General features: G+C 23.7%; 43 protein-coding genes and 1 pseudogene. 4 read left to right on the forward strand and 40 right to left on the reverse strand.

Annotated elements, in window-relative coordinates; translation table 4 throughout:
• The coding region (locus AB668_RS04670; protein ID WP_152908073.1) for a transposase at positions 1-495 on the forward strand (495 nt) is incomplete at its 5' end.
• A gap of 788 nt (positions 496-1,283) precedes the next feature.
• On the opposite strand, the gene AB668_RS04675 is transcribed toward AB668_RS04670, so the two are convergent.
• The 12 genes from AB668_RS04675 to AB668_RS04730 form a co-directional block, all read right to left on the reverse strand.
• Entirely contained in the window at positions 1,284-1,505 is a 222-nt protein-coding gene (locus AB668_RS04675) for a hypothetical protein (protein ID WP_152908074.1), read from the reverse strand.
• A gap of 95 nt (positions 1,506-1,600) precedes the next feature.
• Positions 1,601-2,065 (reverse strand): hypothetical protein, encoded by a 465-nt coding sequence (locus AB668_RS04680; RefSeq protein ID WP_050517836.1) that lies wholly within the window; start codon positions 2,063-2,065, stop codon positions 1,601-1,603.
• Entirely contained in the window at positions 2,052-2,609 is a 558-nt protein-coding gene (locus AB668_RS04685) for a hypothetical protein (protein ID WP_050517837.1), read from the reverse strand. Before AB668_RS04685 ends, AB668_RS04680 begins: the two co-directional genes overlap by 14 nt.
• Positions 2,610-2,701: 92 nt before the next feature.
• Positions 2,702-3,007, reverse strand: a complete 306-nt coding sequence (locus tag AB668_RS04690) for a hypothetical protein (RefSeq protein WP_050517838.1) — start codon at positions 3,005-3,007, stop codon at positions 2,702-2,704.
• A gap of 730 nt (positions 3,008-3,737) precedes the next feature.
• Positions 3,738-4,061, reverse strand: coding sequence for a hypothetical protein (locus AB668_RS04695; RefSeq protein ID WP_050517839.1), 324 nt, complete (start codon positions 4,059-4,061; stop codon positions 3,738-3,740).
• A gap of 16 nt (positions 4,062-4,077) precedes the next feature.
• The gene (locus AB668_RS05985; protein ID WP_152908075.1) at positions 4,078-4,503 is read right to left on the reverse strand and encodes a hypothetical protein; all 426 of its coding nucleotides are present in this window, start codon (positions 4,501-4,503) and stop codon (positions 4,078-4,080) included.
• Positions 4,504-4,903: 400 nt separating this feature from the next.
• Positions 4,904-5,695, reverse strand: a complete 792-nt coding sequence (locus tag AB668_RS04705) for a hypothetical protein (RefSeq protein ID WP_050517841.1) — start codon at positions 5,693-5,695, stop codon at positions 4,904-4,906.
• A gap of 60 nt (positions 5,696-5,755) precedes the next feature.
• On the reverse strand, positions 5,756-6,970 hold the full coding sequence (locus AB668_RS04710) for a phosphoglycerate kinase (protein WP_050517842.1): 1,215 nt from the start codon (positions 6,968-6,970) through the stop codon (positions 5,756-5,758).
• 105 nt (positions 6,971-7,075) lie between these two features.
• On the reverse strand, positions 7,076-8,092 hold the full coding sequence (gene gap / locus AB668_RS04715) for a type I glyceraldehyde-3-phosphate dehydrogenase (RefSeq protein WP_050517843.1): 1,017 nt from the start codon (positions 8,090-8,092) through the stop codon (positions 7,076-7,078).
• Positions 8,093-8,291: 199 nt separating this feature from the next.
• Positions 8,292-9,005: a type II toxin-antitoxin system death-on-curing family toxin gene (locus AB668_RS04720; protein WP_327138686.1), complete on the reverse strand. Its 714-nt coding sequence runs from the start codon at positions 9,003-9,005 to the stop codon at positions 8,292-8,294.
• A gap of 302 nt (positions 9,006-9,307) precedes the next feature.
• A complete protein-coding gene (locus AB668_RS04725) occupies positions 9,308-9,487 on the reverse strand; it encodes a DUF3800 domain-containing protein (RefSeq protein ID WP_050517844.1) in 180 nt (59 codons plus the stop codon).
• Positions 9,488-9,518: 31 nt separating this feature from the next.
• Complete coding sequence (locus AB668_RS04730) at positions 9,519-10,928, reverse strand: hypothetical protein (protein WP_050517845.1); 1,410 nt, start codon at positions 10,926-10,928, stop codon at positions 9,519-9,521.
• A 342-nt stretch (positions 10,929-11,270) separates the two neighbouring features.
• Between AB668_RS04730 and AB668_RS05360 the strand changes: the two are divergent.
• Positions 11,271-11,450: pseudogene (locus AB668_RS05360) on the forward strand (IS1634 family transposase); the annotation flags it as partial.
• Here the strand turns inward: AB668_RS05360 and AB668_RS04735 are convergent.
• Together AB668_RS04735 and AB668_RS04740 are read right to left on the reverse strand one after the other, a co-directional pair.
• Positions 11,450-12,361, reverse strand: a complete 912-nt coding sequence (locus AB668_RS04735) for an SPFH domain-containing protein (protein ID WP_050517846.1) — start codon at positions 12,359-12,361, stop codon at positions 11,450-11,452. The pseudogene AB668_RS05360 and the gene AB668_RS04735 sit on opposite strands and share 1 nt — an antisense overlap.
• Positions 12,362-12,363: 2 nt before the next feature.
• A complete protein-coding gene (locus AB668_RS04740) occupies positions 12,364-12,777 on the reverse strand; it encodes an NfeD family protein (protein ID WP_050517847.1) in 414 nt (137 codons plus the stop codon).
• 298 nt (positions 12,778-13,075) lie between these two features.
• Between AB668_RS04740 and AB668_RS04745 the strand changes: the two genes are divergently transcribed.
• Positions 13,076-14,959, forward strand: a complete 1,884-nt coding sequence (locus AB668_RS04745) for an IS1634 family transposase (protein ID WP_050517848.1) — start codon at positions 13,076-13,078, stop codon at positions 14,957-14,959.
• A 133-nt stretch (positions 14,960-15,092) separates the two neighbouring features.
• Here the strand turns inward: AB668_RS04745 and AB668_RS04750 are convergent, their stop codons facing one another.
• From AB668_RS04750 to rsmD, 5 genes are all read right to left on the reverse strand, one after another.
• The gene (locus AB668_RS04750; RefSeq protein ID WP_050517849.1) at positions 15,093-17,657 is read right to left on the reverse strand and encodes a BspA family leucine-rich repeat surface protein; all 2,565 of its coding nucleotides are present in this window, start codon (positions 17,655-17,657) and stop codon (positions 15,093-15,095) included.
• Between the two features lie 963 nt (positions 17,658-18,620).
• On the reverse strand, positions 18,621-18,836 hold the full coding sequence (locus AB668_RS05365; RefSeq protein ID WP_082160336.1) for a DNA cytosine methyltransferase: 216 nt from the start codon (positions 18,834-18,836) through the stop codon (positions 18,621-18,623).
• A 17-nt stretch (positions 18,837-18,853) separates the two neighbouring features.
• Entirely contained in the window at positions 18,854-20,116 is a 1,263-nt protein-coding gene (gene rsmB, locus AB668_RS04755) for a 16S rRNA (cytosine(967)-C(5))-methyltransferase RsmB (RefSeq protein WP_050517850.1), read from the reverse strand.
• Entirely contained in the window at positions 20,106-21,002 is an 897-nt protein-coding gene (gmk, locus tag AB668_RS04760) for a guanylate kinase (RefSeq protein WP_050517851.1), read from the reverse strand. The genes rsmB and gmk overlap by 11 nt, the downstream gene beginning before the upstream one ends.
• A gap of 4 nt (positions 21,003-21,006) precedes the next feature.
• On the reverse strand, positions 21,007-21,576 hold the full coding sequence (gene rsmD / locus AB668_RS04765; protein ID WP_050517852.1) for a 16S rRNA (guanine(966)-N(2))-methyltransferase RsmD: 570 nt from the start codon (positions 21,574-21,576) through the stop codon (positions 21,007-21,009).
• Positions 21,577-21,678: 102 nt separating this feature from the next.
• On the opposite strand from rsmD, the gene def reads away from it, so the two are divergent.
• Positions 21,679-22,281, forward strand: coding sequence for a peptide deformylase (gene def / locus AB668_RS04770; RefSeq protein WP_050517853.1), 603 nt, complete (start codon positions 21,679-21,681; stop codon positions 22,279-22,281).
• 56 nt (positions 22,282-22,337) lie between these two features.
• On the opposite strand, the gene AB668_RS04775 is transcribed toward def, so the two are convergent.
• The 21 genes from AB668_RS04775 to AB668_RS04875 all read right to left on the reverse strand — a co-directional run bounded on the left by AB668_RS04775 (position 22,338) and on the right by AB668_RS04875 (position 57,072).
• Positions 22,338-23,273, reverse strand: a complete 936-nt coding sequence (locus tag AB668_RS04775) for an ATP-binding protein (protein ID WP_050517854.1) — start codon at positions 23,271-23,273, stop codon at positions 22,338-22,340.
• Positions 23,274-23,282: 9 nt separating this feature from the next.
• Complete coding sequence (locus AB668_RS04780; RefSeq protein WP_050517855.1) at positions 23,283-24,512, reverse strand: DnaD domain protein; 1,230 nt, start codon at positions 24,510-24,512, stop codon at positions 23,283-23,285.
• Positions 24,513-24,677: 165 nt separating this feature from the next.
• On the reverse strand, positions 24,678-25,505 hold the full coding sequence (mutM, locus tag AB668_RS04785) for a DNA-formamidopyrimidine glycosylase (protein WP_050517856.1): 828 nt from the start codon (positions 25,503-25,505) through the stop codon (positions 24,678-24,680).
• 10 nt (positions 25,506-25,515) lie between these two features.
• The gene (gene polA, locus AB668_RS04790; protein ID WP_050517857.1) at positions 25,516-28,245 is read right to left on the reverse strand and encodes a DNA polymerase I; all 2,730 of its coding nucleotides are present in this window, start codon (positions 28,243-28,245) and stop codon (positions 25,516-25,518) included.
• 10 nt (positions 28,246-28,255) lie between these two features.
• Positions 28,256-31,237: a DNA polymerase III subunit alpha gene (gene dnaE / locus AB668_RS04795; RefSeq protein ID WP_050517858.1), complete on the reverse strand. Its 2,982-nt coding sequence runs from the start codon at positions 31,235-31,237 to the stop codon at positions 28,256-28,258.
• A gap of 24 nt (positions 31,238-31,261) precedes the next feature.
• Entirely contained in the window at positions 31,262-32,455 is a 1,194-nt protein-coding gene (gene thiI, locus AB668_RS04800) for a tRNA uracil 4-sulfurtransferase ThiI (RefSeq protein ID WP_050517859.1), read from the reverse strand.
• A gap of 16 nt (positions 32,456-32,471) precedes the next feature.
• Positions 32,472-34,232, reverse strand: coding sequence for a hypothetical protein (locus AB668_RS04805; RefSeq protein WP_050517860.1), 1,761 nt, complete (start codon positions 34,230-34,232; stop codon positions 32,472-32,474).
• Between the two features lie 175 nt (positions 34,233-34,407).
• Complete coding sequence (locus AB668_RS04810; protein WP_050517861.1) at positions 34,408-35,787, reverse strand: MSC_0618 family F1-like ATPase beta subunit; 1,380 nt, start codon at positions 35,785-35,787, stop codon at positions 34,408-34,410.
• Complete coding sequence (locus AB668_RS04815; RefSeq protein ID WP_050517862.1) at positions 35,787-37,340, reverse strand: MSC_0619 family F1-like ATPase alpha subunit; 1,554 nt, start codon at positions 37,338-37,340, stop codon at positions 35,787-35,789. Before AB668_RS04815 ends, AB668_RS04810 begins: the two co-directional genes overlap by 1 nt.
• 4 nt (positions 37,341-37,344) lie before the next feature.
• On the reverse strand, positions 37,345-39,582 hold the full coding sequence (locus AB668_RS04820) for an MSC_0620 family F1-like ATPase-associated subunit (RefSeq protein ID WP_050517863.1): 2,238 nt from the start codon (positions 39,580-39,582) through the stop codon (positions 37,345-37,347).
• Positions 39,569-40,024: an MSC_0621 family F1-like ATPase epsilon subunit gene (locus tag AB668_RS04825; protein ID WP_050517864.1), complete on the reverse strand. Its 456-nt coding sequence runs from the start codon at positions 40,022-40,024 to the stop codon at positions 39,569-39,571. The genes AB668_RS04820 and AB668_RS04825 overlap by 14 nt, the downstream gene beginning before the upstream one ends.
• A gap of 1 nt (position 40,025) precedes the next feature.
• The gene (locus AB668_RS04830; protein WP_050517865.1) at positions 40,026-40,913 is read right to left on the reverse strand and encodes an MSC_0622 family F1-like ATPase gamma subunit; all 888 of its coding nucleotides are present in this window, start codon (positions 40,911-40,913) and stop codon (positions 40,026-40,028) included.
• A complete protein-coding gene (locus tag AB668_RS04835; protein WP_050517866.1) occupies positions 40,913-41,416 on the reverse strand; it encodes a DUF2714 domain-containing protein in 504 nt (167 codons plus the stop codon). Before AB668_RS04835 ends, AB668_RS04830 begins: the two co-directional genes overlap by 1 nt.
• 130 nt (positions 41,417-41,546) lie before the next feature.
• On the reverse strand, positions 41,547-43,244 hold the full coding sequence (locus AB668_RS04840) for a glycoside hydrolase family 13 protein (protein WP_050517867.1): 1,698 nt from the start codon (positions 43,242-43,244) through the stop codon (positions 41,547-41,549).
• Between the two features lie 48 nt (positions 43,245-43,292).
• Positions 43,293-45,674 (reverse strand): alpha-amylase family glycosyl hydrolase, encoded by a 2,382-nt coding sequence (locus AB668_RS04845; protein WP_050517868.1) that lies wholly within the window; start codon positions 45,672-45,674, stop codon positions 43,293-43,295.
• Positions 45,675-46,163: 489 nt separating this feature from the next.
• A complete protein-coding gene (locus tag AB668_RS04850) occupies positions 46,164-47,597 on the reverse strand; it encodes an MSC_0624 family F1-like ATPase-associated membrane protein (RefSeq protein WP_050517869.1) in 1,434 nt (477 codons plus the stop codon).
• A gap of 58 nt (positions 47,598-47,655) precedes the next feature.
• Entirely contained in the window at positions 47,656-50,217 is a 2,562-nt protein-coding gene (gene mip, locus AB668_RS04855; protein WP_050517870.1) for an Ig-specific serine endopeptidase MIP, read from the reverse strand.
• 30 nt (positions 50,218-50,247) lie between these two features.
• Entirely contained in the window at positions 50,248-52,437 is a 2,190-nt protein-coding gene (locus tag AB668_RS04860; RefSeq protein WP_050517874.1) for a putative immunoglobulin-blocking virulence protein, read from the reverse strand.
• 283 nt (positions 52,438-52,720) lie between these two features.
• A complete protein-coding gene (locus AB668_RS04865; protein WP_050517871.1) occupies positions 52,721-54,154 on the reverse strand; it encodes a transposase in 1,434 nt (477 codons plus the stop codon).
• Positions 54,155-54,490: 336 nt separating this feature from the next.
• The gene (locus AB668_RS04870; protein ID WP_050517872.1) at positions 54,491-55,822 is read right to left on the reverse strand and encodes a BspA family leucine-rich repeat surface protein; all 1,332 of its coding nucleotides are present in this window, start codon (positions 55,820-55,822) and stop codon (positions 54,491-54,493) included.
• Positions 55,823-55,848: 26 nt separating this feature from the next.
• A complete protein-coding gene (locus AB668_RS04875; protein ID WP_050517873.1) occupies positions 55,849-57,072 on the reverse strand; it encodes a BspA family leucine-rich repeat surface protein in 1,224 nt (407 codons plus the stop codon).
• Between the last annotated feature and the right edge of the window lie 599 nt (positions 57,073-57,671).

The following is a 57,671-nucleotide window of genomic DNA, read 5'->3' on the forward strand; positions in this document are numbered from 1 at the left end:
CAAACCGAATTTTTATATTCATTTAAAAGCACAAATGACTACAACCAAGAACGAAGAACTTATTTAGATAAAGTTAATCGAGAACAAAATTTTAATAACGAACTTTTACAAGAAAAAGAAAAACTTTTTGGAACAATTACTTTTATTTCCAACGAAGATTTATCTTTAAAACAAATATATGATCTTTACAAAACAAGATGAGAAATTGAAGAATTTTTCAACTTCTATAAAAACATTGCTGAATTGGATTTTGTAAGAGTACAACAAAACACAAGTGTAATTGCGACTGAATTTATAAACTTAATAAGTTCTATAATCACTTCAAGAATGAAAAAAGAATTTGAAGAAAAAGGATTAACAGAGAGATTTTCATTTAATCAAATAATGGAAAGATTAAGTTCAGCTAATAAGTATTTAGATGGTACAACTAAAAAATGACACTATACAAGTGAAAAGAAATATACCGACAATATTATTGATATTTTAAACCTATAGTGGCAAAAATGATAAATTTCTTATTTTATTCTTTCGACACTCTTTTTAATAAATTATAAGATTTTATTTTTGTTACAGCCTAAGTTATAAATAAAGTTAGAAACTGTGCTTTTTGATATTTTTATGTTTTGGTAGTCAATATATAAAAATTATTCTTCATAATACTTTTCTAGTGGTAAATCTGTAGACTCATTATTTAATGCTCTAATTGCAACAATAGTAAAAAAACTTAAATGATTCTTTATCATAAATAACAGTCAAGTCTTCTAATATATCTTTAGAAACTTTTTTAGTCAGCATATATTCACCATAATTTTTAGGTCTTATGTGTATTGATGATCTTTTCTTTTATAGAAATTTTCCATCAATTATACACCTAATAACAGGTCCATTTATTGGATAACTTTTTTCATTTCTATATTCACAACCATTTTTTCTATAATTGCTCATGATTTATCAGTAGATTTTACTATTGTATTTTTGGGTACAGAGACTTTTTTAATTCTCTAAGTGACGAGGATTTTATTGTCCTTTTCTATAGTATATTATATAGTATGTTATATCCAAATAACGTTCATTTTACTATTGCTTTTTAGTGACTAATTTTGTTTATTTTTGTGTGTTTTTATAACAAAAAAAATAGAGTTTTGAAACTCTATTCAAAAATCCTTTAGGTTTATATCATAAATAACTGAAAAATCTTTTTTGACCTTTTTAAACCATTTTATATAGTGTATTTTATGGAATTCTTTATTTAATTTCTAATATACAATATGGACATTAGTTATCTATAATGATTTTATTAATCTTTCATATATTCTTTGATCATTATAATTATTTAAACTAATTATTACATCTAAAATTTTACTAGCAATATCTAAAACAAATCCTATCATTGAAAGAATATTATTTGATCTATTTTCTAATTTATCAATATGATGATGAAATTTATTATTAACTTTTTTTAAAACATTAATTGATTTCGAAAAAATAATTTTAATTTTTTCCAATTTAAAGACTTTTCCAATACCATTAATTGTTTTAGAGAAAAAAGTTCTCAAAAATTTTATAATATCTTCTTTTACATTAATTATTTTTAATTTTTTTAAAATTCCATTTCTATTTTAAGCTTAATTTTAAAAATATCTAAATCTATCTCATCAAGTGTCTTATAATTATTATCTAACACATGACTTGTGATATTTATCAAAACATCCAACTCCTTTTGTGTTATATTTTCTTCTAATTTATCTCTTTCTTTTTTTAATGCACTTAAGTCAGAATTAAATTTAACAGAACTAGCTGTAAGAAAACCTGCATCAATTGCAGTCCTAGTAGCTGACACAAACATTCATTTAGAAATATATACTGCTACTAGCGCTCATGTTGCTGTAGCCAAACCTATTTTTGCATAAACAAAATGATTATTTCTTTTTATATATCTATTTAAAAATTTTTTAAAATTACTTAAATTTTGTAAAGTTTCTAAGTCTTCTTTACTAATTTTAACTTCTTCATCATCATTTGATAATGTGGATTTAATTTTATAAGTGTCACTATTTTTTTTCAAATTGTTCACTTAATGATAAAGTTTTATTCACATTATTATCATTTTCAAAATCTGTAAATTGATCTTTACCAAGTCATTCAATACCATATAAGGATTTTACTTTTATATATTCATCAGAGTTTTTAACAACCATTTTTTTATAATTGTCTAAAATGTCTGATACTAGTAATTCACCATTTACAATCTTGTTATAATTTTCTTTTATTACCTTTTTATTATTTTTTATAAATTCTGCACTATCATCTTTCAAATAAGTGTTGTTTTTTAAAAGATTTGTAGATTTAGTGCTATAACTTTTAATAAGATTATCAAATTCATAGTTTCTAGGAGAATGCCTAAATAACTCAACCTGTTTTTCTTTATAGAATTTCTTTTTATAAAAATTTGATTCTTCTTCAATTTTTTTAATATCTTTTTCAATTATTTGCTGATTTGATACCGCTTTATTTACCTGTTGCTTTGTCAATCCAGTAAAATTAATTAATGGACTAAGAATCAACAAACTTATTGTTGCAATTATTGAACCTTTAAATAATAATTTCATATCTATCACAACCTTTCTTATTAGTTATTTTATCAAATAAAAAGAGGGTGTTTTTATTAATTATCCAAGTAAAAAATCTGATTATAATAAATTTAAATATTGTCTGATTTTTTAAAATATAAATAAAAGAAATTACCTATTAACACATTTATTATCTTTTTAAGATCGACACACTCTTCCCCATCTATTAATATTTTATTATGATTATCTTTTTCATCAATAGCATGGCGCATATCAAAGCTAAATAAAAAGTCTCAATTTTTTTCTAAATAATCCAAAAAATATAAAGCACATTCAAGTTCACTTCTATTAATATAAAAGAAATCTTTAATATCTAATTGATTTTTGTATAAAAAATCTTTTTGATTTCCTTTAGTAACATCTATAAAAAATTTCATTTTTATCTCTTGATATGTACTATTAGAATACAAAATTTTCCATTCATCTCAATGTTCTAACAATATTTTCTTTTCAGATTTTGTAGGCATAAACATTACGATAGAAAATAAATTTAAACAGATACAGATAGAAATGAATGTAAATAACAATATAAAAAACGGGTTTTTAAAAGGTTTGTTAGCTAAAGAAACTTTAGAAAGGAAATGAAATATAAAATTAAAAATATGTTTTATACGTCACCCTATTCTGTGTCTAGGTAGATATTCAGAATCAAATATACCTGTTCCAAGAAATACATTTATAACCATAGCTAAAATAATAATTATAAGTGTATAAAGTATAACTATGACTATTGAAAATAAAAAAATTCTTCTTTTAACATTACTTAGATCTATATGTTCATGAAAAAAATCTATGCATGAAGGGTCAAGTTTTTTTATTAACACTTGATTTAATAATAATTCATAATATGAAAATTGTAATTAAATAAAATATAATTAAGATAAAATAACTTAAAATTTTAGCAAACAAAACAAAACCTACTTTCTAATATTCATTTATTGATTAAATAATTTTAAAACATTTCCTCTTCATTAAATTAGCAACTCTTATTGGGTTTATTTCATATCAATAATAAAAAGTTTAAAGCTCTTTTTTAAGCACTATACATTGATGGTGTATAATGATTTTTACAATGAAATCGCACAAAATTCTTTATCATCAAATCGGTTAATAAAAACGCTCTTTCTTCACTCTAGTTCAATGAGTTTCTGCTTCTATAAATAGTTTTGTATCAATTATAACTCTATTAAATAATAAACCAAATATATTTTCTATTAACACTTGTTTGAATTCATTAATTGTTATATTTTTTGCATTTGATTGATTAGTTATTTCTATTGTAAAATTCTCCTCTTTTTTATAAAATTTTCTACAATATTTGAAAAAGGAAGACCAATTATTTAAATATTCATGAATTACATTTAACAAAAATTCGTCAACATACTCTTGAGGGCACATCTCTTCAAATACAGTATCAAATTTTTTCAACATACTCGGAGCATCTTTTTTACGATTTTTTTCTAATATTCATTTTTTTTTGATCTAAAATAAATGATTCTTTATGCAATATTTTATATTCTAATATTCTAGATTTTTTTTGATATGAAACTATTTTAAATATATCTATTTTATTTTTATACTTAATTTTAAAAGACTTATAGACACTATCTTTATATAAAGATTTTAACCTATCTAATTCATCGTACTCTATTTTTTTAAAATCTTTAGGACGTGATCTATGGAGAAATTTAATCTGAATATAAGTATTTAGTATCGAAAGTATTATACAAATAATACTAGATATAAATATAAAAAATGCATATCCTTTTGTTTCAAAAATAAGTTGAGAAAAGTAATAAGGAATTTGAAATAACAAAATATAAAAAGTTGTACTAATCATATTCAATTTAGTTTGCTCAACATCAAAATTCATTTTTGTAAAATCAATATAATGTTCGAACTCCTTTTTAATTTTTTTGTTAGGAAAAATATTAAATAGTGCTATTAATATTATTAGAAGTATTAAAAAAGTTATTTGATATATGATTAAAGACAAAATAAAATTGTTAGCAACCCATGAATTATTGCTAGATAGAATTAAAAATAAATTGTTAACATTTAAAAAATTCATTAAATTTCTCCTATTGTATATCTATGTTTTGATTTTTACTGTTATTTATCATTTGTATTTTTCTCCTATTAAAATGCAATTAATGTTTTAAAAACATAATAACAACACTTAAACACGTTACATATAGTTGTCACATATTAAAAATATCATAATACTACTCTTTATAATTAGATTATAAAACAAAAGCATCGGACACATTTTTTTATATGTATATAAATTCTAAAGGTAAATAATAATTAACATGTTTATCATAATCATATAAAGATTTTCCAACAATGAATTTTTGATGATAACAATCCAATCTATAGTAGAATTTTTTAGAAATATCATTTACATTTTTATTCAACACAAAATTATAACAAAAAGTTTTATCTAAACTCATATCTGAAATAATAACTGAAGAATTATCAAATTTACAAGCTTGAATTCTTTTATCTGATGAATAAATTTTTTCTAGTTTCAAATCATTTATCATGTAAAGATCTTTATCTGAAACTATAAAAATTACATTGTTATTTACAAATATTTTTTTAATATCAAAATCAAGATTTAAGCTATTTTGTTGAGTTATTCAATCCTTGTAAATTAATTTGTTGTTATGATCTGCAAATATTAATTTATTATTAAACTCATCTAATAATTTAATTTCATTGTTTTTGATTTTATAATTAAATGTTTTGTTTTCAACTAAAGTTGTTATGTGTAATTGATTATTTATTAAACTTAAATTTATTATTTGTTGATTAAAGTTATTTAAAAAAATTAATTCGCTTTCTTTTCTGTCGATCACATTGCCTGATAAAGGGTTTATTAAAAATTTATTTGTATGAATATTTGTTTTTAAATTTTCTAATACTTGTTCATTTTTAATTGAAAACAAATTATTTTTTTCATCAATAACGTACATAAAATCATCTAATATGTAAAAATTAGTAACTCAATATGTGTCTAATAGATTCATTACTTTAGGTTTTATTTTCTTAATCTTATACATTTTTTACTTCCTTTTTAAAATATTATAAAGCAAAAGCACCATAAGGTGCTTTTAGTAAAATTATTTATCTTGGATTGAAGCGATTCCTGGTAATTCTTTACCTTCCATAAATCCTAATGATGCCCCTCCACCAGTAGATATTCAAGTAAAGTCTTCTTTAAATCCTAATTTAATAGCAGCAGCAGCACTATCTCCACCACCGATTAAAGTGAATGCTCCTTTTTTAGTTTGTTCAGCAACAGCTTCACAAATTGAGTTTGTTCCGTTTTCATAGTTTTTGAATTCGAAAACTCCAAGTGGACCATTTCAAATAATTGTTTTAGCTTCTGAAATTATTTTTTTGTAAGATTCAATTGTTTTAGGTCCTATATCCATTCCCGTTCAATCATCTGGAATATTATTTTCAAAGTAGCTTGGTGCAGTGTCAGCAAAATCAGTGTTACATGCTACATCAATTGGAAGAATGATTTTTCCATCAGCTTTTTCTAAGTATTGTTTAGCTAATTCAACTTTATCATCTTCAACTAATGAAGTTCCAATTGTTCTTCCTAAAGCTTTAAAGAATGTATAACTCATTCCACCACCAATTAATATTTTGTCAACTTTTGGTAATAAGTTTTCAATAACTCCAATTTTGTCTGAAACTTTAGCTCCACCTAAAATAGCTAAGAATGGTCTTTGAGGGTGTTCGATTCCCTCTGTTAACATTTCTAACTCTTTTTGAACTAAAAATCCAACAGCTGAAGTTTTAATGTTTGAAGAAATTCCAACGTTTGATGCATGTGCACGGTGTGCTGTACCGAATGCATCATTAACAAAAACTTCACCTAAACTAGCTCAGTATTTTCCTAATTCAACATTATTTTTTGATTCATTTTTAACAACTTCATTATTAACTACATCTTCAAAACGTGTGTTTTCAACTAAGATGATTTGTTTTGATTCTAATTTAGAAACTGCATCTTCTAATTCTTTTCCTCTTGTAACCGGAATAAAGATTACTTCTTGATTTAATAATTCTGATAGTTTTTCAGCAACTGGTCTTAGAGATTTTTTTTGTTTATCTTCTTCTGATTTAATTCTTGATAAATGTGAGAATAAAACGATTTTTGCATTTTGTTCAATTAAATGTTTAATTGTTGGTAATGCAGCTTGAATACGGTTATCATCAGTAATCACACCTTTTTCTAGTGGGACGTTGAAATCAACACGAACTAAAACTGTTTTATTATTAACATCAATATCATGTAATGTTTTTTTGTTGTTGTAATTCATTATTCTACTTTTCTCCTTTTTGAGTTTTTTAACCATTTGTAAAATTTAAATTAAAAGAAGAACTTACATGGTTTTTGAATGCAAGTTCTCCAATTTTGGTTTTTATTATAATTCCATGAAGTAAATTGTAGTTCTTACTAATTGTGAAACGTATGAACTTTCATTGTCGTATCATGAACAAACTTTAACCATTTGTCTTCCGTCAACTTCCATAATTTTTGTTAATGTTGCATCAAAAATTGAACCATAGTTTGAACCAATAGTATCTGATGAAACGATTGGTAAAGTTACATATTTCATTGCTTGAGCTAATTCAGCATTATTGTCTAATGCAGATTTAATTGCATCGTTAATTTGCTCAACTGTTAATCCTTGAGTTTTGAATTCAACAGTTAAATCAGTAATTGAACCTGTAATTGTAGGAACACGTAATGCATATCCGTCTAATTTACCTTTTAAGTGTGGTAATACTAAACTAACAGCTCTTGCAGCTCCAGTTGTTGATGGAATAATATTTCAAGAAGCAGCACGTCCTCTACGTAAATCTCTATGAGGCAAGTCTAATAATCTTTGATCGTTAGTTACAGCGTGAACTGTAGTCATGAATCCTTTTTCAATTGTAAATGCATCATCTAAAACTTTAGCCATTGGTGTTAAACAGTTTGTTGTACATGAAGCTCCAGAAATAATAATATCTTCTGAAGTTAAGTTTTTGTGGTTTACACCATAAACGATAGTTTTTAAATCACCTGTTGCTGGTGCTGAAATAACAACTTTTTTAGCTCCGGCTTTAATGTGTGCAGATGCTTTTTCTTTATCTGTGTAGAATCCAGTTGATTCAATAACTAAATCAATTCCTAGTTCACCTCAAGGAAGGTTAGCAGCATCTTTTTCAGCAAAGATTTTAACTTCTTTTCCTTTAATGATGATTGAATTATCAGTGTATGAAATTTCTCCTTCACAGAATAATCCATGAGCTGTATCAAATTCTAATAAATAAGCTAATGATTTTGTATCTGTCAAGTCATTAATAGCAACGATGTCAACACCTTTTTCAAATAATCTTCTAAATGTTAAACGTCCGATTCTCCCGAATCCGTTAATTGCGACTTTTTTTGACATATTTTTCTCTCCTATCAAGTATAACAAGTTAATTATATTATTTTTTTTACTCTTTTTAAAGTATTCCAACAACATATATTAGCAACAAAGATTGAGCTTTTTTTATATCTTAAATAAAACGTTTTAAATTATGATAAAAACAAAATAAAAAGACTCTCATAAGTCTTTGAATTTATTTTTTACATTTTTTCTAATCTTTTTAAAAGCATGATAAATTGCTTATTATTAGATAATTTTTTTGATACTTTTTAGTTTGTTGTAAAAGTTTTTCTTCTGATATTGAATCTCATAATATCAAAATTTTTTTACAATCTTTTTGGTTGTTGAATACGACCTGATCTTCTATATTAATAACACTTATTCTTGAATATATTCATTTTTTAATCTCTTTATGATTTGTTTTGTTTTCTTGAAGCAATTTAACAAAATGTGCTACTTGTTTATCTATAGTATCTTGATAAGTAGTGTCTAAATTTTTAAAGTCATCATAAAAATAAAAGTAATATCCAAAGTTGTTTAATAACTGAACTAATAACATAAATGACGTTCTTTTATTTCCGTCTATAAAGTAATGACCTGTTAAAGTTTTAATAAAAATCTCAGTTACAAAATCAAATATATCATATTGATCAGATTCATAACTATATTTAAAAATTGTCGAATTTATTCCACTTAATAAACTACCTTTTTGTTTTTCTTGAAAATAAAGGTTGTTAGTTGCTGAATAAAATATTTTATTAAGTTCTTCAATTGAAGTTTTATAAATATTATCAATAAAATTACAAAACTTACCATTAAATTCTATTGAAGAAATCTCAAAATTTAATTCACTTTTGTCATTGCTATTCTCGATATAAAACTTATCATTTGTATAAAAAATTTTTTTATTATTGGATATGATGAAATATTCTATATTTTTTTTGTTATTAAATCAAAATTAAAATTATAACCACTTAGTTCATTATATGTTTTGTCTGTTATATAAATTCTTAGATTGTCTTTCATTTTTACACCCCTATTTTGCTTAATTCTTAATTTCATCTTATCATATATAGAACTAGCTATTTTAACCTTAAAATATTGAACAAAAGTTGAAATGAAATACAAATATTTTCTTGTCCATAGTTGTTCAAATTATTGAAAAAATAAATCAAATTTTCATGATCTATTGTTCTAAATTTTAATTCTTTACTTTGACTATCATATCTTTCCATATTATTTAACTTTAGATATCGTTTTATTGATTTTTCTGTCAAGTAAATGTTTTTTTGAAAGTTTTCTTTCTATTTCTTCTATTTCTTCTAAACTAGATGAAAATAAATAAAATCCACCCACAACAAAATATCCTGTACTTCCGCTTTCATCAAAATAAAAGTTTATATAAATTTTATCCATCACAATTCACCATATATAATCTAAAAATTTTCTAATCTTTTATGATTTCTTTTTTATCTTTTAAAAAGTATAAACTACATAAAACAAGTACTAAAACTAAAGAAATTGTCATGTAAAGATAAGGGTTTGTTATTAAAACTTTATGTTGAGAATATAAATTTTTACTTCTTGGCTTTTTATAATTATTTATTTGTGGATTTTTTGTATTTTGATTTGAATAATTAATTGGTTTTGTTTCGTTTATATTAAGTTTAATTTTTTTCTCTCCATAAAATTTAGTTTTAAAATTATCTTTTACAGTAAGTATCAATTGATCTTTTTCAATTTTATAATCTAAAGCTGTGTTTAATCAAAATGATAAACCAGGTATAAAGTTCTTAATATTTTTAATGTCTTCTTTTTTAATATTTAACTCGTTAATTTCAATTAAACTATTTACATCAATTCTTTGAATAATTGGTAGTTTTAAATATAGACTTTTAATATCTTTTTCATATTTTTTACTAATAGGAATTTCTATAATAACTTCACTTTTATCATTTCACTTAAACTTACCAAATTCTCTTTTTGAAAAATTAGTTAATTTTCAACTACTAAAAATATTATTAATTTTATCTAGATAATTTTTATTTGCTTTTTGTAATTGTTTTTTGAACTCATTTTCAAGATCAACAACAGTATTTTCTAGTTGATCGATATTTTTGTAATCTTTTATTTGATAAGGTATTGTTTTAATTGAGTTTAATACAGTCTTAGGAATTAAAAATTCATATTTAACTTTTTTAACTGAATATTTTAATTGAGAAAATGGCGGAACTGGAAAATTACTATGATTTCACTCTCAATTTTTATAAACTTCAAAATCCATCGCTTCATAAATATTTAAAAGTTTAAGATTTTTATCATAACCACATTTTCATTGTGTATTAAAATCATAAAAAGCCGATCTTATATTTCTTAAATCTTTTGGATCTTTAAAAAAGTCCATACGTACGATTCCTTCATATTCTTTTTGATTTTCACAACCAAAACTAAATTCATCTAAAAAATTACATACAACTTTTTTAGTTTGTTTTTGAATTTTTTTATCTTTGTATTGATATATATAATGTCTTTCAATATCAACATCAAATGATATTTTCATATTTAATCCATCATTTAAATAATTTATAAACTTATCAGATATTTTAAAAGTAAAATGTTTTAAAAAGAAATCTTTTAATAAAGTTCTATTTCTTAGTCATTCACGACTATATTTGTATGTGTTTTCATCAACTCTAGCATTATTGTCAAATAAAACTGTTTTTTTGTGATCTAATTTTTCAACAAATTCAAAACTATTCTTTTCAGATTCGATTCTAATATTTTGATTAGTATTGTAATTTATTGTAGTTGGAGCTATCTGACTAGTTGTAAAAAGTAATGGTAATAAAAATTTCATGTTTTATCTACACCTCTCATTAAAGTGTTAGATAAAAAATAAAAAAATTACCCTTTAAAAGATAATTTTTTAATAATATTTAAAAATCAAATCCTTCATATGTAATGTTTTTTTGTTTTATGCTTAAACTGGTAAACCTAAATTAACAAATAAAAGGGAGTTTGTTTTGAGGTGTTTGATTAAAATTATTTATACAAATAAAATATTAAAATTTAATATTCAAATCTAGATACAGAACGTCACACTTGATCTGGTAAGCGTTTATAGTGTATTCAAAGAATCGTTGGTCCGTTTGGTGTATCCACTATCTCACAGTAATTACCTATATTTGGTCGTCTACCATCAATAAGAAAAAATGGAAAGATTATTCCTGTTGAAAAAGGAGTAATTGGAAAGATTATTAATAGTGTTTTCCAAAGCATAAAAAAGCAAACATATGAAGTAGATATTAAATCATATGGTCTATTTGCACTAAATGAAAAAATAAACAATCATATCTCTCTTTTTACTTTTTATTCATTTTAATTTTTATCATCTAGACTAAATTTTATTGTTTTTGCTAAACCAACTATTTCTTGTAAATTACTTGGGATTATTAGTTTATTTGCTGAACCTTTACTTACTTCAACAAGAGATTCATATGATCTTAAAGTTAATAGTTCCTTACCTGGTTTTGCTTCATTAATCATTTTAATTCCATCAGCTGTTGCTTTTTGAATTTTTAATATTTTTTCAGCTTCTGCTTCAGCATATAAAATTTGAGCAGTTTTATCAGCTTCTGCTGAAAGAATTTTAGCTTCTTTATAACCTTCAGCTTTTAAGATATCAGATCTTTTTTGTCCTTCAGCAATTAAAATAGCTTCACGCTTTTCGCGCTCTGCACGCATTTGTTTTTCCATTGCTTCTCTAATATCTTTTGGTGGAATTATATTTTTTAATTCAACCCTTATAACTTTTATTCCTCATGGGTCAGTAGCTTCATCTAAAATCAAACGCATTTTATCATTAATAAATTCTCTACTGGTTAATGCTTGGTCTAAATCTAATTCCCCAATTATGTTACGTAACGTTGTAGCAGTTAAATTCTCAATAGCTGAAATAGGTTTTTCTACACCATATGCATAACTTTTAGGATCAACCACTTGAAAATAAATAACTGTATCAATTTGCATTGTTACGTTATCTTTTGTAATTACTGGTTGTGGAGGAAAATCATATACTTGTTCTTTTAAACTAATTTTTTGAGAAATGTGATCAATGATAGGTAATTTAAAATGTATCCCCGTTTCTCAAGTTGCTATATATTTACCCATTCTTTCAATAACAAAAGTTTGTCCTTGTCTAACAATTTTAATTGCAGATGCTAAAAACCCAACAATTATTAGTAATAATATTGCTATAACAACAATAGTTATTATTAAATTAATTTGCATTATTAAACACTCTCCTTAACTATTAATTTATTTCCTTTAACTTCAATGATTTCTACTTTAGTGTTTTTAAATAATCTTTTATCACAAATAACTTGTCATTTGACATCATTAATTAATGCATAACCTTTATTATGATCATCAATATCACTAATTAATTCAACAATATTACCTATTTTTGTATTAACATTTGGTTTTTTATTTTTTTTAATTATTTTTTTAGTTATTGGCATTATAACAATTAATGAAAGTAAAGTTATTATTGAAAATACAACTATTTGAATTCAATATTCTACATTAACTCCTGCTAAGATTAATGCTATTGCACTACCTAAAGAGAATCATATTGACACTATACCAAAAGTGATATATTCAATAAATAAACTAACAAGTAAAACAATTAATCAAACACAAAGCATTACTATTTGTGTAACTGAAATAGTATCACAACCTTTCTTATATTATTTTTAACAATACTTAACTTAATTTTATATTGTTTTTTAATACTAAGAAAGATTTATTAATTATTATTCTGGAAAGATTTATTAATTATTATAAATAAAAAAAATAGAGTTTATTTACACCCGAGTTCTACAGTTGTTGTACTAACAAATAAATAAAAAAGATGAAAAGTTTCATTTTAAGGGCTTTTTCATCTTTTTTCTTACTTCTATTTACTTTTTCCAAAGTTATGCTAAAATATTTATAGGAGACATCATGATAAAACGAGATAAGATAAAATTTAAAGATGGAACTGTTAAGACATATTTTAGAGTTGTTAGAGGATATCGAGACAAAGACGGAAAAGTTAAACAAGAAATCGTTAAAAGTTTTGGCTATCTAGAAGACCAACTAGATCAAAATAAATTCATAAAAGAGGTTGAAGAGTTTAACAAAAACGCACTTAAAGGACCTAGAATAACTTTTAGTGAAATCAAAGATAAATCATTTTTAGATAATCCAAGTTCAATTTCATATAACTTTGGTTACAAATATTTAGAAGCAGTATATCAATTCTTGGAATTAGATGATTTTTTTGCTACCTTAAACTACAAAACAACATATTCTATAAATGAAATTTTCAAGTTTTTAGTTTTGCAAAGAATAATGTCACCAGCTTCTAGGAGATCTACATATAAAAAGATAGAATACTTTTATAATAAAGATCTTAACTTTCCTATTCATGCTGTGTATAGGTGCTTAGATTACATTGATAAGCACTCAGATGAACTTCAAAAACATTTAAATAAGGTTATTTCATCAAAAATAGGAAGAAATGCAGTTGAAACATTCTTTGATTCAACAAATTTTTATTTTGAAAAAGACTTTGAAGATGCAGATGTTTATGAAGAGGTTTTTCCACTTGAAACTAATAAAAAAATCATAAATGATCAACAAATAATTTCAATTAAAGACGGTAATACAGAAAAACAATACAAAAAAATTACAGGTTTATTAAAACGCGGAGTTAGTAAAGAACATGTTGTTGATCCAATTGTTCAATTGGGACTTATGATGGATTCGAACGGAATTCCAATAAGCTATAAGATTTTTCCGGGAAATACTTCAGATTCAAGAACTCTTTTACCTGTTTTAAATGAAGTAAAAAGTAACTATAACTTAGAACGAACTGTAATAGTTGCTGATAAAGGAATAAACTGTCAAGAAAACATAAAATCTATTGTTAAAAATGGTGATGGATACTTATTTTCACAAATTCTAAAAGGTAAAAAAGGTAAAAAATACCAAGAAAAAATGTTTGACGAATCATTGTATAAAACAGTTTCTTCAGACTATAAATACCAAGAATTTATCGAACCAGTTACTTATTTTGATGAAAATAACAAAAAAGTTACAGTTAAACAAAAGGTTTTAATTTGATGAGATGGAAAAAGAGCAAGAAGAGATATTAGAAAAATTAATGAAAAAGTGCTAAAAGCACAAAACGCAATTAAATATGGGGTTGCAAATCTTACACATAGCTACACAAAATATATAGAAACACAAAATTATTCATCAATAACAGGTGAAATAGCTAATAAAAAACAACTTATAATTGATGTAGAAAAAATAGAAAAAGATTTAAAATTTGCAGGTTATTCTTGTATTGTAACTTCAGAACTTGAATATGATCACGAAAAAATCCGTGATTTATACCACGGATTAGCAAAAATAGAAGATGCTTTTAGAATAACAAAAAATGATCTAGCGACAAGGCCGATGTTTGTTAGAACCAAAGAACACATAAATGCTCACATTTTAATATGTTATGTTTCTCTGGTTATACTTAGAATAATTTTTCATAAATTAAATGGAAAACTTAGCGTAGAAAGAATTATTGAATCACTTAATATGTGCTCTTGTAGCAATATAAGTGGTGGAATTGTTTATGTTTTCAAAAATGATGAAAAACAATGTTTTGAAATAAAACAAGATCAAAATGGAAAGGATTATTCAACTACAAAAATAATTAATGATAGTTCACAAACTGTTGAAGATTTTAAACTTTTATCAAAACTATTTGAAAAAACAAACACGATAAAATCACTAATGACAGATGTTGAATTTGATAAAATTTTGAACTCTATAAGATTTAAATAGCACTTAAAAAGTTGTTGCACTTTTTACTTTAGCACAACAACTGTAAAACTCGGGTTATACAATAAACTTTTGTCTAACTGTTTTTGCACTATTTTAACTTAAAAATAAAGTATATATTTTTAAAATTTTTTATTTAATATCAAGCTTTAGATACTGCATTTCATACTTGTTTTGGTAAAAAATGTCCTCTCAGTCAAAGAATTTCTCTTCTACCATCATCGTGAATAAGTCAATCGCAGTAATTACCTATAATTGGGCTTTTACCATTGATGAATCCTCAAGTTTTTGTATTATTATTTTCAAATCAAGTTTCTCAATTTTTTATATAATTTCTAAATTTATTTTTATCAGCAAGGAAACCTTCTGCTTCTTGAATAACTCTTAGTTTTCATCCATCATTATAATTATATTTATCATATTGCCCATCTCCAAACTGTTCTGCATCGTGAAACATTCAACTCATATTAGTTAATCGTTCAACATTTCATTCACTGATATCTTGGTTGAATTTTTTTGCTCTAGCAAACATAGATAATGTATTTGTTAGACTGATTGTTTTTCAATTGCTTAATGGTTGGTTAAACTCTTCTGCTGTATCAAACATAAAATCCATATATTTCACATTATGAACGTGTCAACCATTTAAGGGTTTATTGAATTTTTTGGCCTTATAAAACATTTTACTCATGTTTTGCACATTTGAAGTGATTCAAGAAGATATATCTTGATCAAAAAGTTTAGCATCTTGAAAGACAGCTCTCATGTTAACTATTCTTGAAGTATTTCATCTTTCAATACCATTAATAACATTGGTTTTATGATTTGTAAATGCTTCAGCTAAACTATTGATTTGAACTGGTAAAACATTTGGAACTTCTGTTAAATGTGTAGGCATACTTGCAATTCTAATTTGAAAATGTTCATCAAAATAGTAACCTATTTTAACTATTTTTTTAATTTTACTCATATTTGATAAATCTTTTTCATGAGTGTCATAAATTTTATCATCATCACCAATATAAACGGTATTTGCATATTCATGGTCTCGAATTTTAACTTTTCGTTCAAATTCCATACCACTATAATTTCATTTTATAGGATCATCATTTTTTATATGTTTTCATTTCATATCATTATCAACTAATTGTAGATCATCTTTTATATTAGTAAATAGTGGATTATTTTGCAACTTAGAAGCTATATGATTTAAAAAGCTATTGTGAGTAAAACCTATTTGTTTTTCATGTTTTTCAATTGTCAGTCTATTAAAACTATCTATTTCATCTAAAATAGGTTTTATATATCTAGAAAGCAGGCTATTTGATAAAAATAGTTTTGGTCAATATTTTTTATTTCTAATTAAGGGACTTGAAGCAGCTCAATTTCTTAAACTTTCTCAATTTTCTCATTTTTCTCAATTTTCATTATTGTTTTTATTTAGATCAATACTAATTAAATTTCATTTTGAAATATTTTGATCAAACGAATTAGCCTTATTAAATATTGATTTCATTTTTTTAACATTTGAAACATCTCATTTGTCAAGCGGTTTATTAAATGTGCGTGTTCCAGAGAATGTTCATTCCATATTTTCTACTTTTGAGACATCTCAAGCAGTGTATTTTTCACCATTTTGTTTTTCTACTTCTTTTGTATTGATATCTTGATTAAAGTTTCATGCATCTCAAAACATAGAATACATATTAGTTACATTTGATGTGTTTCATTTTGAAATATCTTGATTAAAGTTTTTAGTTTCAGCAAACATTAAACCCATATCAGTTACATTTGAAGTATCTCATTTGTCAAGATTTATTATAGAAAATGATAGAACTTGTTTAAATGCTGAATGTAAACTTGTAATAAAACGTGGTAGTTTTTCAGGAACTTTATTAGTAGTATTTTTAAAACTTTCAATTTTTCCATTTGCCTCATAACCTATTTTAATACATTCATCATTTTCGTATTCAGCTTTTTGTGTTTCTGGTCAAACTTTTGTTATATCTAATTTAAGAGTTATTGATTTAGTTTTAACTACAATATCTATGTGTTTAGTATCTGGTTTTGGGTTATCGCTTGGCCTAACACCTTTTAATTCAACTTGATCAGAAAACCCTTTTTCTTTTAACCTTTTATTTAATTTATCAATAATATCTTTAAATGTTCATTTAGCTCAAATATCATCTTTAAATTCAGAGTTTCATATATTATCAACAATAATTTGTTTTATTTTTTTATTTTCTTCTTTTAATAAATCTATTTCATTTTTTTGTTTTTCAAATGAAGATCTTAGTTGTCCAACTTCGACGTCTAATGCCCAAAGTCTTCCATTAAGTTGTCCTCTTTCTTCATCTAATTCTTGATTTTTTTTAGTAAGTGATGATACTTCAGCTTCTAGTTGTTTAACTTTATTTTCTAGTTGTTTAACATTATTTTCTAGTTGTTTAACATTATTTTCAAATTTTTGTTTTTGTTCTATTATCTCTTCTTGTATATCTTTAATTTCATTAATTTTTGTTTTTAAAGTTTCAACTTGATCTTTTAATGTTTTAATTTTATCTTTAATTTGTTCAATAAGGTTTTTATTTTTATTTAAATTATATTGGCTTTTATTAGTTGTATTATTAACAATACTTGGTATTAAAATAGTTGGTTGTGCAATAAGTCCTATTAAGAAAAGGTATTTAAATAACTTCATATAATTCCTTTCTATTTGTTTGATGTTCTTATGTTTTTTTAATAATGAAATATGTTTTTATATTTTTTAATCGTTTATATTATAGTTGCAAAAAAAAAAAAAGACTTGACAAAAATCGAATGTTTGTATCTAGTCTTTTAAATAAAAGGTAATAATTTAAAATAAGTATATTATCAAAATAAGCATTTAGATCATTATAAGCTTTAAAGTGAAGTTTTAAGGTGTTTTTATAAAGTTATTAACTTATTTGTTTTTACCCGAGTTTTACACTTGTTATGCCAACAAATAAATAAAAAAGATGAAAAGTTCAGATTTTAAGGGTTTTTTCATCTTTTATCTTACTTCTATTTACTTTTTCCGATGTTATTCTAAAATATTTATAGAATACATTACGATAAAGGAGATAAGATAAATTTTAAAGATTCAACTGTTAAGACATTTTTAGAGTCGTTAGAGGGTATTAAGACAAAAATTGACAAGTTAAACAGGAAATTGTTAAAAGTTTTAGCTATCTAGAAGACTAATGAGATCAAAATGAAAGAACAAACACAATAAAATCACTAATGATAGATGTTGAATTTGATAAAATTTTGAACTCTATAAGATTTAAATAACAATTAAAAAGTTGTTGCACTTTTTAATTTAGCACAACAACTGTAAAACTCGGGTTATAAGCTTTAAAGTGAAGTTTTAAGGTGTTTTTATAAAGTTATTAACTTATTTGTTTTTAATTTTGTTAAATATCTCATCAAATATTAAAGTCTGAAATATTTGCTGATTTAAAAACTATATTAAAACTAATTTTCAACCAATTAAAAAATGAAATTGAATAATTTATTAAATGATATAACAACAAAAGAATCTTAAAAAATGTCCTAGTTTATATCTTCATTAGTTTCTTTTAATTCTTCAAATACACTGTCTTTTTCCAGCATAACTAAAACTTTGACATGGAGCTCCACCTTATAATAAATCTAATTCTTTAGCTTTAATATTAAATTCTTTTTCTAAATCACGTTTTGAAACTTGTTCAATATCTTCAAAAATCACATTTCAATTTGGTCTGTTAAATTTTAATGTTTCTACAGCATATTTATCAAATTCTACTAATGCGATATGTTCAAATCCTGCTTGTTCTAATCCTAAAGCTAAACCTCCAGCTCCAGCAAAAAGCTCAATACTTTTAAAAGTTTTCGTTACTTCTCTTTTTTCATTTTACAAATATAAAATCCATCAGTGTTTGATTCAAAACCAAAAATTTGTTGTTCAAAAACCTTAATCATATCCTTATGTTTATTTAAAAATTTCTTAATTTGATTGTCGTTTTCTTGCTTGTTAATTGTGCATGTAGAATAAACCATTTCTCCATTAACTTTTAAATTTTTATAAGCATTTTCAAGTAATTGTTCTTGGAGTTTAACAGTTTCTTTTAATTGATTAAAATCTAAATTTAATTTAATTTCAGGTTTTCTTTTAAAAACTCCAAATCCTGAACAAGGAGCATCTAATAATATATAATCAAAAAAATCTACTTTGTTGATATTTCTACCATCCATATTAATTAGTTCGATATTTTTACAATCTAATCGTTTAATATTATCTTTAATTAAACTTAATTTATTTTCACTAATTTCATTACCTATAACACTACCTGTATTTTGTAAAATACTACTAATATGAGTAAGTTTTCCACCGGGAGCAGAGCACATATCTAAAACATTAGAATTTAAACTAGGATTTAAAATATTTGCAACTAAAATTGAAGCTTTATCTTGAATTGTAATTAAACCGTTTTTATACATTTCAGTATTTACAATTGATTTGTTAGCAATTAAACAATCTTTAACATCGGTTTTTTCTAAATTAAATTCATCTTTATACTTATCAAAAAACTCATTAGTTGAAATTTTTAAAGTGTTAGCCCTAAAATAGATTCTAGGAATTTTAATATTATCAACTACAATTTGATCTAAAATGTCTTTATCGTATTGTTGTTTTAACATTAAATATAAATTATATGGAAAAGAATTTTTAATACATAATTCTAAGTCTTTATTTTTTAAATCAACGTTAATAAACTCAGTGATATTTTTACTAAATTTATTTAAAACTGCATTTACAAAACCTGAAGTTTTACGATTTATTTTTTTAGCAATTTCAACCGATTCATTAACTATTGCATAATTAGGAATTGCATTTAAAAAGATAAACTGATAAATTGAAAGTCATAAAAGTATTTGAATTTCTTTATTAGTTTTTTTACTATCAATTAATTTATCTGTAATATGTTTTAAATAAATTTGATTAGAAATAACTCCGTGAACAATATTAAAAACTAGATCTTTATCTTGTTTTGAAATATTAGTATGATTTGATAAAGAGTTTAATAAAATATTAGAATAAGATTTATTAATAAAAACTTTTTTTAAAATGTTAAAAGCTATTTGTCTAGAATTCATCATTATGGTGTTTTTGTTCAATACTAAAGAAATTAATTTTAAACATTAATTTTTGAATTTTAAAATCAACAAATTCTTTATCTAATAATTTAGAAAAATCTCCATGACCTAAAACTTTATGATAAACTTTGCGAGTTAAAAGTTTGATTAGATATTTTTCTGCATCAAATTTTTTAGCTTCTTGTTTTTCTTTTTCATTTCTTGCAAGTAATTTAACGTTTGTTTCTCAGTTATTTACAAAATACATGTAATTTTCTTTTACAATTTCTTCAACTATTTTTTCTAATCTTTCATAAACTGTAGGACCTTTAATATTAGTTAAACCTTCTAAATGTAAAACATCAGTAATTTTAGCAACAGCATTTTCAACACTATCATTTTCAATCACATATTGATAGTTATGTTTTAAAGGAATTTCTAATAAAGCTTTATCTAATCTTGCTTTAACTTTATCTTCAGTTTCAGTTTGTCTTCCTCTAATTCTTTGAGCTAAATCATTTAATGTTGGAGGCATTAAAAATATTGATAAAGTGTTTGCTTCTTTATTTAAAACTTGAGTAGCTCCATCCACTTCAATTTCTAAAATTACATTGTAACCTTTTTCTAGTTCTTGTTCGACATATTTTCTAGGTGTTCCATATGAGTTACCAACAAATTGAGCATACTCAATTAATTCATTATTAACAATTGCTTTTGCAAACTCTTCTTTAGTAACAAAAAAGTAATTAACACCATCAACTTCTTCAACTCTAGGTTCACGTGTTGTCATTGAAACTGAATATTTTAATTTTAAATCTGGATTATTTAATAATACTGAATTAACTGAACCTTTACCAACTCCACTTGGTCCTGAAATAATAATCATTTTACCTTTTTTACTAGCCATAATTTTACTCTTCTCCTCATCTTAAAAAGTATAAAAATTTATTTTTGCAATCTTTAAAACGTAATAATTCTAATTTAGATAATCTCTCTAAATCTAATTTTTCACCAGCTTCGCAAACTATAATTGCTCAAGGATTTAAAATTTTGTTATCTAATAAATAATTAATAATTTCATAATAATAATCCATATAATTTTCATGAGCAAATGGTGGGTCTAAAAATACTAGATCAACTTTTTGATTTGTTATTTTTAATAGTTCTAAAAGCTGTAGATAATCATTTTGATATAACACATAATCTGATTTATCAATTTTAGCTAAGTTTTGTTTTATTATATTAATTGCATGCTTGCTATTGTCATTGATTATAGCATATCTTACACCTCAGCTTAAAGCTTCAATTGACAACGATCCACTACCAGCAAATAAATCTAAACTAGTTTTATTTTCAAAAATAAAAAAGTTATTTAAAATGTTAAACATATCTTCTTTTATTCTTGTAAGTGTTGGGCGTGTTTGACGAGAATCTAAAGTTTTAAGCTTCATCTTTTTATACTTACCAGCTATTATATGCATACTTATTCTCCTATAGATAATTTATAATATTATAACAAATACTAGTTTGCTATAATATGAATAAATGAGCTGTTCTGGAATATGAATAAATGAGGTGTAAATATGGATATTAAAAAGGATTTATTACAAAACAATAGGCCTTCAAATTCTTGACTGTTTAAAGATACAAATAAAGAAGTAATTAGAAATACTTGTAAACAAATTAAAGACCCTGCAAATCTAACTCAAGAAGAAGAGTTAGTTATGAAAAAATTAATTGATTTTGTTGTAGTAAGTCAAGATGAAAATGAAAATAAAAAAGATTCAGATGACTATCTAAGACCAGCAGTTGGATTGGCGGCTCCTCAAATAGGATCTAATATTGATATGTTTTATGTTAGGTTTAATTGAGATGAAGATGATATTGAAGAATATGCAATGATTAATACAAAACTTATTTCAAAATCATCTCAAATTGTAGCTTTAAAAGATGGTGAAGGTTGTTTAAGTGTTGATCACGATCACACTGGAATTGTGCCTAGATCTTATAAAATAGTTGTTGAGGGTTATGATTGATTAACTAAACAATACGTGACTTTAACTTTAAGAGGATATTGTGCAATAGTCTTTCAACATGAAATGGAACACAACATTGGAAAACTGTATTATGATCGTATCAATAAACAAGATCCTATGTTTTCAAAAGATGACTGAATACTTTTATAAAATGACCGAGCTTATTTTGCTTGGTTTTTATTTTTTTACTAATAAAAAAAGAAAAGTTATTGAGAATTTCTCTTAACTTTTCATTTAATTTCTTTTTCATTAGCAAGTGCTTTAATTCTTGAAATGATTCTTTCAATTTTAATATCTTCAATAGATGGATCTATATTATCAGCATATTTTTTATTAGTTGTTTTAATTCTTAAATTTTCTTTTAACTGATTAATTGAAAAATTAGAAGTAAAGAATGTCATTTTCTTATTTTCCATTCTATAGTTTAAAACTTCAAATAAAAAGTCATCACGCGATCAAGAAGATAAGTTTTCTCCACCAATATCATCTAAAAATAACACATCAACATTTTTTAAATTTTCAACAATTTCTAGACCCTTTTTACTTGTTCCATTAAAAGATCTTCTTACTTTATCAATAACTGATCTTAAAGTACAAAATATAACTTTATAATCTTTTGATGAAAATGTATTAGCTAAAATTTTAAAAATATAAGTTTTACCAACCCCAGGAGCACCATATAAATAAATACCTTTATAATTACCTTTTTTTTGATTTTCCAAAGCATATTTTAAAATATTTGCTTTTTCTTTTTTTTCATTATTACTTAATAAATTAAATTCTTGATTTGTTAATTCAGTAAAATAATAATCTTTTGCAACTACAGAAAAATCTTTAACATCAAAATCAGTATACAAATAATTATTTACAATTTTATCTAATTCTTGTTGTTGAAGTTTGTGAACACAAGAAACATTTTGAATATAAAATCGACCATTTTCAAAAACAACATTTACTTGATTACCCTTAGGATTTTGCACACATTCTTTATTGATATCACACTCTTTATAGAATAAAAGAAAATCATCTAATATATCTTGATTTTTTAAAAGTATTTCATCAGTTATAGGTGTTTTAGTTTTTTGTGATTCAATTATTAAACTATTTATCTTTTTATTATTCTTATATTTTTCTAGTTGCATATTTTTCTCCTATAAAAGTGCTTCAAGTTCTTCAAAAATAGTTGTATTATTTGAAAATTGTTCATTTAAAAAGTCATTTGTTAAATTAGATTCTAATAGATCATTTGCTTGAACTATTTTATCAACATTAGTTGAACTATTTTTAATTCTTTTTAAGTAAGACATTGTTTTTTCAGTACTTTTTATATTTTTTTCATATAAAGTTTTAGCTATTTTTTGGATGTATTTAACTACAATATATCCATTATTTTTTTTATAACTAAAATCAATTAAGCAATTAATAATTCCGTCATTAAATTTGTATGTGTTTTTAATATTATCAATTGCGTGAGTTCAATCAGATAAATCAATTTTATATTTTGCTTTACAATAATCATTTCAATGCATGTTATCAATGATTTGAATCATATTTTGTTGGTTTTTTGTTTTTTTAGTATTAGTTTTTTGTTTTTCACTTGTAACTAAAGTGATCAATTCTCTTTCAAGCAACATTAAATCAATTGATTTTTTATCAAAGTCATATGAATTATTGATTAATAAAACTACTTCATTTTCAGTTAGTTTTTTAATGATTAAAACATCAACAAGTATTTTTGCAAGATTTTCTGAGCATAAATCTATATTAATATTTTGTTGTTTTAACTTAGTATCAATATAATCTAAATCTAAACTTTCTTTTAATCTATCACAATTTGATGAATTATATTTAAAGCTTGTTTTATATTTTTTAGATTCATTCATAAATGAATAATCAATAATATCAGCAATATTAATATGAACTTCTTCAAATTCATCTTTATTAATTTTATTAACACCTTTAAACATGAACTTAGTAATTTCATAATTTTGTTCACCTAAAGTTTTTTCTAGCAAATCATTTAAATAATCATTATTAAAAAAGTCCTTACTTTTTAATGGAGACATTATTTGAAGTTTAACTAATTTTGATTGATCTTTTTTAACATAAACTCTCACAAGGTTTAATGCATTTAAAATATCAAATGCATCAACAATTTCTTTATGAGACATTTGAGTAATGCTACATAATCTTTCTTCATCTAATCCCTGGTTTTTCAATTTAGAAGTGATGATGTTTTCTTGAATCAATGTTAAAAACAGGCTAACTGATTTAGATCCGATTAATGGTTGATATAAACATGTTAAGGTTTTGTACTCTTCAGCATCTAGAATCGGTGGAGTATCTACTGAATATTTAAAGCCTTTTTTTAAAACTTCCATAACAATCCTCCTAGTGCTTTTATATTAATAATATTAATATGTTTTAACCTTAAAATATTTTTAAAAGATTTAAATATTTTTCAATGTTATTTTCGTTTTATAACACAATTAAAAATAACTATTGAACATAGTGTTTAATATATGTTTTCCACTTTTCAACAACAGTTATTTTTGACACTTACTACAGTAGTATGTTCCTCTTTGATTAACTTGAATTTTTAATATTTTTGATCCACATACTTGGCAATTCTTATTATTTTGTAAATGTACTTTTAATTCAATTTGATATTGACCTTTAACTCCAGGTAAAGATTCAAAATCATTAATTGTAGTTCCATTCATTTGAATAGCTTTTTTTAAAACTTGATCAGCATTATGTATTATATCTTTTATTTGTTCTTTTGATAATAACTTAGAAGCTTTATCTGGTAGAATTTTTGATAAAAATAAAACTTCATTTACATAAATATTACCCAATCCCGCGATTATATTTTGATCTAATAATAAAGTTTTAATCGCTTTATTACTATTTTTTGTTTTTGAATATAAATAGTCAATAGTTGTTTGTCCATTCATAGGAATTGGTCCTAATTTATCTAATTTTGATTCAACTAAATAATTATTTTTATTATAAATATCTAAAGTTCCAAAACCTCTAGCATCATAAAATCTAAACATCATGTCATCATCTAATAAAATCTCAGCTCTTAATCAAGACTGTTTATAGCTATAATTGTTTGGTTGTTCAACTACTCATTTTCCAGTCATTCTTAAATGAGAAATAATCACATAATCATCTAGCTCAATAACAATATATTTTGCTTTATTAAATACATTATTTATCTTTTGATCTTTAACTAAATTTTTAAAATTATTTACAGATTCAGTTTTGATAATTTTATCTGAAAATATTTCTGAATTTTTAATTATTTTGTTTATAATTTTTGGTCGAATAACTTTAACAACCGTGCTAACTTCTGGTAATTCTGGCATATAAAACTCCTTATTTTAATCCATATCAAGTGTTTGCTTGAGATTGTGAAACTTCTAAATTCACAATCGCCTTATCATTAATATTTAATCATTTAATCATATCATTTAATGCTGAACTCATTTTATCAACTACAATTTGTTTAACTTGATCTAATTCATTTAATGGAACTTCTAGAATTATTTCATCGTGAATTTGTCCAACCATTACAGTATTTAAATTGTTTGATTTTAATTCTTTAAAAATAGATATCATAGCTACTTTTAAAATATCTGAAGCAGTCCCTTGAATTGGCATATTAACAGCAATTCTTTCTCCAAATTTTCTAACTAAATATTGTTTAGATTCTAATTCTAAAAGATGTCTTTTTCTATTTGTTAATGTTGAAGAATATTTGTTTTCTTTGGCTTTTTGAATTTGATCTTGTTTAAATTGTAACAATCCAGGAAATGACTTATAGTAATCATCTATCATTTGTTTTGCTGTTTTAACATCAATATTTAAATCATTTGCTAAACCATAATCAGTTAATCCATACAAAATACCAAAATTAAATACTTTCGCCATTCTTCTTTGATCAGAACTTACTTTTTGATCTTTTGATATATTAAAAATTAATCTAGCAGCTTGATCATGAATATCTTTATTAGCATTAAAAGTATCAATTAAAACTCGTTCTTTTGACATTTGAGCTAAAACTCTTAGTTCAATTTGAGAATAATCAAAACTTAAAAATGTTTTATCACTTGAAGTTGTAAATATTTTTCTTACTTGTTTTTGATCTTCATCTTGAATAGAAATATTTTGAATATTAGGATAAGCTGAGCTTAATCTTCCAGTATTTGTTAAAGTATGATTAAAAATTGTATGAATTTTATTATCATCATGAATAAATTTTTCAAAACCTTTTAAATAAGTTGTATATAATTTATGAAATTTTCTATGTTCAATTAACATATTAACAATAGGATGATAAGCTTGTAATTTTTCTAAAACATCTTTTGAAGTACCATTTTTATCTATGTTCGGTAAGTTTAATTTATCAAATAATAATTCTTGAACTTGTTTTGGAGAAGCAAAATTAAAATCATCAGATATGATATCTTTTAAAATTTCTTTCATATCTTGTTCTATATTTTGAAGTTTAACCAAAATATTTTTAGTTTGAGTTTTTAACTCTTTTTTATCAATATAAATTCCTTGACGTTCAGCAACATATAAAACTTCAATCAATAAATGATCTAGTTTGTAGTAAAGATCTAATGTGTTTGTTTGTTTTAATTGATCAATTAATTTATCAAAATTATTTTTTAAAATAATAGCTTTTCTAGTAATATATTCAGATTTTTTATCTAGTTCAATGTTAGGATTTTTCTTAACACCTTTTCCAAAAATATCTTCTTTACTTTCTAAATATATTTGTTGATCAATCATCTTTATTTGATGCTCTAATTCAGATTTAACAAAAGCATTTAATGAGTAACAAGCAACCATAAAATCAAAGCTAAAATCTGTTGGATAAACATCATAACCGTGATTTTTCAATAAGTAAGTTGTTTTTTTAATATCATATGTAATTTTTTCTAACTTATCATTTTTTAAGAATTTTTCTAATTCAACATCAACTAAACCATCAACAAGATCATCAAAAATACTCAATTGTTGAACTTGTTTTTTAAAGTTTATGTAAAAATTACCTTTACTATTAGAAATACCGATTCCAATTATATTATCTAAATGATAATTTTCTTCTAATGATTCAACATAAATATAATTTTTTTCATCATTATATTCTTTAGATCATTTTTTTAAAATAGTAATATTAGGTTTTTCTTCTTTAGTTTCATTTTCTTTATTAATATCACAAAGAAAGTTGAATTTATTTATTAAAGAAAACATTTCATATTTAGTTAAGAATTTTTTAATATTTATTGGGTCTAAATTTATTGGATCAAATTCAAGTTCTTCAATGTTAACATTAGTTTTAATTGTTGCTAATTTCTTACATAAAAAAGCTGAGTCTTGATCATTTTCTAATTTAGTTTTTGTTGCTCCTGTAATTTCATTTATATTATTATAAATATTTTCTAAACTACCATATGTATTTATTAGTTTACTTGCTCCTTTAGGACCAATTCCACTAACACCTTTTAAATTATCTGAACTATCTCCCATAATAGCTTTTAAATCTGGTACTTGTTTTGGTAAAATTTCTCATAGTTTAAACAATTCTTGTTCATTAATTATGTCTGGATTTCCAATACCTTGTTTTGGCACAACACACACAGTTTTATTACTAATTAGTTGATACATATCTTTATCACTACTTAATATTTCAACACTAAGATTTTGATATTTTTTTTCAGCAACTTTTGCAATAGTTCCAACTATATCATCAGCTTCAACATCATCTCTTTCAAATCATTGAATATTTGCAGAAGTTAAAAATTCTCTAATTATCGGTAATTGTTTTATTAGCTCTTCAGGTGTTTTTTGTCTTCCTACTTTATAATCTTTTAACATTTCATGTCTAAAAGTTTTTTTACCTTTATCAAAAGCGATAAATAAACAATCATAAGGTCCTCGTGAATTTAAAACAGATAACATCATATTTATAAAAGAGTAAACTGCATTTGTAGGTGTTCCAGTTGTTGTTCTCATAATTTGATTTGATGAATATGCAGTTGCAAAATAAGCTCTAAATATTAATGAGTTACCGTCTATTATTAATATTTTTTTCATAATTTTCTCCTTAGATTTGTTTAATTAATTTTATAAATTTAGCTGATAATTTGTTTTGTCTAGTATTTGGTTCTATTTCAATAATATAAGCTTTATTAACAAAAAGTCTATCTTTAACTTGATCATAATCTCTTGCAAAAATAGTTAAATCAATTTCAGAAGTGCTGTCAAATATTGAAACAAATGCCATTGTGTTATTGTTTTTATCTTTAATTTCTTTAATGTTTGAAATAAACCCGACAATTATTTGATTTTGATTTAATGTTAATTTTGAAATATCAACAGGATTATACTTTAAGTTAGAATTTTTAATTTTTAAAATAGGATTTGAATCAATGAAAAATCCGTACAATTCTTTTTCAAACATTGCTAATGTTTCATCATCAAATTCATCATAATCAATTAAAATAACTTTTTCTTCATCACTTATATTTTTTAGATCTTTAAAAGCAACTGCTTGATCATAAATAATATCTAAATTTTTTAACATAGTTTGTTTATTTAAATTTCAAAGATTATCTAATGCTCCAGCTTGAATTAAAATTTGAATTGTACTTATTGAAACTTTTTGATTAATCAGAGCTAAAACAAAACTATTGATATCTTTAAACATTTCTTTATTTTCTTTTTTTGCTTGTGATATTTTTTTAACAATTTCTATACCTATTCCTTTAATTGTAGTTAGTGGCATATAAATTTGTTTGTTTCTTATTTGATAAGTTAATGCAGTATTTAAAATAATTGGTTTATTTATTTTAATATTATATTCAGTTAATTCTTTAATATATTGTTGAGTTTTTAATTCAGATCCAATCACTCCACTTAATAAACTACTATAAAATTCACAAGTGTAATTAGCTTTAAAATACGCTAATCAATAACTTACATAAGAATATGAAATTGAGTGAGATTTGTTAAATCCATAATTAGAAAATTTATCAATTCAGTTTCAAATTAAATTAGCTTTATTTGGTGATAAGTTATTTTGTTTTATTGCATTATTAACAAATTCTTCTCTAGCTTGATGCATATAATCAGCATTTTTCTTACTCATAGCTCTTCTTACAATATCAGCTTTTGCTAGTGAAAAATTACCAACTTTTTTAAGCATTTGCATAACTTGTTCTTGATAAACAATAACTCCATAAGTTGATTTTAAAATATCATAAACACTATCATCGATAACTTTAAGATTAGGTAATTTTTTATTAGATAAATATTGAGGAATCATTTCTTGAGGTCCTGGTCTATATAAAGCTGAAGCATCAGAAATACTTAAAATAGAGTCAACTTTCATCTTAACAATTAAATCTGTCATTCCTTTAGATTCTAATTGGAATATACCTGAAGTGTGGCCTTTTTGTAAAAGATTAAATGTTTTTCAATTATTTAATGGTAATTGGTTTAACTTAATATTGATATTGTAATTTTTTTGTATTAAATGTTTAATTTCTTGTAATGTTGTTAGATTTTTTAAACCTAAAATATCCATTTTAATTAAACCGATTTCTTCTAAATAACTCATATCATATTGTGTTTGGAAAATACCATTATAACCGATCTTAATTGGAGCAATTTGTCTTAAATCAACATCAGATAAAATAACTCCAGCAGCATGAGTTCCAGATTGTCTAGGTAATCCAACAATCATATTCATAGCATCAAAAATAGCTTTAAAATTTTCATCTTGATAATAATCTTTTAGTATTTTATTTTCATTTACAAAATCTAAAAAATTAATATCTTTATCATGATCTAAAAGTTTAGATATTTTATTTACAATATTCATTTCAATTTTAAAAACTCTACATACATCTCTTCAAGCCATTTTATAACCAATTGTTTGATAAGTTGTTATAGTAGCAACATTGTATTTCCCATACTTTTCAAATAAATATTCTAAAACCTCTTCACGTCTATTATCTTGAAAATCAACATCAATATCAGGAAGTGTTTGACGTTCAGGATTTAAAAATCTCTCGAACAATAAATCATATTTTAAAGGATCAACATCAGTAATTCTTAGTAAAAAACTAACTAAACTACCCGCAGCACTACCACGTCCAGGACCTACCATAATATCTTGTTTTTTAGCGAAATTAACATAATCACCAACAACTAAAAAATAATCACTAAACCCCATATTTTTTATTACATTAAGTTCATATTCTAATCTTGAAAAATATTGATTTACATCAATTTGACGATTATTTTTTTGATTATATTGAATATATGATTTTAATGATAGCTCACATCTTTGTCTTAAAAATTCATTACTTGAAATATTATCGGGTGTTTTATATTTTATTAAGTATTTTGTATTACTATCAAAAAGATCAAAACTCACTTTTGAAAGTATTTCGATACCTACTTTTAAAATGTTTTTTACTGAATAGTTATTTTGTTCTAAAAAATTAACATCAGGATAAAAATTGAAAGAATCTAATTTTATTTCATCAAGAGTTTTAGTTTGTCTTATTGCAGTTAAAATTTTATACACTTCTTTTTGATTAGGATCTAAATAATTAATTGGTTCTAAATACAATTTTAGTTCATCAGCATCATATAAATCATCGTTTAAAATTATTTTTAAATTAGACTTTAATTCTCGATCTGTAAATTTAGCTATAACAACAACATTTGTATCTATATTTTCATAAATATATTTTTTAATATCTTGATCAGAATGAGTAAAACCATCATGTAAAAAACTAGATATATGACAAATAATTTGATAACCTAATCTGTTTTTTGCATAAATACAAATCTTTGTTTGATCAGTAAAATCTATGTTTATTCCAACAATTGGTTTAATGTTATTTTTTTGAGATTTTTTAATAAATTCAGCAACACCAAACATAGTGTTTTTTTCACAATAAAAAGCATAATCAAAATCATGCTTTTTAACAAAAGAAATATAATCATCAATTTTAATTAATGAATCTAAAAAATTATATTCACTTTTAACTGTAAACAGTGGTGTAAAATTCATGATTTATCTCCTTTGTTTTAAATTTTATTCTTTATTTTCTACAACTTCTCCATTTTTGAATACAAATTCATTTATATGATTTTGAATTGTTTCTTCTAAAAGTTCAGGTCATAAAATAGCATCTTCTTGAGCAATTGCTGTATGAAGTCTAGGTTTTGTAACAGGTTGTTTTGGAACGAACATACTACATACATCATCAAATGGAAGAATTGAAGTTTCATAAGTATCAATAAACTTAGAGATTTCAATAATTTCTTCTTTATCATATGTAATAACTGGTCTTAAAATAGGTATTTGACTAGTTCTGTTTATTACATCTATACTTTCAATAGTTTGACTAGCAACTTGTCCTAAACTTTCACCTGTAATTAAAGCTTTATAATTGTATTTATCAGCAATAGCATTTGCTATTCTCATAAACATTCTTCTCATAATAGTTATCTTATAACTTTCTTCAGGAATATGTTGCAATTCTTGTAACATTAAAGCAAAATCACAAACATATAATCTAAAAGTTGATGAATTATATTTAGATAATTTTTTAGCTAAATCAAAAACTTTTTTTAACGCTTCAGCTGAAGTATGGGGTGGAGTCATAAAGTGTATAAAATCAACATGCATACCTCTTTTTAAAGTTAAAAATGAAGCAACAGGCGAATCAATTCCACCACTTAATAAACTTAAACCTTTACCACTAATTCCAACTGGTAAACCTTTTAATCCATTAATTCTATTATCAAAAACTTCAGCATGATCTTTTTTGATTACAACTTCTATTTTTAAATCAGGATTGTGAACATCAACAGATAAATTAGAACAAGATTTTAAAATTTCGGGAGCTAATTTTTGCTTAATTTCAATACTTGTTAATAAAAAAGACTTATCTTTTCTAGTTGCTTCTAATTTAAAAGTTTTAGCATTAGATTGTTCAACTATTTTTAAAATGGCATTTTTAATATCATCTAAATCTTTTTTTGTGTGTTGAATAACTGATAATGAATAAATTCCAAAAACAGTTTTTAATTCTTCTAAAACATCTTTTAAAATCTCATCACTAACTTTTAATATTAAAGAATTATTATCTTTTATATATTCGATATTCTCTTTATTAAATCTTTTTAATTTAAATTTTATATTTGAAATTAATTTATCAACAAATCTAAATCTATTATTTCCTTTTAATGTTAATTCACCATATCTTATTAAAATGTGTTTCATCTTTTTCTCCTAACTTCTAAATTTTATTTTCTTGAAAAAAGTTTATACCTAAATCAATTGTTTTCTTGTAATCTCTTAAATCATAAGCATTCATTATTTCATTTATTTTTTTATTAGAATCATTTTTATAATCTAAATAACGATTAGCATAAGTAACAACATACTGAGCAATTTTATCTAACATAACTTCATCAATAACATTATGTTTAATATAAATTGTTTTTCTAAGTTGAACATCTAGTTTTTTTAACATTGCATCAAAATTATCTGATGAAGATAAAGTAGCATTATTTTTCTTTTCAATATCTTCTAAATCTTGATATCTAGCTTTAATTTTATTTTTATATTGTTGTAAGTTTTTAATATCACTATGTCTGTAAATAATTGATTCAGTAAATAGTAATGTAGTTCTAATGTTATCTAGTTTTGATTCTACTTCTTCTAAAAATGAGTCTTTAGTTTTTAAAATAGAATAAATTTCTATAAAGTCATTATAATAACTTTCTAATCTAGTTAAAATAGCTTTTATTTGATAAGCACATCTATATAAAACAGAATTAGCTTCTACTGAATATTTAAACTTAATAAATTTAGAACAAATATTTTTGTACTCTTCATTAATAGAATCAATCGAAGGTTTAATTGCATAGAATTTAGTTTTAGCAATATCTATATTATTTTTTAATGAGGTATTAAAAATAATTAATTGTTCTATTTTTTTACTTTCATTTTCAAATTCTTTTATAATATTTTGAATCTTTCCAATATTGTTTTCAAAGAACATAAAAACTTTATCTTCAAATTTTAAATATGAACTTAGCCCATCAATCTCATTAAATAATTGTTCGTATTCATTTGATGCTGAATCTATTTTCCCAGAGTATAAAAATTGTAGTATTTTTTCTTTATGAATTTTAAAATTGTTGTTTATATCATTTAATTTATGATCTTTTTCATTTTTAAAAACTAATTGTTTATTAATTTCTTCTAGCTTTTGATATAAAGATCCATTTTTTTCTAATGACATAGCAATTCGGTGAGTTTTATCAATGAATTTAATGAATCTAGAGATTCCTTCAGATAAATTAATGATTTTTTTAAATGCTTCTTCGAACTTACCTATCTTAATATAATAATCACATATTATAATTTTCTTATTAATTATTTGTTTATATTCTTGAATTATTGCATAGTTAATTTTTAACCCATTTTGTTCTTTTTTTACATCAATAAAATTAAAAATTTCATTAGCTGTTTCTTGAATAACAATCTTAGTATCTCTTAATAAAAACTCAACTTCTGTTACTTTTTGAGTTTCATAATATATATCTCTAACATTTAATTCTAAATTCTTAGATATTTCTAAAAGTTTATTTGCTCTATGTAAATTTCTTATAGATGGAAAAGTTTTTGATTTAAAAGATCATTTATTTATACCAAAATATTGACTTGCAGTTGTAATTAATTCAGGAAGTTCTTCTTTATAAATTTCATAGTATTTTAGTTTTCATACTTCAATATCTTGTTTTAAGTTTTCATTATTAGAATTTTGAGCAATAAAATTCATTCTATTTAAACGATTAGGTAATGGATGTTTTAAAATTCTTTCAATAATATCAGTTGTTTTAATGGCTTTACTAATAATGTTTTTATAAATTATTAACATAAATAAAATAGTAAGTACACCAAAAAAACCTACTCCAAAAGCAACATATGAAATAAGTTCGATAATTCTATTTGAACTAAAAACAAATATAGGATTTATGATTATTTCCATTGCTTTTGCTCCTTTTGTTCTAAATTAAATTATACCAAAATAGACTAACTAATAAGATATGTGGAAATAAAGTTATTTGCAGTAATTATTAACTTTATTGTTATGATAAAAGTTATTTTAAAAATAAAAATAGAGTTTTGAACTCTATTAATTTATTAGAAATTAATTTTATATTTTATAATCCTAACTCTTTGTCAGTTTTTAATTCTAATGCTGATCCAATATAAGCAAATATTTCTGGACTTTGTTTTATGTATTGTCCATCTAATATTCTAATAACACTTTCAATAGTATCTTTTAATGGCACGTATTGTCCAGGGCTTTTTGTAAAATGTTCAGTCATAAAGAAGTTTTGAGTAAAGAAGTTTTCTAATTGTAAAGCTTTTTTAACAATAATTTTATTTTCAGCATCTAATTCATCAAATCCTAAAATTAAAATTACATCTTCTAAGTCTTTGTATGCTTTTAAGATTTTTTTAACTTCTAAAATAGCTTCAAAATGTCTCTTTCCAATAAGTGATTCATCTAATGATGTTGATGAACTAGCTAATGGATCGAAAGCTGGTAAAATGTTTTTCGCAGCTTGATCTCTTGATAAAACTAGATTTGAATCTAAGTGATTAAAAACTGCAACAGCAGATGGATCACTCAAATCATCCATTGGTAAAAATACTGTTTGAAATGAAGTAATTGATGCGTTTTGATTTTTAAATAAACGATCTTGAATATTTGCAACATCACTTTCTAATGTAGATTGATAACCTCCAATTGATGGCTTTTTACCAAGTGTTGCACTAACTTCATTTTCTGCTTGAATAAAACGATAAATATTATCTATAAATAATAAAACATCTTCTTTTTTATAATCTCTTAAATATTCTGCAGCTGTTACTCCAATTGGTACAATTGACATTCTAGCTCCTGGTGATTCATTCATCTTTGAAATATACATTGTTGAATTTTTCATAAGATCAGATTGAACTAATTCATCATAAAGTTCAATTGCTTCTCTAGAACGTTCTCCTGAACCAATAAAAATATTTGAAGTATTTTTATATTTATTATTTACATTGAAAATAATCTCTTTCATAAGAACTGTTTTACCAACTCCAGCTCCACCAAAAATACCTAATTTAAATCCTTTAAAAATAGGTATGAAAAAATCAATTGCTTTAATTCCTGTTTCAATAAATTCATTTTCAATATTTATTTGTCTTTTGTTGTTAATGATTGAATTCATTTCAATTAAATCAACATCTTTATTGTTTTCATTATTTAATGAAATTCCTGAAAAACTATAAATATTATTTTTAGCTTTATCTCCAACTGGAACCATAAAACTTTTATTTGTATTTTTAACTACATCACTTAATGAAATTGATCTAGATGAATAAATAACAATCGCTCTAATATGAGTATTACTAATAATACTTTTAACTAATAAGTACGTAGTATTGTTATGAGTTGTTAGTAATTGATTAACTAAAGGTAAGTTATTTTCTTTAAACTCAATATCTATAACATCTCCTGATATACTAATAATTTTCCCATCCATTATTTATCACCTAATTTCTCTGCAGCTTGTTGTAAGAATGATTTATCTATTTCTAAAAAATCATATTCATTTTCTATATCTCAATTTAAATCTAGATAATCTGAATATTGTTTTAATGCAAATAAGAAGTAATTTTTTGTCATTTCTTCATCATACTGATCAGTTGATTTAATAAGTTCAAATTGTCTTTTTCCTTCAGTGTGATTATTAATAAAATAATCTAAAAATAATAATGCTTTTTGTTCATCTTTTATTGTTTTAATTAACGATCATTGAATTATTTTACTCATCATTAAAATGAAATTATATGTATAAAGTAAATATCCTTTTTGTAAGAATAATTTATCTATCATTTTTCCTTTATACATTAAATCAGCAACCTGATCATTTAACTTATAATCTAATGAAGCAAGTTTCGATTGTCTTTTATATTTTCTATAAGTTTTACCAATATCAGCAGCAATTTTAGTCATTGATTTATTTTGAACACTACTTCCAGTTCTTGAAACTGAAAAGTCAATATCAATAGCAGGAAGTGCTCCTTGAGAAAATAATTTGCTACTTGTAACAATTTGTCCATCGGTAATTGAAATCACATTTGAAGCAACTAAACTAGTTAGATCATTATCAGTAGTTTGAATAATTGGTAGTGCTGTAATTGTTTTAGTATTTTTAAATGATCCAGCACGTTCTAATAGTTGAGAATGAGCAAAAAACATATCTCCAGGCATTGCTTCTTTTCCTACTGGTCGGTTACTTAATAATGCTATTTCTCTAAAAATATTGGCATGTTTTGTTAGATCATCAAATATTATTAACACATCATCAGTAAGTGATATGTTTTCAGCATGTGTCATTCCAATATAAGGAGCTAGATATTGTTCGTATGCACTAGTTGCAGGTGCATCAATAATAATAGTATTTTTTAAAGCATCATACTTTTCTAAAGTATTGTAAATTCTTGAAATAGTTTCTCTTTTTTGACCAATTGCAACATAAACACATTTAACACCTTTTTGTGATTGGTTAATTACTGTATTTAACGCTATATGCGTTTTTCCGGTTTGACGATCTCCAATAATTAACTCACGTTGACCTTTACCTATTGGAATTAATAAATCAATTGCAGTTAATCCAGTATAAAGTTGTTCATTTAATCTTTGAACTCTCATTAGATCTTGATTTACTTTAAATATTTTACTTGAAACATCTTCTTTTACTTTTTTAATAACTTTATTAACAGGTAAAATCACATTTCCATAAATATCAATTACTTTATTAAAGTGTTGTTTATTAGTAAATACTTCATCTGATTGATCTGATAACTCTATTTCATCTCCAATAGATAATTTTTGACCTTCTAAGTTAGCTAGTAGATATGCAAAATTCTCTGAAGCACTAATTAAAAATAATCTAACATCATTATTTTTTAATGATGTAAAAACTTGTTGTTGTTGATAATCAAAATCTCCTTCAACTTGAACAATATAATCATAAATTGCTACAACTTTAGGATTAGTGTTTGAAACTTTTTTATTTGTTTTTGAGTTCATTTTTTTATCCTTTCGCTCCTATTATTATTAAGATTATTGAAATTAACATAGCACTTGAACTAAGTATTGTTAAAATGATAAATGTTGATTTTAATTGTTTTCTATTTTTATTTTTATGCAGATATACATAACCATTTATTATTAAAAATAAAGTGCTTAATGCTAATAAACTAATTCCTATTATTAATGAATAGTTATTTGAAATTTTTTGTTCATCTTTATTTTTTTGTATCGCTAATTGATAGTATTTATTAAATTCTTCATATTCTTTTGAGTTAGGTTCAAAATCAACTGGTGATAATAGTATTTTAATTATTTCAACATACTCTCTACTATCTTTGATGTTTTTTGTATAATCATCAAATCATTTTATTGTATTAAAGTTTTTAAACTTATCATTTGCAGTAGATATTAATCTAGTATTAGATTTATCAAAATTTATAAAAACATTATCTACATATTTAAGATTAATATTGTGTTTTTTAGCCTTTTGAAGAAATTTTTCTCTAGAAGCAGTGTGAGTTGTAAATTGATCTAAATCTGATTTTAAAACTAAAAATGCATTAGATAAACTATGAAACACAGGTTGATTATTTAGATTAGATGATATTAAAGAACTTAAAATTTTATCAATTAAAATTCTTGAGCTTGACCAAATTGCTTTTGGATTATAATTTGGATTATTAATTTTATTAGCATCAATTGAATTGTAATAATTGTTTAAAACTTTAGATCATAAATTATTAAAATTTTGATCATTAATTATTTTATTCGCACTTTCAACAAAACCTAGAACAGATGATTGTAAATCACCATGACCTATAGTTTTATAGTTTAATTTTTCATCTAACATTAGTGCTTTATATAGTTTTAAAAACGTTTTACTAATCTCCTTATTTTGTTTTTCTAATAAGAAACTATATTTTACATTTTTATTCGGATTAATGATTTCTGTTTGATAAGTTCTAAATTTAGCTACATTTAATAAGTCTTTTATTTTAACAGTTACAAATTGACTATCTGATGAAGTTGATTCTGCTTTTGATTCAACAGTATATTCAAATCTTGTATTAATTGGATTTTTAAAAAAGAAAAATTCTTTCTTATTTTGTTGGTTATCTTCTGATTCAAATTTATTGATAATCTCACTAATTGAATTTGTATTTGCATATTTATAACTTACATATGGTCTTAATTTTGGAAGTGCTTGGATTAGTTGAGTTGGATTAATGTTATTTGGTCTTTTATCATCTGGAACAACTGGTTTTAATGGATCAGGAATAGTTGGAGTTGGCACTGGAGTTGGTTCTGATTCATTGTTATCTTTATATTCTTGATTTTTAGTTAAATCAAAATCAATAAATTTAGGTTTTATTTTATTAATAACATAATCTTTTCAAGATTTATGTTTATTTAAAATTTTTGCAGAACCTACATAAATTTCATCATTATCATCATTTTTAATTGGTTCTAAAACAAAATCTTGTCCAAGTTTTGGTAATTCTTTTTCATTAAAAATCATACCAATTACTTCTTTGTCGAATTTTTTAAAATATTCATCCAACTCAACATTAAAAATATGTGAACTTATAGTATTAACAATTTGATCTTTATTTTTTATAACTTCTTCTTTTAATTTTTTATCTATAATTTTTGAATAATCATAAGTATCATCTAAACTTAATCTAACATTTTCATATTTCTTATTATTAAAAATTACTGTTCCTGTATTATGTTCTTTTTTAATAGCTAAAATGTAAGGGAAAGTTATATGAAATCCAAATTGAGAAGGATCTGCTATAAAGTCATCTTTTTTAGAACTGTCATAAAGTTTTTTTAATGAATTTAAATATACTCTTTTTTCTATATTTGCTGTATATTCTTCGGTTTTAGATTCTTTGTTTAACTTGTCTTTATCTTTTTCTAATTCATCATTAATAAACTTTTGAATTTTATCAAATATTTTTGATAATTCTTCTTTTAATTTTTTATCTAAAGTGTTTTTAAAAGTAGCAAAAGATTTATCAACTTCAGGTTTTTTAACTTCATTAGGTTTTGGATTAGTTTCACTTGTTGTTGAACTATCAATTAAGTTATCACTATCTTTTTCTTTTTGATATAAAGAAATAATATTTTTATTAACTACTTTATTTTGATTCATCAAAGATAAACTAATAGGAGTTATTGTTGAAAATAAACCTATGTTAAATAATAAGATGAATTTTGGTTTAAATTTCTTCATAATTCTCCTTTTTTAAACTTAACTCTTTAATCATTTTTAATATATATTGTTTTTGTTTTAATTTTTTAAGTTCAAATATTTCTTCTATATCTAATCCGATTTTTTCAATTGCTAGTAGTGTTGATATCTTTTTATTGACTTGTTTTAATAAACTATCATTTTGTTTTTTTAATGTGTTTTGAATATAAAATTCATCTGATGAAAAAGTATTAACAGTTATGTGATTATTTTTAACTATAATATGAGCATTTTTACAAAATAAGAACTTATAATCTCTAGTTTTATAATCATAAATTCTTAATAAAATAATTTCATATCCTACTAAAAAGTTATTAGATAATTCAACTCACTCTTGTTGTTGATCAACGTTAAAAGAAACTAAGACATTATTAAAATTAATAGTTTTTTTATTTTCTATAAAATTAATTGATAGATTAAACATACTACTCCTTTTTGAAGAAATGTTTATTTGCACTAGCTAATAAAACTAATTCTTCAATTTCTTTTTCTCGTTTGATTCTAATAACTTTTTTATTTAAATTATGAATTTCTTCATCAACTTCATTAATGATTTTATTAATTCTAATCAATTCATTTTTTGCTTTATAAAATGATGATTCAACTAATAATGATTCAATTGAATTTTTAATAAAATTATCTACTTGAATTTCTAAATATGTGTCAATATCTGGATAAATTCTAAATTTAGAAATATCTATTAAATTATGATCTAATTGTTTTTCACTTAATGCTGTTATATCAAATTCAGATAAAGGTAAAATTGTAAATTGATTTGTTTTATTTTTATTTGAGTTAATTACAAAACAAAGTGATTGGTAATTTTTTTGACTAAATAATAACTTAATTATTTCAGTTAATTTATAAGATAAATTAGATTCATTTAAATCAAAATTATAAATAACATTTAATTTATTATCTAAGCAAAACTCAAAAGATCTCTTTCCTATTGTTATAAAGTCTATATTTTTAGTTTTAGTATTATTTAAAATATGATTTTCATATCTTGAATAAGAATCTGTTTGATATTTTTGTTCTTCAGTTAAATAAATTCATAATTGTTTAGGTTTTATTAAAAAGTTTTTAAACTTATTTTTAGTTTTAAATGTAGAACTTATTAAATTATTTTTAATTTGATATTGTTGTTTAATTGACAATATCAAGTATTGATTTAATAATGCATTATCTAAATAATGAGTTAATAAACTATTTTGTTTAATAATTTCAATTTGTAGAATACTTTTATCATTTATAACTTTTGATTGAATTTTTTTAAAATTATTTAACTTACTTTCAACTTTTTTTAAATCCATTAACTACCTCTAATAACTAAATATTTTTCATTAAAAAGTATTTTTAATGAACCAGTGTTTTTTGATCTATAAACAATAATTTCAGGAAAGATTTCAATATATTTATCATCGTTAATTAATTTAGAAACATATAAGTTAAATACATTTAAAAAGTTATTTAATTTTTCATCATTACTTTTTATAAAACTAATTGCTTCATTATTTGTTGATTCTTTATCAGTTAAAATTGGAACCAAAATATTTAATCCATACTTTAAATCAACATTAAATGAAATTACAAAATCTTTTAATAACAAATCAAATTTATTTTCTAATGCTTTATTTGTCATTTTTTCAAATTCAAGATATTGATCAGAAGCAAATCCTAAATTTGATTCTAATAAAACACTAGCTATTAATTTTTTATAACTAATATAGTTTTCTGAAGCTTTAGTTTTTTTAAACAAATCAAATACATCAAATGTATCGATATTTATAATTGAATTTTTATTATTTTTTTTCATAATTACTCCTTAAACTATATTAATTATAAAGGTTTTAACAAATAGTATTATATAAAAATGGTTAAAATCTAATACCAATAAACATAATAAATGTACATACATCCTAAAGGTTGTATGTACATGTTGTGTTTTATTTCTCTATAATAAATCCTTTGTGCTTTAATATATTATTATGATAATTATTAGATAGAATTAAATCTTTACTAATATAATTGATATCTGTATTGTTGTAGTTAATAATTAGTTTTATTTTTTCATCATTATATGTTCTAGTTATATGTATTAAATTGTCTTTATATTTTATCTGAATATCACCTTTAATTAACGAATCTTGATTATGTTTTAAATTAATTAGTTGTTTTAATATAGAAGTATATTTTTCATCTTTATTAACTTGGCCTCAATTAAAACATTTTCTATTTAATGGGTCATATCCACCATCAAGTTTAATTTCAGTTCCATAATATATCATAGGAACTCCAATATATATAAATATTATAGATAAAGCTAATAGTAATTTATCTACATCACCATCAACATCAGTTATAAATCTATTAGTATCATGAGAATCAATTAGGTTTATCATCATTAAATTTACATTAGTTGTGTTTCTTACTACTAGTTCATTTAATCTATAAACAAAATTCTCGCTATCTAAATTGTTATATGCTAAAAGATCTAATATTGCTTTTGTAACAGAATAATTCATTATAGAGTCAAACTTATCACCTTGTAGAAATTTATGAGCATCATGTCAGTTTTCACCAAAGATAAAGAAGTTTCTATCAATTTTTTTTAACTGTTCTCTAAAATGGAATCAAAAGTTAAGACTAACTTCATCAGAAACATCTAATCTAACTCCATCAATATTAAACTTGTTTTTATAATATTTTGCTACTTTAATTAGATATTTACGTACTTTTTTATTCTCTGTATTAAATTTAGGATGATATGAACAATGAGCAAACACTTCGTAATTAATTTTTTCTTGATCTACCTCATCACCATTTATCATGAAATAATCAAAGTATTTACTTTTCTTTTTATGTTTTAGAACATGTTTAAATTCTTTTGATTTATCACTACCATGATTAAAAACCATATCTAAAACTATTTTCATATCTCTTTTATGACACTCATCAACTAGTTTTTTAAATATTTTTTTATCACCAAATTGATCATCTATTTTATAAAAATCTACTGTGTCATATTTATGATTAGTATTAGCTAAAAATATAGGTGTTAAATAAAGTGATGTTATTCCTAAATCTTTTAAATAATCTAGTTTTTCTATAATACCTTTTAAATCTCCACCAGCATAGTCATACTGACCTTTTGGAATATCTCCTCAATTTAGGTTTATATAATCTTTATTTAATTTATCAGAACCCATATTAAATCTATCTACAAATATTTGATAGAAAATAGATTTAGTTACTCAATCTATTTTATCTATTGTATCTACATTATGGATGTAAGGTATTTGAAAATGACTATAAAATGCTTTAGAAAAGTCATATTCTTTTGTTAATCCTTCTTCTGAGTAATAATAAATTTCATTATTTATTTTTAGTTTGAATATATATACAAATCTAACATCATCTATATCAATTAACACTTCATAATAGTTAAAATATTTATCAGTGTATTTAACTGACATATCTATTTCTTTTTGTTCAACTTGATAACCATATTTCACACCATATATAGCTTTTATATAATCAAAGCTATCATTTTTACTAACTCTGAGTCTTAATACAACTTGTTTATTAGATAAAGCAAAAGAATAATTAGATTGATCTTTATGATATATTGCTAATTTATCCATTAATACCTCCTATGTATGTTTTGTATTTTAATATTAATAATTATTAAATTATCATTGTGTTTGAATAACAATATTAGTGCTATTTTTTAAATTTTCATTATACATTTCTTGTGTGATTATATATTCATTTTCAAGTGTAATTTGATTTTTGATACTACCATCTTTATTTTTTATCATAAATCCTAATTTAAATTTAGTATCTATTGGTAGTGATACATCTATAAAATGATTAGGATACATTGCAATAGATTTTGTTGAGTTAAATAACGGATGAATAGGTATACGTTCACTATTATTAGCTAATTCAAAAATATTACCATTTATATGAACTGTTTCACCTGGTATAGTTTGCATTTTATCTAGTTTAAGCATAATCCTTGCAGTTACCTGTTTATTAGTTAGTATTTTTAAATTATTAATACTATTAGTTCACTTATCTTCTTTTGTAAGTGCTTTAATTTGGTACATACCAGAATTTATATTAGGAATTTCAATGTATGCTAATTTATTATTGTTATTAATTAATTCTAATTTTGCTATATGATTATTTCCTTTATTATCTGATATATATAGATGTTTAATTTTATCTAAATTATCACCACTAAGTATTACGCGATCATTTTGAATTGCTTGTAATGTGTTTACATTACCAAGAACAACATTACTGTTTTGTTTATTAGACACAAATACTTGGAAAGTATTTGGATTTAATCTATAGTGTTCAACTTTACCATTATCTTGAACAGTGATTGGAAAACCATTTAGTAAATTATTTAAATAGTCATCATAAGTTCCTTTTGGTAAACCTAATTGTAAACCATTTAATTCATAACTAGCGCTTTCGCTTCTATTTATCATTATAACAACTGTGTTTTGATTAAAAGTTCTTTCATACACTAACACATCATTGTCTAATCAACGTTCTTTGTAGTCTCCAAATTGAATTGCTGGATTATCTTTTCTAAGTTTGCTTAATTTCTTAATTATTTGATATGCTCTTGTAGATCTATTAAAACTAGTCATACTTTTTCTATTTTCCGGATCTTCTTTACCATCCATATATTGTTCAGTACCATAGTAAACTGCAGGTATACCACGCATTGTAAGCACTGTTGCTAATGCAAGATCAACTCTATTTGTATTTCTATTAGATATTTCCATAAATCTAGACATATCGTGGTTATCTATAAATGTGACTTGATTGTGTACATGTTCAAAATTGTTAGATGTGTCTAATAATGTGTAATGTATGTGTTGCATACCTTCACTATAACTACCTAGTGAATTACGTATAGCATGTGTAAGATTAAAATCTAACAATGACATACCACTATTATTTGCAAATGTTTTAAGTTCATTATCAACAACATTGCTTCCTGCAAATCATTCACCAAATAATAGTGATGGTTTGTAACTATTAATATATTGAGTAAAGTTTCTTTGTCAACCAATTGGCATATGTCTAACAGCATCAAGTCTAATACCTGCTATTCCTAAATCTAATCATTTTTTAATAGCATCTTTAAAGTAGTTATCAACAACTGGGTTTAAATGATTTAGATCAGCAAGACCAAACATTGTATTATAAACACTATTTTCTCAAGAACTAAAATTAGTTCAACCTTCTTTATTAAATAAATTATGATCTTTACTATCATGAAGTTTTCCTAATAGTTTACCATCTCTATATAATGCACCATCATTTGGTAATAATTCACCACCTGGTTTTAGATCATTTCTTCCTCTATATTGTTCTGGATAAAGATTATGATCCACTGTATGAAGATCTTTATCATAATCAACTGCTGGTGATGTGTGGTTTGGGGCAAAATCTATATAGATTTTCATATTATGTTCATTAGCCACTTTAATCAACTCTCTAAAATCATCAAAAGTTCCAAAATATGGATTAGTTTTAAAAAAGTCTTCAGCTCAATATCCATGATAACTGGCACTTGCGTGTCCTATTCTCTCATCATTTGGATAAATTCCATCAACATTTTTAACAGGTGGAGAAATTCATAAAGCACCAACACCAAGATCAGTTAAATAACCGTCTTTTATTTTTTGTATAATACCTTGTCAATCTCCACCATGATAATATCTATTATGGTTTGGATTATAGATATTTCCTTTAGGATTATTTTTTTTATCACCATCAAAAAATCTATCAGTAATGATTTGATAAATAACATCCTGGTTATGATTAGTCTTTAAATATTTTAAATTCTTATCAATTTCTTTTTCTTCTCTATTTGGATCTGTTTGATCTTTATCTGGTTTTTCAGATTCATCTTCCTTGTCATCTATTTTTGTAGGTTGATTACTATTTGGTTTTGTACAACTAGCTACAGTTGAGCTAAAACCAATTAGTAATAAAACAAATAATATTATTGATATAAAACGTTTTAATAAATAATGTTGTTTCATATTTTTCTCCTTTCATAATAATTATACAAACTTTGCTTATTAATATAAACAGTGTATTTATAACTATTAAAAAGGAACCGTAAAAAATATTTATTAAAAAATTTATTTTATACTAAATATTTTTGTAATTTTAAAACCATATATTAGTGCTTTTTTTACTGTCAATTTATTATTCCTAAACCTTACTTTTTTAGATGCTTTTATGTTTGTGAATGTTTTAGTTTAATATCTAAATTATAATATCTATATTTTCTAGATTATAAAAGTTTTAACAAATAGTACTACATAAAAATGGTTAAAATTAGCAGATTTGGTTTAATAATTGATTTTAAACCGTCTTTAGCAAAAAAATAGCTTTAAAAAAATAAGAAAATAGACGAAAATAATTGAAATGGCTATCCCATTAGAATTAAAACCGGTTGAAATACCTAAAAATGCAGTAGTAAAAGATTATTTTAGTAAATATATAGTTATATAATTAGAACTTTTTTAATTAATCTTTTTAATTTGATTTATTGAAATTGTTGAACTAATTAAATAATAAAGATAATAAATTGTTTGTATTGAAACTATAGTTATTGAAATGATCTGATTAATGTTTAAATTACTATTTAAGATATATAAAGATCTATTTTGATTTGCTAGTAATATATGATTCAATCCATAGATTAATCCAACAATAAATAATATGTTGACATTAATAACTATTAGTAATGAATTAGAATAACTATTAAATTTATTTTTTATATAATACAGTTTAAAACTAATAACTGTTAAAACAATGTTAACTATTAAATTAATTAAAGAAACTAATACTTGATCTGTTAAAAAATTCGAAATCATAAACATAGTTCAAATAATTCATAAAAAACTAATTAAATAATTATTATTTAATAATTTATTGTTTACTATTTTATGTTTTTTTAAGAAGTGGAAATACATAAAAATCATAAAGATGAATATATTAAATACTGAAAATAATAAATTTAAATAATCTAAACTATCATCATTGCTAAACTTATTATGAGTTGGTTTTATTTTTAAAACTGTTAAACTTATAAGTCATATAACAACAACACTTAAACATACTAAATAAAAATCAAATCTATTTTTTAAATTACTTATATTTAATTGTTTATAAATTATCAAATAAACTAAATAAATATTTAATCCAACTAACAATATCATTAAAACTAAAAAACTGAAAACAATAATCATAAAGTTTAATAAGCTTTTGAATTTAAAGATTTTATAAATTGAATCATAAAATGAATTATTAATAATTAATGATCCTGTTTTAGATGAAGCACTAATTCATAAAGTGAAAAATACTAATACTAAACTAACTAAAATAACTCTTGATAATATATTTATTACTAATAATTTTTTATTTGAATAAATTAAAGGATTTATTTTTATTTTTGTAAAGAACTTGAATATTTCATAAAAAATATCAACTACTAATAAAACAATTAAACTGTATAAAAGAGTGTAAGTTTTATAAAAATTAGTAATATCTTTAAATGCAAAAAACATAACAAATCCAAAAAATGAAATTGATAAATATAGCACAAATCATATTGCATATATTTTTATATGATTTTTATTTTGATAAATATTTAAATACGTTTTTTTAAAACCATATAAGTATAAAAAACTTAAAGTAAATAATCTTAATAAAAATGTTCAGTTTATTTCTTTAAATTTATCTGTTGAAAAGTTAAAAGCTATTGAGAATAAATCTTTACTATAAAAGACTGTTTTATTAATTAAAAATAACAATAAAATAAATGTAATAGAAAAAAATATTAATGAGATAAATTTATAGATCGTTATAATTTTATTTTTATCTTTTTCTAATACTAAATTAGTTATTTCTTCATAACTTTTACTATCAAATAATTTGATAGAATTTTGTATCATTTTTGCTCCTTATACAAAAAGGCAATAAGCTATTGCTTTATCACCTTTGTTATTTATTTTAGTTAGTTTTTTTATCAAATTTAAAATTGTCAGGTATTTTATCTTCATCAAATCCTTCTTCAAATAATCTCGTTTTTATCTTGTCACTATATTTATTTTTTAGTGCATGTCTATATGAATTAATTTGATTTTGTCCACTACCATAAATTAGATCATATTCAGGTAAATTATATTCTCCAAATAATCCTTTATAGCTGTATCCTGGTGATCTAAACATGGTTGCTAACCCAGTTTTTGCATTACCATTTGAAGCGTGATAAACTGCAATTAATTCATTATTTTTATTTCTAACACTAGATCCAGATGCTCCTCCAGCAGGAGAGTAAAATCTTGGCATTAATTCCAATCCAAAGTTGAAATATTGTTTAGTTTTTTCATTTAAAGTTAGTGTATAAAGCTTATCACCAATTCTATGAGTTGATAAAAATGCATCAGTTAATCCTGGTTTATCAATAAATGATCGATAACCAATTTGATATGATAAGAAGTTACCCCTTTCTAATTCTTCTTTTGAATAGCGACCAGATGAACCTTCTTGTTTAGAAACTGAATCAAAGTATTTACTATCAGAATTTGTTCAAAGTGAAAAATCATTTTTCTTTTCTTTTATTTGTTCATCATCTAAATGTTTTCTTAGATAATAATCACTTTCTGAAGTTGGATATCCTAAAACATAGATATTTTCTAATTTATTAAGTCTTTCTCTATCGCTTTGATTTCTAGCTAAAATTGGTCTATCTATTTTTTGATAATCTTCTAGATATGAATCAGATTTAAACTTGACTTGTTTTTCTTTTTTGGTTGCATAATTATTTGTTATTACTGCTGACATTTTTTTAGCATCTAAAGATTGATATTCTTTAACTTCTTGTCTAGCTCTTGTAACTGTAACATTGTTTGCAGATAATAATTTTTCAAAATCAAATTCAATTACAGCAAAATCAGCAAAAAATCCTGCATCTTTATATTTTTGAGCTTGATCTTTAACTAAATAATCAGAAGGGTTTTTATTGATAAAATCTGTTGCGTGAAAAATTGCATATACTGATTGTTTATTTTGTTCGTTTATTTGGAATGAAAATGTTTCGAAATTTGGATCAAAAGAATTTAATTTAAGTGTTTGACCAACTTGAACAGTATCTTTAATTCTAGTAATTGTTACACTTGTTAATCTATCTGTTATGGCTTTTGCAACGTGAGAGTTTGTTCCAAAATAAAATGTTGTAGGATTGTTTGAAGCATTTAACTGATAATCCATTATTCACATTGTTCCAGATTCATTAGCAAGTTCTTCACCTTTTTCTCTTTTCTCGACAAGTTTAGATTTTTCTTTTTCATATATTTTAATTAATGAATCTTGTGTGTGTTCTAGGATTTCTTTTTTCTCTTTTTCTAATTTATCCTTTAATTCTTTAAGTTCTTTTTCTTTTTCTGATTTTATTCCTTGCTCATTAGGATTTATAATTTTAATTTCATTTTCTAATTTTTGAATTTCAAAACCATATTGAAGATCAAGTTTTCTTGCTTCACCTTCTTTAAAGTCTTTTAAAGTTTTTTCATCTCAAGATTTAATTAAATTAATATTTTTATCTAAAATCGCAATTTCTTCAGAAAAATCTTTTTTATATGTAAATTTAACTTGGAATGTTTGTTCAGCTATTGTTTTATATGTATCATTGATTAAAGTTCTAGCTAAACCGTGAGATTGAACATGATTTGTCCCTAAAGAATCAGTGAACGATGGACCTTTATTAACTTCTGGGCGATCATTGATTCTTAATTTCTTTTTCTCTCCTTCAAAAACAGGAAGCGTAAATCCTTTTAATGCTGAATTATAGTAAGTATCAAAACTAACTTCTTCAGCTAATTTGTTAAATTCTTTGATTTGGTCATCAGATAGAACTAGTCCGAACTCTTTTTTAATATCGATCGCTTGACCTGAGCCTTGATTGTATATAGATTCAAGCATTCTCATATATTTTTCATTATCTATATTAAAACGTTCTTTTTGAGTTGAATCATTATATTTTTTTAATCCTTCACGTCCTCCAAAAGAGGCTGTTGGATCAGTTTCTTGTCGACCGTGATGATCAAATCCACCATTTTTATTTAAACCTGTTAGATGAAAATTTTTAACTTCAGATGCATTAGTTTTTCTATTTAAAAACTTAACAAAAATCTTAACTTCGCCTTTTGTGTTTGATATATTTATTGAAGCATTTTTTTCTGTTTGTGCACTTTCTACAGAAACAGTTATATTTTCTCTATATTTTTCTTCTTTAAAAGTAACTTTTAAATTTGATGGAGATTCTTCAATTTCGCTTGGAAGTGTTTTTGATAATTCTTTAGTTTGCCCAAAATTTGATTGAAAAATAATCTTTGCAACTTCTTTTAGTTTTGCTTCTGAATCTATTGAATTTATAAATTCATCAATTTGTTTGTTTGTCAGTGTTGAATTTGATGAATTATCACTGACATTACTACATGAAACGACTAATAAACTGGGAACAACTACTGATGATACACCAGCTATCATTAGTAGTTTATTTAGTAACTTCATATTTAATTTCCTTTCTTGTTTTAAAAATAATTAAGTATAACTATAACTTTCAGTTATAACTTTGTAACCTAATTCCTCTAACTGTTCTTTTAATCTAGTAGCACTTGGATCTACAAGTATTTCTCTTGTTGATTTTAACATTTCATTATACTCAAAATATTTTTTTAAATTATCTAACCCAGATTGTTCTAGTCTATTAGTTCCTTTTATTTCCATTCTTCTTGTTCCTGCTCCATTAGCAAACATTATTTTAGGTTTTTCAAATGGATTATTAGTATCTAAATGTTGTAAATTAGCATTATTTAATTCATCGGTTGTGATTTCAAATGCTTCATGATTATTAAATAAAGTTAATCTTTTAATTAATCTAGGTTTATTTGTTGAGTTTTGTGAATCATGGAATTCTAATCCCCTTAGTGATTTTATTTTTGTAACTCTAGAAAAATCTAAACCAGTTGGATAACTATTATCGCCTTGTTTTTGATCTGGATTTAATCCTGATCCATGTCTTCCTTGAAAGAAAGGTTCGTTATTTCTAGCATAATACACCATTCTTAATCCTAGATTAATTCTTCTAAAATCATTTTGTGTACTATAACTATAATCTTCTTCATCGAATGCAATAGTGTCAAAAGTAATTCTTGTTGATATTTCTAATCCTCTAGCATATTCTGAACTTACGTTGTAATCTAATGTATTAATAAATGAGGTATTTTTTAATGATCAAGGGTTGAATGATCAACTATCTCTTAATGAGTTTCCTGTTGTATATAACGATAATTCTTTAATTTTTTTATGTTCTAAAGCTATTAAACTTGAGGTATTTGTTTGTCTATCTGAAAAGAATAATTCTAATTGTGGTAAGTTCTCAGGAAGTGCACTTAAAATATGTCTAAATGGTTGACCTCCATCATCTCTTCCCATGTTAAAAATTCTATATGAAGTAATTTCAACACCATCTTTTTGGAATTCTTTAATTAATCCTTCTATTTTGTCATATCCTTTAGTGTTAGCGGCATCAAGTTCAACAACATAACCTTTATTTAATGAATCATTAACTTCTGGATTTCTTTCTAGTTTAAATACATTTATCCCTGAATTTGGTTCAATCTTATATTTATTAAATATTGGATCACTAGTTACATCGATTTTTTGTTTTGTTCATCCTGGATAAGTACCATTTCTAACATCTTCAGCAGATCTAGTGTATGGTGAATTGTAATTAAAAACTCTTCTTTCAAGATTATCTCTAGTGATTCTGCTAGTTACAGTGTTATATCTATCTGGAATATTGTAAGAATAAGAATCAATTACTCCATCTTCATTAATGTATACATTTCTAGGATCTAAAGCTAAACCTTCTTTTAAATAAGCTTCAGCTCTTGGACCAATTGTTGTAAATTTTGTACTATCTAAATTAGCTATTAATCATGCATATTTTTCTTCTTTAGATTTAAATGTTGCTATCATTTGATCATATATTTTTTGTGCTTCATCTTTTAAGAATTTTTTTACATTTGGAGAATCAAATAATTTTCCAAATCTTTGAACTATATTTTCTCAAGTAGATTTATTATTTCTTAAAATTCCACCAACTGTTTCAGCAGTATCTCCACGGTTGAAACTATCAGTAATAACTTTAAAAGCACTATCATTTAATAATCCAGTTCCTTGTGCATTTAATGCTTGGTTTCTAACAGCATCTCTTAGTTCTTTAGTTACATTGACACTAACGATTTTATCAACTGTAATATTTGTATAACCACTAGGATTAGCAATACCGTTGGTTGTATCAAATGTAGTTGGAGAAAATGCAGGTCTACCACTAACAATAGCTCTCACTGATGTTCCTGCGATTTCAATTGTTGTTTCGTGTTCTCCTGGCTGAATTTCTGGTTTTGGATTGGTTTCATTCTCAACTACTCTTGGAACTTCTGGAGTTGGAACAGTTTCAGTTTCTTCTTTTCTAATTGGTTCTGGTTTTATTAAATCTTCTTTTGGAATTTTATCTATATTAGTATCTCTAGCCGCCACATTGACATTGACATTACCATTAACCGGTTGAAGTTCAGCATCAGTTTGACCGATTGTTGAAGTGATCTTAGCAATAGATCCATCTGAAATACCATTATATACAATTGTAGATAAAACAGTTGAAGAAGCAACAAGACCAATTATTAATAAAAGCAATGTTTTATTTTTCTTCTTTTTAATATGCATCATCATTTTCTCCATTCTTTAATCAACCAATATCTATTAAATCTATAAATTTGTCAATTAATTTTTGTTTATCATTAAGTATATTATATAGACTTTTTTAAATTGATATATATATATATATATATTAAAAAATTCCCAATTTTGGACACTATATTTTTAAAATAGACTTCAATTCTTTAATATATTTTAATGTTTCAACATCATCTCATTCTTCTCTTTTTCTAGACTTTCACTTCTTGATTATTTTTGATAAATATCTAAAATAAAAAGTTTTAGTGTAATGCTATATTTCTAACAATTCCGCAAGGTCTTGAACATATTTTAACACCTTGCGTTTTTTTCATTCTGTATCATTTATTACTTCAACTTTGTAACTTCTCAAATATTCTATAATCTGTCTGAATGAGTAGTTTTGATGAAGATTTAGTTTTATTAAATTGTTCTTAACTTTTGTCGCAATTATTAGTGACAAGTAGTTTATAAACTCTGTTGTGTAAACTTTCATTTCTGAATGAACTCTTGTTTTTGATAGTTCCAAAATATTTTTGTAAAAGTTAAACATTTCTTCAATTTCTCATCTTTGATCATACAGTGTGTATACATCCTCTAATGAAAGGTCAACATTGGATTTCAAAACAATGACTCCAAAAAATTGATTATTTTTATTGAATTCATCAATGTTAAATGTATTTCTTTTTAGATGCTTTTGATAGTTTCCAACGCTTTCTTTGCCAGCTATTTCTAAGTCTTTAAATAGATAAAAAAACTTTCCATCTATTTGCTTTTTAGACCCTAGTAATTGCTTATCTTTAATTTTTACAGGGGCCAAGTTTTCATCAAGTTTTTCTGCTCTAATTAATGTTGTATTTCTCTTTAATGACAAAAGATACTTAACATTTTTATTCTGTTCTAAAAGCTCTGTAATTGCTTTAGTTCTAAAACCTTTATCAGCAACTAATATTTCCCCAGTGCTAGGCACATTTTCCAAAAAGTCCTCAAAAATAGTCGAATCCAGCATATTTCCTTGGTATGGTCTGTGATAAATTGGCTCTTTGGTATATAAGTCACAAGTGTAAAGTAAGGTAAAATCTTTGCTACCTTTAACCTTACCTTTTCTTGATCATTGAGAAAAAGTTACTTCATCTGAATTATAAGATTTAAGTGTGCCATCAATAATTTGCACTCTACCTTTGAACTCATTTAATCTGTCTAACATGAAGTTATGTATATTTGAATATGCTCTACCAGTTTTTTCAAAGAATTCTGGTAGTAATGATTCAGATAAACCAACCTTTTTAAATAATTCAGACATAAATGAAGTTTCATAGTAAAACTTTAAATCACGATTAACGACTTTTGGATAGGCACATCTAAGAATAGCAATTACATATAATTTGTAAGCTGTTGATGAATCAAAATGTGTTAGTAATTTTTCCAAAATATCATTGCTATTTTTTGTAAAAATTGCTATGTTACCATAGTCTTTTATATCAATTTTTTCTTGATTTTTCTTAGATCTTGTGCCTACTGGGATAGGTGTTTCAAAAGGAACAAATTTGTAATCTACTATTTCTCCAACGATTTCCAAATCTTTTGGAATTGCTTTTCCATTCACATATTTGCTGGTTCTTTTAACAACTTTAAATTTTCCAAAGTAGTTCTTTACAACTGTGTTTTTAGGTCTTTCAACTTGTCTTATCTCAACTGGAATTGCCATTTTCAAATCCTCCTAAATATATAGCATTATAATTATATTAAACACAAAATTTGGATAGGAAAATAAATAAAATTAATTTTTTTATGATGACATTAGCAACATTTTTTAAGTCTTTGTCAGAAAAATAAATAAAAAAATGTCTACATTGTTCAAAATTCGACATTTTGTATAGTATTATGGGGTATAACTTTTATAATTTAGACATTTGATTCTAGAAAATGGAACAGTTCTATGTATTTGCACAAATATCGTTTTGTAGTCCATTATAATCTCTATTAGCAAAATTTAACTAATACATGTTAGTATTTTTACAATTTTTAATATTAAAAGTTTTATCTATTTTTTTAAAAGTTCTCTGATTCTTTCAGGAAGTTTATCTCCTGTGAATTCTTCATGTGTATCTCTGTTGAAACCTTTAACTTTGTCAGGGTCTGTTATTGCTATGACTCAGTTAGATATGTTTTGATTGAATGATGAAGCTTTATAGAACATATAACTCATGTCAGTTACGATGTCTGTTTTAAAATGTGCTAATGATTTATTAAACATTGGCGCATTATTAAACATACCATACATTGTGGTAACTTTTGATGTATCTCAATTTGTTAAATCTTGATTAAAAACACTTGCTTCCCTAAACATTTCATTCATATCAGTAATTTGTGAGGTATTCCAATCTTTTAGTGGTTTATTAAATTTTTTAGCACCTCTAAACATTTGACCCATGTTAGTTACACTTGAGGTATCTCATGAACTGATATCTTGATCAAATTCTCTAGCATTTAAAAACATAGCACTCATATTTTTTACTTTAGAAGTTTTAAAATGTTTTAGTGGTTTGTTAAATACAGATGCATTATAAAACATTCCTTCCATATTAGTAACACTGGAAGTATTTCAATTGGTTAGAGCTTGGTTAAACTTTTTAGCATTTGAAAACATATAGTACATACTTTGAACTTTTTCTGTATTTCAACTACCAATTGATCCATTAAAATTTTCTGCTGATAAAAACATATATTTCATATTAGTTACGTTTGAAGTATTTCATTCATCAATACCTTCAATTTTTGCATTATGATTGTTAGTAAATGCACTTTCTAAGCTTGTAATAAAACTTGGTAATAATGGTGCTTTATTACAATTTGGGTCAAATTTTTCAATCTTACAATCATTTTCACTAATATATGTAAAACCAATAAGTAGACACTCTTTATTGTTATTGATATATTGAGATTTAAATGAACTAATATCTTTAAAATCTTTAATAGATTTTAATAAATTGTCACGTTCTTTTTCAAGGTTAACTATTTCTCGGTTTAACTCTTTTATTTTTGTTTCATATTTTTTGGTTATTTGATCTTCATTAAGATCTTTCACATCAAGATATGAAATTTTTGGAGTATATGAAGTAGAAAGTGTTTTTCATTGATTGTCTTTTAAAGCATTAACAATAAAATTTAGTGAATCTTGTTTTTCAGCTACATAATCAAACTTACTTTTAATATTATCTAGTATAAATTCGTTACTTGATGGTGCTTGTTGATCATTATTTGGATTTTTATCACTGTTAGGTTGACTTTGTTGAGTATTATTTTTACATGATGCAACTAAGACAGTAGATCCAATTAGTGTGATTGAACTTAATAAAGTTAGCAACTTTTTCATATAACACATCCTTTTTTAATAAATATTTAAAATTTAACTACCTTTTTGGCTAAAGCTTTAGGTAATTTGTGATTATTGTTTTCTATCATAGAACCTTTAGCAAAATCTCTAAATTTTTGTACTGATTTTAAATTTCAATTACTTAGATTTTGATCAAATTTTTTAGCACCTCTAAACATATTTTCAACGTCTGTAACTTTTTCTACATTTCATTTTGAAATATCTCCATTAAATAAAATAGCGTCTCTAAACATGCTTTTCATTTCAGTAACATTTTGTGTTTTTCAATCATTTAGATCTTGATTAAATGATGATGCTCTAAAAAACATTTCGTTCATATTGTATACATTTGAAGTGTCTCATGTATTTATATTTGCATTAAATTGTTTTGCTTGATAAAACATTCTGCTTGCATAAGCTAAACTAGAAGGTCTTCATTTACCTAAATCTTGTTTGAAGTTTTCAGCTTCTCTAAACATTGAATTGGCGTCTCTTAAAATTTTGACATTTCAATCAGTAATATTGTGGTCAAATTTAGTAGCTTTATAGAATAAGAAACTCATTTGACAAACTCCAGATACATCTCAATTTTCAATACCTTCGATTTTGTCATTTACATTTTCTTGAAATACTTTACTTAAACTATTTACTTCTCTTGGTAAAAGTGCAGATATTTTTGCTACGTTTTTAGGCATTTCAAATGCTTGTACATATTCAATATGTTTATTAAATGGTTTTAAGTAATTTTCACCTTCATCATCATAATAACCCATTTGAATAATTTCTTTAATATCTGATACTTCTTTTTTATTTTTTTTCTTTTTAGGATCTACTCATACCATTTTTAATCATTCTTCTTTATTTTTTTCTTGAGTATTTCCATTAGTATCAATATATTTAATTGATTGGTGTGCTAATTTAACATTTCCTATTTCTAGTTCAATTGGTTTATTATTTACAACCAATTTAATAGTTTGTTTTTTATCATTGTTTTCACTTTTTTGTAATCTAGTAGTAATATTTTCACTAACTGATTTTTCAAAATCAATAGTTTCAATAATACTTTTTGGTAATTTTTCTTTTAATAAGTCTAAAATATGAGCTCTAGTTTTTCCTGTATCTAATTTATTTTTAAACTCTTTATTTCAAACTTGATCTAAAGTGACAGTCATAGTTGGTTGACAAGCTACAGTGACACTAGCAGAAGCAAGTACTGTAATTGAACCTAATAAAGTTAATATTTTTTTCATAATTTACCTAATTTAGTTTATTTTATCCTTTCGAAATTTATTTTATAAAAAAAATTGCAATTTAAAATACATTATTTCTTATATTAGTATATTTTGTTAGTTTTCAAATATATGAGATTAAATCTAATAATTATAGATAATAAAACCTTATGGGTTTTTTATAAGATATTATTATTTAAATTTTCAATCTATATTTATAGGCATAGAAAAACGAATTAATAAATCTTTCTCTTTATTAAATGAATGTTTATCTGAATCTATTGCTGCCATTTTAGTTATACTTCTAGTATTTCAGCGCTCAATACCTTCAATAGTTTCGTTCTTATTATCAGCAAAAGTAAGGATTAATGCTGATATGAATTTTGGAAGATTTTCAGGTACTTTTTAAACAGTTTTAGAGATAGCGTGCAATACAATATGCTTATCAGATAACAATGAATATCCAAGTTTAGTACATTTAATCGGATTAACTTATTCATCGTTGATATATTCTGATTCTTGAATTGTAATAGCTCGTCGAAATAAACCATTAGGTCCTGGTTTAAATGAATCTTGAGAAATATTATTTTCTCTAACTATTTTGTCAATATATTCTAGAC

The sequence above is a fragment of the Mycoplasma sp. HU2014 genome (genome assembly GCF_001199495.1).
In the GTDB taxonomy this organism is placed as follows: domain Bacteria; phylum Bacillota_I; class Bacilli_A; order Mycoplasmatales; family Mycoplasmataceae; genus Mycoplasma.